This window comes from Paenibacillus sp. 3LSP (assembly GCF_032465655.1).
Taxonomy (GTDB): domain Bacteria; phylum Bacillota; class Bacilli; order Paenibacillales; family Paenibacillaceae; genus Fontibacillus; species Fontibacillus barengoltzii.
In genome coordinates this window covers 1-52125 of sequence record NZ_JAWDJI010000169.1, presented here as the reverse complement: position 1 = coordinate 52125, position 52125 = coordinate 1, and the positions used below count along the sequence as shown (strand labels likewise).

Here is a 52125-nt window from a genome sequence, read left to right as displayed (position 1 = left end):
CTTTAAAATATAATTTCAAACGAATGAAATGAATTTCCAAAAAAATTCACATGGTTTGCTTGTTTTTTGTCAGCTTTGCGCTTAAGATATGATTGCAAGTCTAGTAAATATATCCAAATAGTGAAGTAGGTAATGAAGATGGCTATTCATGATAATATCCTGATCAAGATTCGCGATATGAAGGAAAATCTGACGCCGGTCGAGCGCATGGTCGCGGAATATATTCTCGCCAATACAGAAGACATTCCCCATCTTTCGATCAAAAGCTTGGCCAAGCTGAGCAAAACAAGCGATGCTTCGGTGCTTCGGTTCTGCAAAACGATGGGATACAGCGGTTACCGCAGCTTTATCGTCAGTATTTCCGCAGCGCTTGGCTCGATGGACGACGAGCGGAAGGACCAGTACACCGATATCCAACCGGGCGATGACCTGGATACGATTATCGCCAACATTTCGCGCAACAATATGAAGTCGATTGAGGATACGTTAAGTGTGCTGGATCGCGGCGAGGTTGCTCGTGCCGTTAAAGCGCTTCGAGCCTCTAACCGCATCGTGTTCTTTGGGATCGGCGCCTCCGGATTGGTGTGCCAGGACGGGGAACAGAAATTTTCACGAATTAATAAAATGTGCCATGCGTACACCGATGGTCATAGTCAGTTGACTGCGGCGACATTGCTTGGCAAAGGTGACGTTGCTATCTTCGTCTCAAACTCCGGTAGTACCCTGGAAATTATAGAGACACTGGAGATTGCCAAGAAGAACAACGCGACAACGGTCGCCATTACCAAATACAACAAAAGCGAGCTTGCCGATAAGGCGGATATCCTGCTCGGCATCTCCACACCGGAGATCACCATGCGCAGCGGGGCGATGGGCTCTCGGATTGCGATGCTGACGATCATAGACATGCTGTTTGCCGGAGTGGCCAGTGCAGAATATCAACATGTGAAGAAGTATTTGACCAAGACGCATAGTATCTTAGCCGCGAAGCACAAAAGATAAAGGAAACAAGCTGACATTAGACATGGGATCTTGACGATCCGATGTCTTTTTTTGTTGAAAAAAGGAGTAAAAAATCAAAAATATATTACATAGTAAAATTTTATTTCAAAATCTATTGACGTGGTAAAGTTTACCACCGTAAACTAAGACTCAAGTAAAGGGTGGATCAAACCAGATCATCAGTGAGGAGAATGAAGACGCCATGGAAGAATACTATGCTGGGCTGACGACGGAGGCTATCAACCAAAATACGTTAAGGATTGATGAATGCTCGACCGAAGAAATGCTGCGTCTGCTGAATCGGGAGGATGCCACGGTACCCGCCTCTGTGGCTGCGGAAATTCCGCAGATCTCCAAGGCGGTGGATCTTCTACACCAACTGCTGAAGCAGGGGGGGAGAATGTTTTATATCGGGGCAGGGACCTCGGGCAGATTGGGGGTGCTGGATGCTTCAGAATGTCCACCAACCTTCGGCGTTGATCCTGAGCTGGTGCAAGGGCATATCGCCGGTGGAGACATCGCTTTAAGAGCAGCGGTCGAAGGTTATGAGGATAACGAGGAGGAGGGGATGGCATTAATCGAACGGCTTGGGGTGACGAACAAGGATGCAGTGATCGGTATTTCGGCCAGCGGCAGCGCCGGCTTCGTCATTGCGAGCTTGAAGAAAGCTGCTGAGCTGGGGGCAGCGACCATTGGCATCGTCAACAACAAGGCATCCAAGCTGGAGGCAGTCTGCGATATTTGTATCTCACCTGTGGTAGGACCGGAAGCAATTATGGGCTCTACCCGTCTGAAGGCAGGAACGGCACAGAAGCTGGTGCTTAACATGCTCACGACCTGCACGATGGTGAAGCTGGGGAAGACGTACAATAACCTGATGGTGGACTTGAAGGCGAGCAACAAGAAGCTGTATGACCGTTCTATCCGCATCCTCAAAATCGCCACCGGTGTCGACAGTGCCACCGCAGCGAAAGTGCTGGAGGAGGCATCACTGAACTGCAAGCTTGCGATCCTGATGATCAAGACGGGGATGGAGGCCAAGGAGGCTGAGCGTCGATTAACCGAGTGTGACGGTAATCTCAAGCTGGCGATTCGCACACAAAACAAAGTGGTTTAACACGATTATCCAGGGGGAGGATTTTTGGCGATGAGAAAAATGCATGTATGGGCATCTGTATTGGCATTAACCATGTCGATCAGCTTATTGACGGCATGCGGGTCGGGGAACAAAGCCGCAAACGGCGGCGATTCCGCGACTCCCAACAACACCAATAGCTCCGCTGAAGCGCCTGCCGAGGCCAAAGACACGATCACCGCGTTACTTCCGCCGGTTTCAGGCAACTTCCAAAGTCGATTTGAGGAAATTGAGAAAGATTTTAACGCCCTGTATCCCAATTTAACTTTAAAAATTGAACCGGCCAGCTGGGAGGACATGACACAAAAGCTGGATACGCAGGTGAATGCCGGCAGTCCCCCAGACATTGCCTTTATCGGCTCGGATGGGATCTCCAAATACGTGCAGCAAGGGATGTTGATGGACATCACCGATACCGTAACGCCGGAAATGGTCGCGGACTTTGATCCAACGCCGCTCGAGTATATGAAGAAAGCAGATGGACTGTACGGGTTCCCGGCCTATATGGAGGTTCACGCCCTTGGCGGTAACAAACAGTTCCTTGAAGAAGCAGGGATTGATTGGAAAAGCGTACAGCAAAACGGTTGGACATACGAAGAGTTCCGTGAAGCGATCAAAAAAGGCGTTGTGAAGGAAGGCGATACGATCAAACGGTATGGCTTCGTGTTCGCAACCGCCGGGGTGACGGCTAAGGATTATCTGAACATCCTCATTAAAAATGCCGGGATGCCTGCCGCGTTCACCAAAGACTTGAAATTTGCTTACACCAGCAAAAATTACTTGGAAGTGCTGAAGGCGGTACGGCAAATGATCGATGACGGCTCGATGCCGAAGGAGCTGAGTTCCGTCGATGCCGGCAAACGCTGGAACATGTTCCTGACCGGTCAAACGATGATTACCGGGAAAGGGCTGGCCACCTTCGAGAACTCGGCAAATCAAAACAATGAGAAGCTGAAGGCCAATGACGGCAGTGCGGTCGCTGGCAGCATTCCGGTTGAGTACATTGTCCTTCCTGTCCCCACGTTCCTGGGCCAAGAGCCGGTCTCCAGCACAGTCGTGGACGGTTATGTCACCTTCCGCGGCAAGAAGGAACCCAGCGCCGAGCATAAAGCTAACGTCGTGAAGGCGGCCTACTATCTGGCCAGCGGCAAAGTAGCGGCATTGACGAACAATGACCTGTTTGCGGCGCACATTACCAAGAGCGGCAGAGAAGCGGCGAAGGACCTGACGGTGAACCGGAATCCGGATAACGTTGCCGCAGTCGAAACTTTGTTATCCCACGCCAATCCGGCACGTCCGGATATCCCGGTGGAGCTTGGCGCCCAGGCGATCAAGCTGGAGGATGAAGTGATCATTCCGAAGCTGCAAGCCTTGTTGGCTGATGAGATTACGCCGGAGGAAATGTACGAAGCCGTCAAAAAAGAAGCGATCAAGATGTTTGGGGAAGACGGCGTAGTGATCGACTAACCAATGGAGGATCGGATAGCCGTGGGGAAGGTCTGCGGCTATCCGAACCGTTTTTTTACACTAGCGAAAAGGAGTTTGGACACGATGGCCCAGTTGGCAAAAATGCGGACGACAGGCCCAACCAAGAAGAAAATGCTGCGGATCAAAGGTGACACGAGCTGGGCATACGCTTTTATCGCCGTGGCGCTGGTCGTCTACGCCGTATTTACCGCCTATCCTGTTGTCAGCGCTTTGATTATCAGTTTTCAGGAATACAAACCGCTGGGTTCCCAGTTTGTCGGATGGGAGAATTATGCAAATACCTTCACTGACAGCTTATTTTGGAAATCGATCAAGAACACGATTGTTTATACTGTTTTAACTGTTCCGGTCTCTTTGTTCCTGTCTTTTGTGATCGCCATCATGATCCATCCGCTGCGTAAAGGAATGCAAACGACCTTTAAAGCGATCTATTATTTGCCGGCGGTGGCATCCGGTGTAGCCCTGTCGGTTGTCTGGCTCTGGATCTTTGATCCAATGACGAGCGGGATCTTAAACCAGCTGCTGGGCTTGTTTGGCATCACGAACCAGAACTGGCTGGGCTCCAGCTCAACGGCGATGTTCTCGCTGGTGTTGATGGCCTGGCTGTCCAGTCACGGCACGAGCATTATCATCTATTTGGCGGCGCTGCTTGGCATTGATCATAGTTACTATGAAGCGGCGGAGCTGGATGGGGCATCGTTCCTCCAGAAGATCTGGTACATTGTAATTCCCTGCCTTAAGCCAACAACGTTGTTCCTGCTGGTGACCGGCGTAATCGGTTCTTTCCAGGTGTTCCAGAACGCTTATCTGATGACTGGAGGCGGTCCGGATAACGCGACCACGATGGTGGGGTTGCTGATTTTTAACAATGCCTTCAAGTATTTTGAATTCGGAGAGGCGGCGGCACAATCCTTGATTCTAACGGTGATTATTGCAAGCATTTCCCTGCTCCAGTTCAAATTTATGGGCAACGACATCGAATATTAGCGTGGGAGGGAGGATGAACCCATGGCACTATACAGTAATCATACCGGCCATCCATACGTGAGGCGAATCCGCAACGCAGGGCTCATGATCGTTCTTCTGCTTTTTGCGCTGGCGACGCTGTTTCCGATCTACTTCATGATCATTTCCTCCTTCGGTGATCCTGTGGAAGCGGGGGCCTTAAGCTATTCGTTGTGGCCGGGCAAAATATCGCTGGATTCCTACAAGTTTTTCTTCGACTATAGCGAGTATTCCTATCGCTGGTTGTTGAATTCGCTAATTGTGGCGACCAGCGTGATGGTGTCGAATGTCCTCTTTGCGACCTTGGCGGGTTACGCCTTCTCCAAAATCCGTTTTCGCGGCAGATCGCTGTTGTTTTCGATCATGCTCTGTGCGATGATGATTCCGTATCAAGTGACTCAGGTGCCGCTTTACATTTTGATCGTGAACGTATTTCAGATTGAAAATACGTACGGTGCGTTGATTATGCCTGGTCTTGTCACCGTATTTAACATCTTTCTTGCCAAGCAGTTCATGACTTCCATTCCGTCCGAAATTTTAGAATGCGCGAAGGTGGAAGGCTGCAACCAGCTTCAGATGTTCACGAAGATCGTTCTCCCTCTCTCCAAAACCGTGATGGCGGTCATGGCCATTCTCACCTTTATGGATAGCTGGAACACGTTCTTCTGGCCGTTTCTGGTTACGAACACGATGGACATGCAAACGATTCAGGTAGGGCTCAAAAACTTCCGTTTCGCGAACACCACGTATTTCGCTCCGATGATGGCGGGGGCGACGATCTCGGCCTTGCCGATGTTCATCTTGTTCTTCAGCTTGCAAAAATATTTCCTGGAAGGCGTCACGGTTGGCGCGGTGAAGGGATGAACCTGGAGGTGAGGGGATGGGACGTCCTCGCGGAACTTCTGCGGCTTACCGCTATGCGGTAGGTTTGATGTCAGGAACCTCGGTCGATGGCATCGATGCTGCTGTGATCGCCATTCGCGGTGACCTAGATGGAAGTGAAAAACCGGAAGTCCGATTGGTAGCGTACGAAAACACGCCATATTCAGATCAGGTTCGGGCAGAGATCTTTGCCATGTTTGATCCCCGGCAAGCGACGATCGACCGGGTAGGTCGTCTGAACGTGTGGCTGGGTGAGTTGTTCGCCCAAGCGGCGCTGGCGGTGATTCGGAAAGCCGGGTTAACTCCCGGTGAAATCGCCTGGATTGGCTCCCATGGCCAAACCATTTATCATGCGCCGAACGCGAGCCTCGTGGAGGGCCTCGATTTACGGTATACCGTTCAAATCGGGGAAGGGGCGGTGATTGCAGCCTGGACAGGAATCCCTTGCGTCTCTGATTTTCGCGTCGCAGATATGGCCGTGGGAGGCCAAGGAGCTCCGCTGGTACCATATACGGAATATTTGCTGTATCGTGAGGAGAAGCGGACGCTGCTGTTGCAAAATATCGGAGGGATCGGAAATATGACCGTTCTTCCCCAGAACTGTCGATCAGATGAGGTGTATGCATTTGATACGGGGCCCGGGAACGTATTGATCGATGGTGTGGTGACGCGTCTGACTCGAGGCGCAGCCACGATGGATGTTGGCGGAAGTCTGGCCCGGCGCGGCCAAGTGCATGCCAGGCTGCTTGAAGAATTAATGCAGGAGCCTTACTACGAGCAGCCGATTCCGAAGTCAACCGGACGAGAGCTGTTTAATGCGGCCTACATTGACCGTCTGTTAGAGTACCAGGCACGGTATGGTCATTCAGCAGAGGATCTGGTGGCTACGGTCACCCGGCTTACGGCCTGGACGATTGGTGAAGGATATCGCCGGTTTGTTCGGGCCCAGCATGCAGCCGATGTGTTGATTGTTGGGGGAGGCGGGAGCTATAACCCAGTGCTGATGAGCATGCTGGCGGACGAGATGAACGCGATGGGGGTTGCTGTGATGACGCAGGAAGAGCTGGGCTTTCACAGCGACGCCAAAGAGGCGGTAGCGTTTGCGTTATTAGCGGGCTGCACGCTGGATGGGGTGCCGAACAATCTCCCGCGGGTCACCGGCGCCGCTCATCCCGTGGTGATGGGGAAGATCAGCTATTCAGTTCCCAAGCGGTAATTCGACGGTCGGTCAACGTGCAATTGTAGAGAGGGGATGTTAATAGGATGGTGGAAAACGGGATTGATCGGCTTTCGGAATATGCCAATCTGCTGCAAGGCCATCGGCTGGGGTTAATTACAGCGCCGACCGGCCTTACCTCGGATTTTAGGTCTACAATTCAGGTGCTGCATGACCAGTTTCATCTGACGGCCTTATTCTCGCCCGAGCACGGGGTTCGCGGAGATCAGGCCGCTGGTGCGCTGGTCGACAGCTACATCGATCCGATCACGGGGGTGCCGGTACATAGCCTTTACCGACAAGATTCCAAGCGGCTGACACCGGAGATGCTCGATGAGGTTGATGCCGTCGTCTATGATATTCAGGATGTAGGTATTCGATACTATACTTACATCTATACCATGCTTTACGCGCTGGAGGATTGTGCGGCAGCGGGCAAGCCTTTTGTCGTGCTGGATCGAGTGAATCCGCTGGATGGTGTTACGGTGGAAGGCAATGTGCTTAAGCCGGGGTTTGAGTCGTTTGTCGGCAACTATCCACTTTGTGTACGGTACGGTTTAACTGCCGGGGAAGTGGCCCGCATGGTCAACGAGCAAATGGGCTGGAATGCCGAATTGCATGTGATCCCGTGCCGAGGCTGGGACCGGAGCATGCTCTATCCGGAAACCGGGCGGATCTGGGTACATCCGTCGCTCAATATGCCTAGGTTTGAGACCGCCTTGCTGTATGGGGGCACCTGCTTGTTTGAAGGGACAAATCTATCCGAGGGGCGCGGCACGACGTTCCCGTTTGAAATGATCGGTGCGCCTTATATTCAGCCGGAGCAGCTGGCCGCGGAAATGAATGCGAAGCGATTGCCGGGCGTGCTGTTCCGGCCGGTGTATTTTAAGCCGACGACCTCCAAACACGAGAGGGAGCTCTGCGGCGGCGTCCAGTTGTATGTGACCGATCCTCGGGCGCTGCATGCGGTGGAGACCGGATATATCCTGCTGGATACCATTCGTCGAAACTACGAGGAATTTGCTTTCCTGCCGCCGATGCAGGAGAACCGCTTGTCCTTCATCGATATGCTGAGCGGCTACAAGCTGCTTCGCGAAGGGACTTTGCCGCTTCCGGAGCTATTGGAACAGTTCCGGGAAGAGAGCCGGGCGTTCGCTGCGATGAAGCAGCAATATCACCTCTATGCCTGAGGGGAGGCTGGATTCAAATGAGATATGTCGTTGGCATCGACGGCGGCGGTACGAAAACGAAAGCAACGGTTGCCGATGAGACAGGGAACATCGTTCGCTCCTTCGCCGTCGGTCCGCTGAATCTCAACGGTCAGGATGCCGGACCAGTGGAACAAACGCTAGGTCATCTGCTGCAGATTACAACCGAGGTGTGCGGCGGGCTTGATCATTGTGTGCAGATGTGTCTCGGCGCAGCGGGGATTAGCAACCCGGCTGTTGCGGAGCGGCTGACAACGCTGATCCGCTCCGGCGGTTACCGCGGCGGGCTCGACTTGGTAGGCGATCACGAAACCGCGTTGTGCGGGGCGTTAGATCGCTCGATCGGCATGATCCTGATCGCCGGCACCGGGTCCATCTGCTTCGGGCGGAACGCGCGCGGGGAAACCCATCGAACAGGGGGCTTCGGTCACCTGATCGATGATGAAGGCAGCGGCTATTTCATTGGCCGCGAGCTGCTGAGCGCGGTCGTCCGGGCGGCGGACGGACGGAGCGGTCCCACTGCGATCACGGAGCTGGTCTATGCGCAGCTGGAGATCGATTCGGTGCGGCAGCTGATCGGGTTCGTGTACAGCAAGGACACGAACAAGAAGGACATTGCCGCACTGGCCCCGCTGCTGTCGCAAGCCTGCGAGCTTGGCGACAGCACGGCGCTGGCGATCGCGCGGCGCAGCGCGATCGCTCTGGCGGAGCTGGCCGCTCCCGTGGCCAGCCGGCTCGCCCTGGAGGAGGGCGAGCTGGCGCTGGCCGGGAGCGTGCTGCTCCGCAGCGCGCACGTGCAGGCGGGCGTCAGGGAAGCGCTCAGCGAGCGCTTCCCGAGGCTCACCTGCACGCTGCCCAAGCATGACGCGGCCTATGGCGCGGTCATGCTGGCGCTGCGCGCGCTGACGCCCGGGCGGGGCTAAGCCGCCCGGTGCACAAAAGGCGTTTCCCTTCAGGTTGCATCCATGAAGGGAAACGCCTTTTCTTGTGCTCTGATCAGCCAAGCAGAGCTTACAGAGCCCGGTCTAACAGATCCATAATATGCACGGCTTCCATTTGCTTATCCAAGCCAGCTCGCAAGATGCCTTGTTTCATCTGCAGCAGACAGCCCGGGTTCGAGGTGACGATGAGGTGAGCTTTCGTCTCCCGGACCTCTTCCATTTTGTCGTCCAAAATTTGCATCGACATCTCAAATTGGGTCAGGTTGTACGTCCCGGCTGAGCCGCAGCAGCTGTCGGGATGACGCATTTCCACAAGCTCCAATCCCGGGATGCGGCGCAGCAGCTCACGGGGTTGGTTACGCACACCTTGACCGTGGGCCAGATGGCAGGAATCTTGATACGTGACTTTGTAATTCAGCGGCTTGCTGAATTGGAGAGGGGGGAGCTCGGCCAGCAGCTCATTCGCGTCGCGGTTGCGGGCAGCAAACCGCTTGGCCCGTTCCTCCCACACCGGATCGCCTTTGAACCAGTGCCCGTATTCCTTTAACGCCGCCCCGCAGCCTCCGGCATTGTTCACGATGAAGTCAACGCCGGCTTGTTCAAACGCTTCGATATTCCGCTTGGCTAGCTCTTTGGCGCCAGCCATCTCGCCGGAATGGGCGTGCATCGCTCCGCAGCAGTTCTGTGCTTCGACAAACACGACGTCGCAGCCGGCTTTGGTTAACAGCCGCGCCGTCGCTTGATTCGTCTCGAAGAACATCACATCCATGACGCATCCGGTGAACAAGCCGACCGTGAGTTTGGTTTCGCCTTCGGCTTTCATGTGTTGCTCCCGCTTGCGGCGTTCGCGCGGGGAAGCAACTGTTTCGACCGCCTTCTGCATTTCGCGCATTGACTTCGGCAACACCCGGATCAGACCGGTTCGATTGGCGAAGGATTGCAGACCCAGCGCTTGAGCTCCCCATAGGACATGGCCCAGACGACGAACACGTTTCGGATACGGGAAAACCCGTTCGAAAATCAAGTTGCGCAGTACCGAGGGCTTCGCCGTCTCTTGTTTCGTTTCCTGCACAACATGACGTGCGGTTTCCAGCAAGCTCCCGTAAGGCACACCCGCAGGACAAGCCGTTTCACAAGCCCGACAACCCAGGCAAGCGTTCATATGCTGCTCGAATTCCTCATTTACCGGGAGCTGCCCGGTGGCCACGCCCTTCATTAAAGCAATCCGTCCGCGGGGACTGTACGTTTCCAGCCCGGTTTGCTGATAAGTTGGGCAGGTAGGCAGACAAAACCCGCAGTGCATACAGTTCATGATTTCATCCAGATCAAAGGGTTGCAGGCGGTTGCTGTCTGTATGGGTCATCGGGAGGACCGTTGTTCCGCCGCAAGCAGGGGAGGAGAAATTCTTAGATAATGAATGTTTTTCTCCGCTCATCGTTGCACCACCAATCTCCGCCGATTTGTAAAGTTAACGATTTTGCCGGGATTGAGAATACCGTTTGGATCAAAAGCAGCTTTGAGGCGCTGCATCAGTTCCAGGCCGGCTTCACCCGTTTTCAGGTGCAGGAAGTCCTTCTTGGCCAAGCCAACCCCGTGTTCCCCGGTAATCGTGCCTCCTAATCGAATCGCCGCGTGAAAAATCTCCTCAAACGCTTTTTCCACGCGTTCGATTTCCTCCCGGTTCCGCTCATCAGTCATACAGGTCGGATGAAGGTTGCCGTCACCGGCATGACCAAACGTACAGATCTGTACCCCATATTTCTCGGCAACCCGTTCCACTTCTTCGACCATTTCCGCCAGACGGGACCGTGGTACGGTAGCGTCCTCCAAAATCGTGGTCGGCTTCAGTCGGGAGAGGGCCGATAACGCCGCACGCCGCGCCGCCAGCAGCTTCGCGCCTTCCTCGGGTGTGCTGGCCACCTCAACTCCGGCAGCGCCGTGTTCTTGGGCGATGGTCGCGATCTGCTCGATATCGCGGTTAACGACTTCGGCCGGCCCGTCTTGTTCAATCAGGAGCATCGACTTCATTTCCAAAGGGAGACCGAGCTTCGCGAAGTCGTCCACGACCTTCATCGTTCCTTGATCCATGAACTCTACGGTGGCCGGGATGATTTTCGAGGCGATGATGGCTTCGACCGTTTTAGCGGCATCCACCAAATTCCGGTAATAAGCGACCAGGGTTCGCTTCGTTTCCGGCAATGGGAGCAGCTTGAGCGTAACTTCCGTGATGACGGCAAGCGTTCCTTCGGAACCAACGAGCAGCCGCGTCATATCATATCCGGCGACGTCCTTGACGTTCTTCCCGCCGCAGCGCAGAATCTCGCCCGACGGCAGCACGTATTCTAGGCCCATCACGTAATCCTTCGTTACGCCGTACTTGAGTCCGCGCATCCCGCCGGCCCCTTGGGCGATATTTCCGCCAATCGTGGAAATCCGCATACTCCCTGGGTCTGGCGGATAGAACAGGCCTAACGCTTCGACGGCATGATGCAAGTTGGCGGTGACAACTCCAGGACCAACGGTCGCTGTCAGATTTGCCGTATCGATTTCGTGGATTTGATTCATTCGGTTCATGTTAAGGACGATCCCGCTCTGAATCGGAATGGTGCTGCCAGCGAGGTTGGTACCGGACCCCCGAGTGATAATCGGAATCTGGTGGGTATTCGCTAGCTGCAAAATGCCGGAAACCTCTTGAGCCGAGGCAGGGAATACGACCGCGTCAGGCATAGCTTGGTACATCGGCGTAGCGTCATAGGAATAGGCGTATAGATCGGCCGGGCGGTCCAACACCCATTTGTCCCCGACGAGGGCTTGAAGCTGCGCTTTCAATTCGGGACTGATCAATTCACATTCCTCCCGTTTTCTGGTATAAACGAATTATTAGATTAATCAGGTCATCAGATGAATTTTAAATTTGAAATAAATCTACCATATCGCTGGTAAATTGTATAGACTGTAATTTAAGAATGATGATTGTTTTTAGGAAGGCCGCGGCCGGAAGAGGGAGAAGTCATGGATTTAGGCAAAAAAAATTACGAAATCATCACCGAGGAACTGGAGCGGATCATTGCAACCGGGAAGGTGAAGCCAGGAGAGAAGCTGGAGACAATCGAAAATATGGCCAAACGCTATCGCGTTGGCCGTTCCACCGTCCGCGAAGCGATCAGCCATTTGAAAGCCCGGGGCCTGCTGGAGACGCGGCAGGGAGGCGGAACCTACGTCCGGGCGCAGGCACTAGAATCAATGGCAGCCCAGCAAATCAAGAACCGCGAGGACCTGCAGCAACTGCTGGAGGTGCGCAGCATTTTGGAAGTTGGAAGCATTGAGCTGGCAGCCCTCCACCGGAGTGAAGCCGATGTGGCTGAACTTTCGGAGATCGTTGCTCTAATGGAGGAAGCGATCGGGAACGAGGAAATCAGCCAGGTGCATGACGTCAATTTTCACTTGGCCATCGCCAAGGCAACGCAAAATCCGTTGCTCCGTCAAATGATGGAAAGCATCTCCACCATGATGATGCGAACGATTCGCGACAGCCGGAGTCTGTGGCTGTTCAGCGAGCAGGAATCAGCCCACCGTCTGTTCCAGGAGCACCGCCAAATGCTGGAGGCGATCCGCAAGCAGAACCCGCAGGCAGCGGCAGACCTGATGCGGAACCATCTAACCAAAGTTGGACAAGCGCTGATGGGAGCTTCGGATCAACCGAGTCCTTCGGAAATCAACTGAATGGATACGAACATCGAAAAGACCTGACTCCTTACGATCAGGTCTTTCTTTAGCATTCAAGACGTATAAGTATTACATGCTGCCCCGGTTGTCTGCTAGCTTCTTATGCTTCGCCCGCTTGCAGCGTGAGTTGGGTTGCCGCCGTTTCGACGCCGTTGACCAGCAGTACGATGCGGTGCTCACCAGGGTAATGACGGCGGGTGGACAAGTCAGCCCAGCTATGCCGCCGGGTGCCGCTGAGACGTGAACCGCCGGGTACCGTTTTGTCCGACAGCAAAAAGAGCTTCCGCGACGTGCGGCCTCCGGTTTTGACGAAATCGATGCCGTATTCAATGCGCACCTTGGCCGGGTCGCCTGAGCGGATGTTCAGCTCGTAACGGAGCTCGCTGGCCTCACCGATCCGCAGTACGTTTGGTTCAATTACGAGCGAGGCAGACGTTGTCAGAGGCTCACTGTCCTCGCCGGCGGCGTAGCCGAACAGCTCCAGTACCTCAGGGCCGCCGCGTCGGATCAGCGTCCGGCAGCCGTGACGAATGATCCAATCGGTATGCGGATGGGAGCCTTTCCAGCGCCGGGCGATCTCCAGCACTAGGTCTGGATGGTCCTTAGCGATGTCGTTCAGGTTGTTGGCCACACTTTTGCGAACATACAAGCTCGGATCAACCTTCAGTTGCTCCAGGATCGGCAAAATTGGCGCAGGGTCACGTTTGAACATCGGCAGGGCTTGTCCCCACGGCAGGCGCGGCCTGCAGCCTTCACTGGCCAAGCGGCGTACGTGTTCGTTGTCATGCTTCGCCCAGGCTAACATTTGCCGCATCATCCGCTCGGGGTCCCGTTCAATAAATGAACGGACGGCAAACTCCGCGGACGATTTAGACGTGAAGCGCTCCAGCGCTTGCATCGCCTGCTCCCAGTCCGCTTCGGCCTGACCAAACACTTCAACGAAATCGGGAAAGAACAGGTAGGGGAACCCCGTGCAGGTATCATCAATGGCATATAAGATGTCCAGCGCTTCTCCAAAGCTGGCAGGCAACAAAGCGCCCAGCTTTAACGAGATCTGCCGCATCCGCGCCTTGAGCTCCAACTTGTCCCAAGTTTCGTCCATCACGTCAGTCACGAATCGATCCGTATCGAAGGGGGCATAAGCTTCCTTCACTTTGCTGCCGAAATCCCGCAGAAATTCCTCACTATAAATCGATTTTAGTGTATCCGCCATGTCCATTCTCCGTTCTATCTAAACTGAGGTTGAAAGTTTCAGGGGTCTATTTTACGATAACGATTTAATTGAGCGCTAACCATTACGATACACGCTGTTAACGTTATTTGATTATAATCTAACCATTTGTTCGTGAAAGGGGAAGCCCCAAATGAAAAAATCGGCAATCCGTGCTTGGATCCTGTATGATTGGGCCAATTCCGCGTATTCGACAACGGTGTTGGCTGCCGTGCTGCCCATCTTTTATGCCGGGGTGGCTGCGCAAGGGTTAAGTGAAACGACTGCGGCTTCCTATTTGGCCTATACGCATTCCATCGGCATGGCGATGGTGGCGGTGATCTCTCCATTGCTGGGATCTATTGCGGATTTATCCGGCCGCAAAACAACGTTTCTGACCTGGTTTGCGCTGCTTGGTATCGTAGGTACGTTGGGGTTCGCGCTCGTTGGCCCAGGGGACTGGCTGCTCGCTTCGGCTTTGCTTGTCGTGACGACCGTTGGCTTCTCGGGGAGCCTCACCTTTTATGATGCGTTACTGCCGGACTTGGTACCTTCGCCAAAACGCGATGATGTCTCAGCCAAAGGGTATGCAGCCGGGTACATCGGCGGCGGGATCCTCCTGGCGGTCAACCTGCTGATGATCCAACAGTCGCACTGGTTTGGGATGAGGGATGAGCTTGCGGGCACCCAGCTTTCTTTCTTGACCGTGGGGCTTTGGTGGCTCGTCTTCTCACTGCCGTTAATGCGGAATGTCCCTAACCTTCCAAAGCAAGCAACCGGTCTTACGGCTGGAGGATACGTACGTGCTGCTTCCAAGCGGCTTCGCGGTACATTCAAGGATATTCGCCGTTATCCGCAGCTGTTTCGGATGATCGCGGCCTTCTGGTTTTACAATGATGGGATTAATACAATCATCCTGATGGCCACGATCTACGGCACGACCTTGGGGATCGGTACCAGCGATTTGATTTTGGCTCTATTAATTACGCAGTTCGTTGGATTCCCTAGTACGATCCTGCTCGGCAAAGCGGCAACACGTCTCGGCTCCAAACGTGTGTTGATCGGCACGCTGTGGACCTATGTGGTGATTGTTCTCTTGGGCTTTGGCATGAGCAGCGCGCTGCATTTTTACATACTCGCTGTTATGGTGGGGCTTGTGCAAGGGGGAAGCCAATCGATTTCCCGCACGATTCTCAGCGAGCTGATGCCGCCGAAACGGACAGGCGAATTTTTTGGCTTCGTTAACATTACGAGCAAGTTTTCCTCGATCTTTGGGCCGTTTGCTTTTGGGCTCATTGGACAAATCACTGGCAATTCGCGCATGGGGATCTTGTCGTTGCTGCTGTTTTTTGGCTTAGGGATCGCTGTCGTGATGACATTGAACCTAAACCGAGGAAAGGCGGATGCCTTGCGGGATGTAAACGATCCATTTTCTTCCGAACCGAAGCCGCCCGTAACGGCATAGGAAAAAACAACTTCATCCGTTCCCGGCCTGTACTGCTTCCTGCAAAAATGCTACGATATTGAATACAGAACTCAGGAAGTATAGAGGAGTGGAACCCATGGCCGAAGTCAAAACCAATGCCATGCGAATGCTGGACAAATCGAAAACACCTTATCACATCTTTGCATACGATGCCGAGGACGGACAAATTCATGGAACCGCGGTGGCGGAGAAGATCGGCAAGCCCGTCGAACAAGTTTACAAAACATTGGTGGCTCATCAAGGCGCATCGTTATTTGTGTTTATTATTCCGGTTGCGGAGGAGCTGGACCTGAAGAAGGCGGCTAAGGCTGCGGGGGTCAAAAAGATCGAGATGCTGCCGCTTAAGGATTTGCAGCAATACACGGGCTATGTCCGCGGCGGCTGCTCTCCGATTGGTATGAAGAAGCTGTTCCCGACCTATATCGATCGTACGGCCGAACAACTGGAAACCTTCCTTGTCTCCGCAGGACGAGTCGGCCTGCAAATGGAGCTGTCGCCTCACCTGTTGGCGGAACAGGTGAAGGGGAAGTTCGCGACACTGATTCGTAAGGAAGAGAATTAGCTCGTTTGCTCCTTTTTCCCATTCGTACGATATTCGATTGGAGATATCCCTAATCGCTTCTTAAACGCTTTTGAGAAGGAAGAAATGTCTTGGTAACCTACAGCTCTAGCGATTTCGGCAATAGTGTAATTGGTATGAAGCAAGAGCAGCTGAGCCTCCTGCATTCTGAGTTGGAGCAGGTAATTAACGGGAGAAGTGCCATAGGTTTTGCGAAACATTTTGGAAAAATGCGTTCGCTCGATGCCAACCGAAGTGGCGATCTCCTCAATGGTAATTAGTTCCGAAAAATGGTGCTCGATGAGCTGCTTGCCTTTATCAAGCCAATCCAGAGTTAGATCTTGCTGCAGAACCAGCGGGGTTGGTAGTTCCAACGATTGAAAGATGGCATACATCCCGTGCAGGCGCGCGAGCGCCTGCTGGTGTTGATGAATTAAGTTGAGAAAAGCCGAAATGGTTCGATCCACCACGCGATTGGGCATATGCGGATGCTCCGGTGTCAGCCCTAGCCGCGCCAATGTCGCCAGCGCTTGTTTACCGTCAAAGGCCAAGATCAGCTTCTTGATGGGTTGCTGAGGATCGCAATAATATTCATGTATCACTTGAGGAAACAGGCAGAAGATATCATTAGGCTGAAGGTGATACTGCTTCTTCTGTTGGATAAAAGTGCCCGTTCCTTCCAATACGCACAACAAATAATAATTATGGGTAACACGTGGTCCGATGTGATAGTGAGGCTTGGCAATGTTCGCCCCGATGCGAAGCGGCCAAATTCCATGCTGTTTCTCGAAATCGGTCGGCTGAAGCGGATAAATCGCCAGCCACTCATGCTCATGTTCGTTCCAATGTTCAAGTTGAATCCCCTTTACCAATTCCACTGCACTCACTCCCCTTAAGCCTGGTACTCCCCCACAAAGAGACAAATCAATCTGCAACAAAAGGACATAGACACTTGTGACAACTTTGTGTACTCTAACTTATATCATATTAAACCTAGTAAAAACATAGGAAAATAATTATTTATTTTTCACATGGAGGCGAAGTCATGTCAGAACAGCAGCATGTGGAATTCGGATGGTTCCTGCCTACCACCGGAGATGGCGAATATGTAGGGATTCCTCCGCAACGGCCGGCTTCTCCGGAGTATCTGACAGAGATTGCCAAGGCAGCGGAACATGCGGGCTATGAGTTTGTCCTGATCCCAACCGGGGGCGATTGCTGGGATGGTTTTGTCGTTGGGAGCTGGATCGCTGCTCATACTTCGAAGCTTAAGAGTTTAGTTGCCTTGCGTCCAGGCCTAATCACACCCGTTCTTGCAGCCCGCAATGCAGCCACATTGGACCAAATGACCGGCGGTAGAACGATGTTCAACGTTGTGACCGGTCATTATCCACAGGACTTGAAGGCTTGCGGCGATCCGTTGTATGACCAGCATGATGCACGGTACGAACGGACACTGGAATTTGTGAAGGTAGTCAAGGGGGTATGGGAAGCAGGGGATGCGAAGGATGGAGGGTTTAACTTTGAGGGCAAGCATTATCTTATTGAAGGCGGCTCCTGTCAGCCCCTTGTCTTGCAGCAGCCTCATCCTCCCATCTATTTTGGAGGAAGCTCGGTTGCCGGCAAGAAGACGGCAGCTTTGACCGCGGATGTCTATTTAATGTGGGCTGAGCCCCTTCAATGGATTCGATCGCAAATCGAAGAAATGAAAGACTATCTGCAAGAACTTGAGAGAGAGCAGGGGATCAAACGCACATTAAGGTATGGCATGCGTGCTCAAATAGTTGTCCGAGAAACAGAGGAAGAAGCCTGGGCTGCGGCCTGGAAGCTATTAAGCAAAGCCGATCCAGAGCTCATTCAGTCCAGAGAAAAGCTGCATGCGAAAACCGATGCCGTAGGTCAAAACCGGCAAATGGATCTGTATCATCAATCGATTCAGGACGATTATGTGATTGCGCCAAATATGTGGGCGGGATTGTCAGCGATCCGCGGAGGCGGTGCCGTCGCTTTTGTTGGTACAGCGGAGCAGATTGCAGACCGAATATTTGAGTTCGTGGATCTTGGTGTGACTTCGTTTATTTTGTCCGGTTATCCTCATTTGGAGGAAGCGGAGATTTCAGGGCGCTTACTGATGCCGGTATTAAAGCAAAAAATGGCTGAGCGCGGCTTGGTTAAGCAGGATTAGGAGGATCGGATATGAGAAAATGGAGCGGATACATCATCATTCTTACGCTGGTGCTGCTCGTATCGGCATGCGGCAGCGACAGTAGCCAGAGCAGTCAAAACACGACTCAGTCAAGTCATGCCAACAGCGGCGGAGATCAACAAGAGAAGGTGAAACTGAGCTTTATTCATTGGCGCGGCGAAGATGTGGAAGTGCTGGACCGCATCATAGACAAGTTTGAACAAGAAAATCCGAACATCCAGGTTGAGACTCAGGTGTTCCCGTCGGATCAATATCAATCGACCGCTCAAGCTAAAATCGCCGACGGCTCCGTCGGGGATGTATTCACCGTATTTCCAGGAGCGCAGTTTCAAGCGATCGCCAAGGCAGGGCTCTTTACGGATCTGTCTACTGAAAGCTGGCTGGACCATTTCGAGCCGAACTTAATCGCTGCTGGACAATTGGATGGGAAACAATATGCGTTACCGTATCAGTTGGTCTATAATATTCCGGTTTACAATATTTCGCTGTTTGAGAAGTATCACGTGGATATTCCCCGGGATTGGAACAGCTTCTTGGAAGCTATGGAGGTGTTTAAGCAGGCTGGCCTAACGCCGATTGCTTTTCCAGGAGCGGACATTGGGCCTGGGCAACTCATGAACTCCATGGTGATGAATAATGCGCCGGATGAGGAGATTTTTGTGAAGTTGGAGGCCGGGGAAGCGAAGCTCACTGATGGATGGTGGGTGACCACTTTGTCGCAATTTAAGGAGCTGAATGATCGAGGGTATTTTCAGAAGGACGCCGTCGGCGCGAAACAGGATTCTTCCATCGCTTTGTTCGTGCAGGAGCAGGCCGCGATTCTGGCAACCGGCTCTTACCATCTTGCCTCGAATAAAGCGAGCAACCCTAATCTAAAGCAAGGTCTGTTAGCCCCGATTACCGTATCTGCGGATCAGGCGGTTTATGAAGGGATTCATACCACCACATTTATGCTGGCGGTCAATAGTAAATCGAAGCACCCTGAAGAAGCGAAGCTGTTTATTGAATTTTTGAGTCGTCCAGATATCGCCGGGGAATATGCGAATGGTACAGGTCAGAACGTCACCGTCAAAGATGTGGAATACACTTCGGAAGAACTCCAAATCGTGAGCGAATGGACGAAGAAGCGGACCCGCTTCCAGCCGCGGTTTACGATCTCCAACGCCGAAGTTCAAAAGGCAGTTACCAATTCCATCCAGGCGGTACTAAGCGGGGAATCAGCGGAAAAAGCCGCGGCGGATGCGCAAGCGATCGTGGAACAGCAGATCGGGGAGTAGCATGAGAAAACATCTGCGATTGCTTCCGTTTGTTTTACCTGGGTTGTCTTTATATGCGGTGTTGTTTTTATACCCGACGATCTCCGCACTCTACTATTCTTTAACGAATTGGGACGGCTTATCACCGTCCTATCAGTTTGTCGGCTTGCAAAACTACCAGAAGGTCAGTGAAGATATCATCTTTCGCAAAGCTATGGGCAATAATGTGAAGTTTATGTTGACCGTGGTTCTTGTGCAAACCGTTGTCTCCTTGTTCTTAGCGTTGCAGATTTACAAAACAACTAAGTGGAATGTTTTCTTGCGCGCGTTATTTTTCTTGCCGACGATATTGTCATCGGTATCCGTAGGGTTTATTTGGACATTTATTTATGATTCCAATTTGGGTGCTGTCAATTTAATGTTACAAAATATCGGGTTAGGAGGCGTGGCTCAAAACTGGCTTGGCGATCCGAAGATCGCGATCTTTTCGATCGCTGCGGTGCAAGCGTGGGCTCATATTGGGCAGATGGCGGTATTATTTATCGCCGGGCTTTTATCGATCCCTAAGGAATTGAAGGAAGCTGCCATTTTGGATGGAGCGTCTCAGATTCGATTGTTTTTTCGCATCATTTGGCCGTTGCTTGCCCCGGCGGCAGCTTTGGTGGTGTCCTATACGACAATCCAATCCTTTAAGGCGTTTGATCTCGTGTTTACGATGACCGGTGGAGGGCCTAACTACTCCACGGAGATTTTATCTACGTATATTTATAGCTCTGCCTTTCTTAACTACACGTTTGGTAAAGCGGCTACGGCTTCGGTCTACTTTATGATCCTGATCGCAGTGATTACTTTTGTCCAATTTAAGCTGCTGCGCACAGATCGCGTTAGTTATTAAGGGGGGATAGAATGCTCCGTATCGTTGGAAAAGTGATGCTTGTTGGTTTTGCTGGAGTCATTCTGGCTCCTCTATTGATCGTGGTGATCACGACCTTAAAAACGAATCCCGAGTTTTATGCCAACCCGCTTTCGTGGCCGGACCAATTCTCCTTGGATAATGTGCGCAGCTTGTTTGCCAAGCAAATGATGTGGCGTTATTTTTGGAATAGCACGTTGATTACTTTCGTTACGGTAGCGGCAGAATTGCTGCTGGCAAGCAGTATGGCGTATGCGATCATGAGGTATGGAAAGAGCAAAGTCGGGAAGCTATTATTTGCGCTGTTCGCCATCGGTTTGATGATTCCGTCGCAGGTGAATATGATCCCGATCTATGCGTTGCTTCGGGAGTGGTCGCTGACGAATAGCCACTTCGGGCTGATTATGGTCAGCTTGACGATCTTGCTGCCGCTAAGCGTCTTTATCCTGTCGGGTTTTGTGAATACATTGCCCAAAGAATTAATGGAAGCGGGGGAGATTGACGGTGCAAGTGAACTCAGGCTGTTCACGCAAATCGTTGTGCCGTTATGTGCTCCTTACTTAGCAACCACTGCAGCCTTTTTATTTGTGATCGTTTGGAATGATCTGTTATTCCCGATGCTGCTGCTTGTAGAAAAAGATAAGCTGACCTTGCCGTTAGCTTTGCTTCAATTTAAAGGCGAGTATGTCACCCATTATCCGTTGTTAATGACTGGCGTTGTTGTTGCGGCGCTTCCGATGATCGTGATTTTTGTGTTCTTGCAGCGATACTTTATTGCTGGTGCATTGGCAGGATCGTTGAAAGGATAATAAGTTAGCGTGCAGATGGCATCTTGACCCGCGTCTAATCGAAAAACAAGCCCATTCCAATGGTGGAATGGGCTTGTTCATGTCACTAGTTTTGCTTCTCCTCGCTCAGACTTTTGACGTATTCGATAAACCGTCTAGCCGCCGGTGAGACGTAACGGTCTTTTCGCCATTTCAGGCCGAGCTCCCATTGCCAGCCTTCTTCTTGAATCGGAATCCATGCAAGCCCATCGAGTTCCAAGCCCATGGTCTTCGTGCAATACCGGTTCTTTTTTTACACTAAATAAGGTGCAATACATAAGCGGAACATTTCTGTTGGCGGCCGTTTCTGCTTCCGTTGATCTTGGGTCAGCACAACCACCGTCTCCAAGCTGGGAATGACATATATGAACTGCCCACCGTATCCACGAGCATAGAAAAAATCAAATTTCGGATGCCCGTCCTCTCCATAAACGTCCACCCACCAATGCCAAGCATAACAGCCGCGCCAAGGGGATTCGACATCGATCGCAGGCTTTACGGATTCCGCTACTCGTTCTGCCTGGATCACCTGCCGGCCTTCCCATCTGCCGCCCTGCAAGTAAAGTAAACCGAATTTCAACATGTCCGTCGGACGGAGCCACATCCCAAATCCACCGGTATGAATGCCCTGCGGGTCTTGCTGCCAACGATACGTCTCAATGCCCAGCGGGCCAAACAGATGCTCCTTGGCAAATTGCGCCACCGGGATGCCGGTGACTTGGACAAGGATCGCCGATAACAGCTGAGACGCTCCGGAGTTGTATTCCATCCGGTCCCCGGGGCGGTCCGCCATCGGCTGCTCCAGCGCAAACTGAACCCAATTGGGCGACCGGGTCATGCGTGGGAACGAGTTATGTCCGCCAAACTCCGTCCAATTCCACCCAGCCGTCATCGTGAGCAGATGACGCAATGTAATCTCACGTTTTCGCTCATCCGGATCTTCCTCCAACTGCGGAAAGAAGCGGAGAATCGGTGTGTCGGGAGATGGCAGGAGACCCTGATCCCAGGCAATGCAGAGCAGGGCGGAGAGAAAGCTTTTCGTGCAAGAATTAATTTTGGCGAGCTCGTCCGCAATTTGATCGTTGCGATAATATTCAAGCACCATCTGGCCTTGCGTGTGAATTAAGCAGCTTCTTAAATCAAGCGGCGCGATGGCTGCCGAAATGGAAGATACGTTCATAACGATGTCCTTTCTAATGTCGTGGTGCCCAGAGGATAATGGAGACGCCGATCAGGCAAACTGCAGCGCCAAGCCAATCGTAGAGGTCGGGGGTTTTCTTGTCCACCCACCAGCCCCATAACACTGCGAGCGCAATAAATACGCCGCCATAGGCTGCATACACACGGCCAAAGTTCGGAAATTTCTGCAGTGTCGGAATCAGGCCGTATACGATCAAAATTAGGCTGCCGACGATTCCGTACCCTAGCGGTTTGGATTCGCGCAACCACAGCCAAACTAAATAACCGCCGCCGATTTCAGCGAGTCCGGCGACAATGAACAAGAGGATGGCGAGGAGCATGATGCAGCTTAAGTCCTTTCGCGTTATTTTTACCAAAGATTGTACCATGAATCCGCGAAGATGAAACCTTGATGAAGATACTGGCTTCTTTATATGGATGCGCTATAATCAATGTAAACAAATCTTCAAAATTAAACTATCAAAACTACAATTAAAGGAGTGGATCCGGATGGAACGTGTCCAATCGGAATCGCAATTCGAGCAACTAATTCAAAGAGACCAATATACGGTGATCAAATTTGATACGACCTGGTGCCCGGATTGCAAGAACCTTGATCGGTTTATCGGGGATATCATTCAGGAGCATCCGGACAAAGAGTTCTACGCGATGGATGCCGAAGAATTCCAGCCGCTGGCTGAGGCTAACGAGGTGCGGGGGATTCCAAGCTTGCTCGTGTATAAAAATGGGGAGAAGATCGCCCATCTGCACAGCAAATTTGCCAAGACGCCGGGACAAGTCCGCGAATACCTGGAGAACTTGGCTTAATGCGGTAAGCGGCAGAAGCGATGTTCATCGCCCAACCGAAAAAAGGGGATGAGGGACATGAAATTTACGCACATGACGTTATGGTCTGGGCAGCTTCAGGAGACGGAAGTCTTCTATACCGAAACGCTGGGGTTCGCCTTGATTGAGCATGGTCTGGAGCATTTCACGATTCAGGCGGGCGCGACGCTGGTTACGTTCCGTTCCGCTGAGGTGAATGAATCTCCATATTATCATTTTGCACTGAATATACCGGAAAATAAGTTCGCGGAAGCGAAGCAGTGGTTGGCTGCGCGGGTCCCGCTGATCGAAGAACAGGGGAAGGACGAGGTGTTTTTCACTGCTTGGAATGCCCATGCGGTGTACTTTAAAGATCCGTCCGGCAATATCTTGGAATTAATTGCCCGGCACAATTTGCCCAGTGAGCTTAGCCATGACTTCTCGATTGAAGATATTATGGGCGTCAGTGAAATCGGCATCGTGACCTCCGAGGTCCTCCCGCTCGTTCATCGGCTGAATGCGGCGGGGCTTACGAACTTTCAGGAGGCCGATCCCGCGTTTACTCCGATTGGCGACGAACACGGGCTGATGATCGTGGTGAGGGAGCAGCGGGAGTGGTTTTTCTCCAATGGTATCCCAGCACGTTTCTACCCCGTTGAACTTACTGTGGCTGGCGTCGGACAATTAAGTTTCCAAACGCAGGATGAGTTCTCGTTAACCGCGCCCGGACGAATGGAAGCCGAGGTTTAACGTACGTGTTCATGGCTGATGCTCTGGAGTTTATGGTATATTGCTTATAGGATAAGCGGTTTAAACCATGAACTTCTCGCAGATATAGGAGACGTTAGACATGAACAGAAAAGAAAATAAAGCGGACGAGCGAACCTATACCAAAGGTCTTCCACACGGGGTAGCCTTAACATGGGGATTAATTCCGGAACCCAAACGCGGGCCGAAACGGGAGCTCAGCATTCCGGAGATTGTTAATACAGCGGTGGCGCTTGCGGATAAAGACGGACTCGCTGCTGTATCCATGAGTCGGGTTGCCGGGGCATTAGGATATACAGCCATGTCGTTGTATCGGTATATCCCAAGTAAAGACGATTTGCTGCTATTGATGCAGGAGGCGGTTTGTGACATTTCCCTTCCGGAGTCTCCGGATCCGAACGACTGGCGTGGGATGATGCGTACCTTCGTTTGGAGTACGGTACAGGTCTATAAGGACCATCCTTGGTTTGCCGACCTTCCGATTTACGGTGCTCCAATTACCCCTAACAGCTTGCGGATTGTGGATTGGGCTCTGCAAGGAATGCAGAAGTTTCCGATCAGCGGTTACGCGAAAATGTCGATCATCTTGCTGCTAAGCAGCTATGCGCGAGCATGCGGAATTCTGCAACGGGACATGGACCGTGCCTTAAGTTCGGGCACCAGTCTGGACGAGTTCAGCGGGTTCAGCTACAGTGCGGCATTGAAGGAACTCGTGACCCCGGAGCGTTTTCCATATCTGCATCCGCTTGTGATATCGGGGGAATACACCAGTGAAAATGAAGCCGAGAGCGACATCGGCAACGACATCGAATTTGGGCTGGAACGGATTCTAGATGGAGTGGAGCATTATTTGAACTTTGCTCCAAAGGGAAAGGTGTAACACGCAAAAACAGGGAAATCGAAGCGATTCGATTTCCCTGTTTTTTGATGAATTAGTTGTTAGCGTTGTCCTGATCGGCGATGAAACACGACTCGGCACCAGATGAAAGCACCAGCGATGAGGATCAGGCACCATGTAACTGCCCACAGCGCATGGTTTTCGATTGGCCCGCCGGTCAGCAATGCGCGGATCGTTTCGTTGGCCGGCGTGATGGGTTGATGGGCTGCGAAGCCTTGAAGCCACTTCGGCATGGATTGAGTTGGGACGAAGGCGCTGGACAAGTAAGGCAGGAACAGCAAAATGAATCCATACCCGCTGGCAGCAGAAGCGCTGCCGGCAACCAGCCCAATCGCAGCAAACAACCAGGTGATCGCCAGAATAAATAAAATAATCACGCCGGCCGCTCCGAGCCACGCCCCAAAGCTAGCAGATGGGCGGAAGCCGACCAGTAAAGCTACACCGATGACGATTGCCGTGGCGACGAGGTTCCGAATGAGGCTGGCGGCGACATGGCCGGTAATTACGCCCAGGCTTTGAATCGGCATCGTCCGGAAGCGTTCGATCACCCCGTTGGTAACGTCCTCTGCAACTTTCACTGCGGTCCCTGAGGCACCAAACCCGGCGCAAAGGAGGATAATTCCGGGGACCACATAATCGACATAATTGCCGGTAGGGTCCAGGGCCCCGCCAAAAACATAGGTGAACAGCAGCATCAGCATTACTGGCAGCAGGATCGCCATGACCATGGTGTCCACATCTCTTAGACTGTGGCGAATACCGCGGCCGACAAATACCGCATTGGTGGTCCATACCGAGGGCTGTCGTGCGGAAAGTTGGGCTTTGATCATGCCGATACCTCCTTCTCACCGGAAGTCAGGGCAATATACACATCATCCATCGTTGGGCGTTGAATCGTAACTCTCGCATTCGACGGCACCTGTGCGTGCAATGTGCTTAATATTCTAAGCAGATCCTCAACAGTCCCATCGGTCGGCACCCGGGAGACCAGTTGGTCTTCGGCATCTCTAATTTCAACCCGATCACTGTGAACTTGCCCCTTCAGCTCTTCCGCGGTGCCGGTCGCCACAATGTGTCCGTCCTTGAGAACGGCCACCGTATCAGCTAACTGATCGGCTTCTTCTAAATATTGCGTTGTCAAAAATATGGTATGGCCTTGCTGGGCCAATTCCGTGATACCATCCCATAACACGCGGCGGCTTTGCGTATCCAGTCCTGTCGTAGGTTCGTCGAGGAACAGGACCGGGCGGCTTACGATGAGGCTGATGGCCAGATCCAGGCGGCGACGCATACCGCCGGAGTAGGTTTTTACCCGTTTACGGGCCGCAGCCGTCAAGTCGAACTGTTCCAAGAGCTCCATCGCCCGCAAACGGGCTGCTCTCGCGGAAAGCCCGGAGAGACGGCCCATCATCACCAAATTTTCCTCTCCGTTCAGCACCTCATCGACGGCAGTGAATTGTCCGGTGAGACTGATCGAGCGCTTGACCTCGTTTTTCTCGGCGACCACATCGTATCCAGCGACCCGTACGGTTCCTGCATCCGGCGCAGTCAGTGTGGAGAGGATGCTAATGAGCGTTGTTTTACCTGCGCCATTGGGGCCAAGCAGCGCAAATACCGTGCCTGCAGGGACAACCAAATCTACGCCATTGAGTATCGTCTGATTGCCAAAGCTTTTGTACAAACGGTCCACTTCGATCGCATTCATCAAGTTGGCTCCTTTCCTATCTTAATTATTGTATATTATATAAACAGTATATGATGTATACAATAATTAAGTCAATCCAAATGTGAATAGGACAATTGTTATGTGATTCTGAGACTTACGGAATACGATCCCGATTTTATTTGGTACTATATTCCTGTTTTTTAGAATTCAGGATGTATGCTCTACAAATTGGTGAATCATCGGACGATAATCCAATGTGGAGTGGAACTTTTTTCCACGATAGGACCATTTCCGAGAACATTTTTGCAGAGTGAGGGGACGTGCCGATGGTGAGGTAGTAAACGTGAAGAAATGGGGTAGGAGTCGGTGGTAGAGCGCTTTATAGTTAATCAAAACAAAGGAGAGAAATCATGAAAAGAGCGTTCGTGATCAAGCGCCATGCCCGGACTGTCTGGGCGAATTTATTGACCGCGATCATTTTATTGATCAGCAGTGTGCAAGTCTTGCCGGCACCGGCAGCTCATGCCGCTGAGGGCGATTATTTATTATCACTATATAGACCGGTCTACAGTTCCTCTTCGCTGGGCGGTAACACGCCGGACATGGCGGTTGACGGGAATGAGAACACCCGGTGGGAAAGTGTGTGGAAGAAGGATCCGCAATGGATCTACGTCGATTTGGGCGCCAGTGCGACCATTTCGAAAATTTCCGTCAAATGGGAGAACGCTTATGCCAGCGCTTTTCAGTTTGAGGTATCTGATGATGAAGTTCATTGGGAGCCCGTGTATTCCACTACGGAAGGCAAAGGCGGATGGACCGAGGTGGACGTTGCTGCCCAAGGCCGCTATGTCCGCGTGTACAGCACCAAACGGGCTCAAGAAGCTTACGGGGTGTCCATCTATGAATTTAACGTTTATGGCACCGGCGGCGTAAGTCTTCCTCCGAAGCCAGCTGCCGTCAACCTGGCGCTGGGCAAGTCGGTAACGGCGTCTTCGCTGGAGATTAATGAGCCAAGCAAATCGGCTGAGGATAAAGCCAAAATGGAAGAGAAGAACTATTTGGCGAGCAACGTCACCGACGGCAGCAACGATACTCGCTGGTCTTCCATTTATCAGGATAACGAATGGATTTACGTAGACCTTGGTGAAGTCAGCGAAATCGGCAGCGTATCCTTCAATTGGGAAGCGGCTTACGGACGTGCCTACGATATCCAAGTGTCCGATGATGCGCAGAACTGGACCACCGTTTACCGTGAACTCAACGGATCGGGAGGACGGGAGAACATTCCGGTGTACGCGAAAGCACGTTACGTGAAAATGGCGGGTCTAGGCCGCGGCACAACGAACGGGTATTCGCTGTACGAGTTTGGCGTTTATGCCTACCGGGAAGGGAATCCGAAATCCACTTATGACATTCCGGAAGTACCAACCACTTCCGCCGTTCAGCTTGGTGCGGGCAGTTATGAAATCAACGATGTAACGATGCTGGAGCCTAAAAATCCGAAGTATCGCACATCCAATATTCAAAGCCCCATCCCGTCCAATGACTGGTGGCAAAACATCCTGATTTCCAATCTGGGCGACGGGAACAGCTTGATCACACTTCCCCTGAAAAATTGGTATACCAAGCAGGGGCTGAACATTTTGAATCCGGGAGCCGGTTATGTGTCGGGAGGCGGAGGTTCGATTGATGCCGACGGCGAATCGGATCTGATTCTGTCGACGAATACGATCAACCCTGCTAACGTTGTCACGAAGATTTCCGGTTATGGCGATTATTCAGCCACGGTTGTCATGAGCGACGATGATACAGCGAAAATGAGCACGACGTTCGTCAAAGGCTCGCCGTTCCTTTATCACACATTTGAAAACCCGGATGCGGCGATTCTCCAGTCACAGTTCATTACCCGGCTGTATGACGATAACAACCAGCCGATTCTGCTGAATGACGGCGACACGCTGACCACGGACCACATCGGCATCGAAGTGACGAATCAGGACAAAGCGCCGCAGCCGCAGACGTTCGTTCGCCATTATGGGGTGTTTGCTCCAGAAGGCACGGTATTTATGAAGCTCGGGAATACGATTAAGATCAAATTCGGCCAAGGCGGAAATTACTTGTCTGTGGCTACACTGCCGTCGGCAAGCGATCTTAGCAAATATTATCAGCACGCTTATGCCTTCGTCACGGATACGAGAGTGGACTACCGTTACGATCAAGCGACTTCGCTCGTGACAACGGATTTTGAATCGATCACAGAGCTGAAGCGGCCTGGCTTCTCTTCGGAGACGCTCATGGCATTGCTTCCGCATCAATGGAAGATTTCGAGCACACCATTAACGGATTTAAGCTACCCTTCGATCCGTGGTTTGTTGAAGATTCGGGAAGGGAACTCTTTTACGACACAAGACCGTTTCTATGGAATCATTCCTCAGTTCGTAGAACCTAACGATCCAACTTACTCCCGCGCACAGTTGATCGCATACTTGGATCAATTAGATGCGGATGTGTCGGGGGACATCATGAGCGATGACCCTTATTGGCAAGGCAAGAAGCTTCATCCTTTGGCGCTAGGTGTCTTGATTAGTGATCAAATTGGCGATACGGAACGGAGAGATTTCTATCTCTCGAAGCTGAAGGAAATTTTGACAGACTGGTATACCTATTCGCCGGAAGAACGATTGCACTCCTACTATTTCCATTACTCGGATGAGTGGGGCGCGATCTTCCCGTATGGCAGCGGCTTTGGCGTGAATACCGGCTTAACGGATCATCATTTCACGTACGGCTATTACATCTTTGCTTCCGCAGTTCTTGCGACGTATGACCAGCAGTTCCTTCAAGATTATCGCGATATGATCGAATTGCTGATTCGTGACTATGCGAACCCGTCAAGAACAGACAGCCAGTTCCCCTGGCTCCGCAACTTTGACCCGTACGAAGGCCATTCCTGGGCAGGCGGCTATGCGGACAACCGCAGCGGCAATAACCAGGAAGCGGCCGGCGAAGCTCTGTTCAGCTGGGTCGGCGAATATATGTGGGGGCTTGTGACGGGCAATGACGAATACCGGGATACCGGGATTTGGGGCTTCACCACTGAGGAAAAAGCTGCTGAACAATATTGGTTCAACTACGATCATGACAACTGGGTGGAAGGCTTCAATCATGCAGCCGTAGGCCAAGTTTACGGCAGCGCCTATTCGTTTGGTACGTATTTCTCCGGAGATCCGGAGCAGATTTACGGCATTCACTGGCTTCCACCGGCAGAATGGATGACTTACTATGGTCGGGACCCGCAAAAAACGAACGAGCTGTACGCCGGTTTGATTAAGGATCTCGGCGGTCAGCAAGAACGTTCCTGGCAGCACATTATTTGGCCGTTCCAATCGATCGGTGATCCGGAAGGGGCGCTGGCGAAATGGGATACCAGCCAAATGCAGCAAAACGAAGTGTTTAATGCCTACTGGTTTATTCATAGCATGGTATCGACAGGTACCCGAACTATGGATATTTGGGCAGATGATCCAGCTGTGACCGTCTATGAAAAAGATGGTGTCTACACGGCGCAAATCTGGAACCCGTCGGACAGCGCCAAAACGGTGCATTTCTATAATGCCAATGGGCCGCTTGGATCGGCAACGGTTTATGCTAAAGCCCAAGTGAAAGTGAATCCGCTTGTAGAGACGGTGCTGGACGGCCCGGATCCGTCGCAAGGCGTAAAATACGTCGATCGAAACGGATGGACGATCACGGCTTCTTCCAGCTCTGAGGATGTTGGGCGCCTTGTGGACGGCGATTTGTCTACCCGTTGGTCTTCGGGACAACTGCAAGCTCCTGGCGACTGGCTGCAAATCGACCTGGGCACGGAGCAAGCGTTTGATACGTTGTTTATGAACTCCGGCACCAACTGGGGCGACTATGCGCATGGTTATGAAGTTTACGTATCGGCGGATGGCGAGAACTGGAATGAACCGGTAGCAACAGGTACTGGGGTATCGCCAAGCTTGGTTGTATCCTTCGATAAGCAACTGGCTCGTTATATCAAGATTGTGCTGACAGAGCCTGCTGACAGTTGGTGGTCGATTACGGAGCTGAAGCTGGCTGAATTCAGCAATATGGAACCTGTAACGCCGCCAGTGACAGAACCGCAGCCAGATCCGGAACCACAACCGGAGCCCGAACCACAGCCAGAACCGCAACCGGATGAACCTGAACCGCAGCCAGATCCGGAGCCGCAGCATCCATTGCCATCGGACGGTTCTCTAGCAGACCATTCTGGATGGGTTGTGACTGCCTCCTCCTCGCAAGGCCGGGATGTACCGGCTAACATGCTGGATGGCAATCGCGACACACTTTGGACGAATGGACACGATCAGGCGAAGGGACAATGGGTGAAAGTGGATTTAGGCGCAGTGTATCAATTTGATTCTCTCGTGCTTGATCCTGGTCATGCCAGTGATGATTATCCGCGTTCCTATCTTCTCTATGTCTCCTACGACGGGGAGAACTGGGGCAAGCCGGTGATCGGCGGTCAAGGGCAATCGGGCCGCATGTCGATTACATTCCCGACACAAACGGCTCGTTATCTCAAGCTGGTTCAAACCGGCGAAGCGAACCGTTGGTGGTCGATTGCCGAGCTTAACGTCTATGATTACGGTATCGGCAAGCAACAGGAACTGATTCCTGACGGTTGGTCTGTTACAGCTTCTTCCGGTGAAGAAGCAGAAGCGATGCTGGACGGCAACGAAGCAACTCGCTGGACGAGCGGCCGTGAGCAAAGCGGCGGCGAATGGTTCGAACTGGATTTGGGTACGGCCCTGCCCGTGGACCAAATCGTCATGGACAGTGCGCATAGCCACGAGGATTATGCGCGCGGATATGAGGTATACGTCTCGCTGGACGGTCAATCCTGGGGCGAACCTGTCGCTACGGGGCAAGGAGATGGCCCCGTCGTAACGGCAGCCTTCCCGCTGCAGACGGCCCGTTACCTTAAAGTCGTACAAACGGGGACCGATTCGCACTGGTGGTCGATTCATGATGTGAAGGTATTTACCGCTGATTCGACGCCATGGATTGCAGAACCGTTAGCCGGAGAGGACGATTTCCTTAATGTGCTGGACCGTTCTGGGTGGACGGTTACCGCTTCTACCGCTGCGGATATCTTGGAGATGTTGGATGACAATTTGCGCAGCCGCTGGACGTCCGGTGAGGCGCAGACACCAGGCCAATGGATTCAGATTGATCTGGGCGGCCTGCGGACGATCAGCAAGCTGAGCATGGACTCGGGCGAGAGCGGCAACGACTATGCTCGCAGCTATCAAGTCCTTGCCTCGGAGAACGGGGTGGACTGGACGTTGGTTGCTGAGGATGTCGGAACGAGCAAACAGATCGTAACGACCTTCCCTCGGCAAACGGCGCGTTATGTGAAAATCATCCAAACCTCCACGACGCCATCGTGGTGGTGGTCGATCGCCGAGTTAAATCTCTATCGGTAAAAGTTGAATAGAAGTAAGTAAGAATGACGCAGCTCCCGGACGGATACTTCCGTTACCGGGAGCTGTTTTTTTGAGTTTATAATTCGAGAACGATAAATCTAAAATAATAATTTATCGAACGTTCTCATTATGATAAACTCAGGATGAAAGGTGGAAGCGTCCAATTGCAGCCTTTCGTCAATGAACATAGGCCGGGATCAGGAGAAATTGAATAAAGCTGTTGCAGCGTTGGGTAGTGCCAACACGATTGGCATAGTGTCAGACGCATCAGATCCAGAGGGTGCTGAGAAAGCCGTCGCGGCAGCGGTTGACGGCTTTGGCCGGTTAGACATCGTGTTCGCGAACGCCGGTATCAGCGGCAACACGCCGCTTGGCAGTGCAGATCCATCCTTGTTCAAGAAGATCCTTGATGTGAACATCGCCGGAGTGTTCTTTACAGTTCAAGTAGCTTCTGCATATTTGAAAGAAGGCGGATCGGTGATTTTAAACGGCTCCGTGTTGGCAAAGGCAGGCCATCCAGGATATGCAGCTTATGCAGCAAGTAAAGGAGCGGTTACCAGCATGGCACGGGTATTGGTGGCAGAGTTCGCGCCGCGGGGAATCCGCGTGAACACCGTTGTTCCTGGCGCAACGAAGACACCGATTTGGGGGGATACATCGGTTCCGGAATTTAGCCCGCTCGAAGAATATTTGAAGCAAAGCATCCCGCTCAACCGGATGGGGAAACCGGAAGAATTGGCGAATGCGGTGTTATTCCTAGCTTCGGATGATTCATCTTACGTCACTGGTGCAGAATTCAGCGTGGACGGGGGCGCAGGCTCTTCGCCAATGGGGACGCCAGCACATCAGCTCGACTGAACGAAGCATGAAAAACATCTCCCGTGAGGGAGTTCATATAGATACAAGCCGGCCAGGGAGTTGGTCGGCTTCCATTACGAAAATTTAGAGGAGGGAATGTCAAAGATGAACAAGCTGTGACTAGCAATGTGAAGTTTCGCACATATAAGTGAAAAAAATCACATTATCAAAAACCACTTTTTTTTATAATTCAAACTGAAGAGAAAAACAGGAGGGAAACAATATGAAAATGGTCAAAGGATTGGTTGTTGCCGGGCTTGCTGCGGCTCTGCTGGCAGGATGCGGTTCAAATGACGGGAACTCGGCGGCTAACGCCAATAAACCAGCGGATGCTACGACATCGGCTTCAATCGTCAATCAATCGGATGCATTCGTGAATGCAGTGAGTGAGAAAGGGACTTGGATCATCGCCATTCTCAACGACTTGACGGTGGATCAAGATGTTGTTGTTGCTGGCGAATTCCACGATAAAAACGATGCTTCGAAAGACATCTACCGGAAGATCGCATTGTATGCGCAAGATGAAGACCACAACGTGACCGCTTCTTACACCTTAACCGTTCCGAAATTGACGGTTCAAAGTGAAAACCTGAGAATTCAAGGCGGTACCGTAAAAGGTGATGTCTATGTTGAAGCGAACGGCTTCAACCTGTACGAAAACGCTACGATCGACGGTAACCTTTACTTCGCCAATGCCGACGTGCAAGCCAGCGCGAAAATCGACGGTAAAGTAACAGGGGCAACGGAAGTGAAATAACAGCAAACCCAAAGGCCAACCTCATGAGGTTGGCCTTATTTTTTTAGATGAAGAACGATTGGACGAACACATAGATCCCTATACCAATAATCGCGATACCGCTGATTTTGCACGAGAGATAATAGAAATCACTTGGCTCCGCCTCACGCACCCATAACCCCACATGATTTCCTCCCCTAATCAGATACTATTTCTACGTCTTCGTACGGGGGAGGTTGCGGTTTACCCATACGTATGGTCTAATCGCAGTAGCTGTTAACTGCATAGAAACTTCACAGGAAGTCTCATTGAGGAGGCGAGCGGTGATGAACCTGAACCATCTGCATTTTCATATCCATTATTGCAACAGTAAACAGCCGAATGACGGTAAACAGCTAAGAAGCAGCATCCGTAGAACACTTACGCATCACGAATTGTTGCTCGTCACCGGGGGGAAGGGCAGTATTACGTTGGACCGCAAAAAACTTCTCGTTCAAGAAGGCATGTTATTCTACATCCACGCGGGTCTCCCTCATCACATACAGATGGACGAAACCGATCCGATCTGTTTCTATTCCGTCCATTTTAGTTATGCGGGCATCCGCTTTGATGACGGGAACTGGTCCATTGGGCAGGAAACTGAGCGTTTACCGCTTCCGTCCATGCAGGTGCTGCAAAACGGTTATCTAGTCGAGGATGCCTTTCGCCGTTTGGCGGCTACTTGGTTCACTAAATTGCCAGGGTATGAGCTGCTGACGAGAGCGGGACTGGAGCAACTGCTGTATGAAATCTTGGTCCATGCACAAAGACAAAATCAGAACCACGCGGTTGCCCTCAAAGTGGAGAAAGTGATTCAGTACATGCGTGAGCATCTGGGCGAGCGGCTTACATTGGCAGAGCTGTCGGAACTGGTGCATTTGTCTACGTATTACCTGTCACGAGCCTTTAAACAGACGACCGGATTTACCGTCATTGAGTACTTTAATAAACTAAAAATTGATAAAGCCAAAGAGTTGATCCTTGAAAGTGATAAAAAAATTAAAGATATTGCGTTGGAGCTTGGTTTCGCCGATGAATTCTATTTCAGCCGCATCTTTAAACGGACCGAAGGGATGAGCCCATCGGAATTTTATAGCAAAATCGTCCATGGAGTTTAAGATAATGCATGGAGTATAGCTAGTCTTCGCGCTAATATTGTTCTGCAAGAATGTTCATCTTAACGTTCATCTGCACGCGCAGAGGACAGGGGGTTACAGAAAGAAGGCTTAAAGGGTATGCCGATTTGGAAAAGAAATTTGATCGTATGCTGGTTCGGCATGTTTGTGACCGGCATAGGCATGAGCCAGCTTGCACCGATCTTGCCGCTATACATCAAAGAGCTGGGGGTGGATCAGGCGGATGCGGTGTCCCGGTATTCCGGACTAGCCTTCGGCATCACGTTTATCGTCTCGGCGATTTTCTCGCCGATTTGGGGTCTTGCGGCGGATAAATTTGGCCGGAAACCGATGCTCTTACGGGCCAGCCTCGGGATGGCGATTGTCATTGGATGTATGGGGTTTGTCACCAATGTCCATATGCTGATCTTCCTTCGTTTCCTGCAGGGCATCATCACCGGCTACAGCACTGCTTGTACGACATTGATTGCTACTCAGACGGACAAGGCCCATGCCGGTTGGGCACTAGGACTCTTGTCTACGTCCAACATCGCCGGCTCGCTGCTAGGTCCAACGATCGGCGGCTTTATCGCTGAACATGCCGGGATTGAAGAGACCTTTTTCTTAACTGGCGGACTGATGTTAATCGCCTTCATAACGACGTTATTGTTCGTTAAAGAGACGTTTGTACGGTCGGAAGTGAAGGTGGCAGGCATGAAGGAAGTATGGAGTGCGTTGCCGGAAAAAGGCTTGACGGTGACGCTGTTTGCTACGTTTTTTATGCTGAGTGTTGCAATGTATTCGGTGGAGCCGGTCCTTACCGTTTATGTGAATGAAATCTCCCGTAACAGCAGCCATGTGGCGTTGCTGGCAGGTATCATCTTCTCGGCATCCGGGTTGGCCAATATCTTGGCAGCACCTAAGCTAGGCAAGCTGTCCGACCGGATTGGCGCCCATAAAGTGATGTTGGCGGCGCTATTGGTCTCGGGGATCTTGTTTATCCCGCAGGCGATCGCCCGCAATCCCTGGGAATTGATGGGGCTGCGGTTCCTGCTGGGGGCGGCATCAGGGGGACTTAATCCCTCCGTGAATACCTTGATTAAGAAAATCACCCCAGAGCATCTAACCGGCCGGGTATTCGGATTTAGTATGGCCGCTGGCTATTTGGGAGTATTTTCCGGTTCGGTGCTGGGCGGGCAAGTGGCGGCTTGGTTTGGCATCCCGTATGTTTTCCTGCTGACCAGCCTGCTGCTCCTGATTAACGCGGCTTGGGTATATGCAAAGGTATATAAAAAACTGCGGGAGCCCAGCCATTCGACCGTTCAGTAAAGTACACAAGAGAAGGGAAGTTAAGCAGATATGATGGAAATCATCCAACCTGAAGCGAGCACGATGATCATTGCGGAAAAAACCGCACTTGTGCTGATCGATTTACAGCAAGGGATTGCCCATCCCTCTCGGGAAAGCGCGCCGTACAGCAGTGCGGAAGTCGTGAGCAACGCCAGCCGGTTGGCTGAAGCGTTTGCCGCAGAGGGCGGATTTGTGGTGCTTGTCCGCGTATCTACGCTCGATGGCAAGGATATGCTCAAACCGGATACGGACGCTCATTTCAGTCCAGGCGCTTACCCCGACGGTTGGGATGAACTTGTCCCCGAACTAGCCAATATTCAAGGGGCCCATGTCGTGACGAAACGGCAATGGGGCGCTTTTCACGGGACAGATTTGGATCTGCAGTTGCGGCGGAGGGGCATCGATACGATCGTGCTCTGCGGCATCTCCACTTCGATCGGGGTGGACACCACCGCCCGTGAAGCGTTTCAGCACGGGTATCATCAAATCTTCGTCGAAGACGCGATGACGGCTTCAACAAAAGAGGAGCATGACTACGTCTGCCGCTATATTTTCCCTCGCATCGGCAAGATTCGGTCGACGGCAGAGGTATTGGAGGCACTGCGGTAAGCTTGCGGAATCATAAAGAAAGCCTTGAACCAAGGGGTTCAAGGCTTTTGTGCGTTGGTTGCGTGCTCAAACTGCAGCACAACCATTTGGTGGCAGGACCACGGCGGCAGGGTGTAATGGACGCGGCCATTTGCCTGACGGAAGGGGAGTTTCAGACCCTGCGGTGCGAGATACACTTCCCGAACTGGTGCGGGCACGGAGATCGTGGCCTCGATGTCGCTCAGAACCGGCAGGTCTTCGATGACCTCGACGTTGAGTCCTCGGCGCACTGGCGAGGCATAAAGCAGGTGGTGCACCCAGCGATTTTCGGACGGTTGAGCCTGCAATGTCGTCACGCCTTGTGCTGGAAGATTGGTCTGTACTGTTTTACGTTTCAGTAAGCGGTCAAGGGCATAATGCAGTATCTCTTTGACGGGTAAGCTGCCTTTCAGTGCGTAGTCCTCAAACAGGTTCCAAGCCGCATAGATGCCGGCGGGACCTTCAACCATACCAGGACCGGCGTCCTGGAGGTTAGACGGCGTATGCTGGTGCGAGCAGAAGGTGAACAGGTCACGGTTGAAATAGGAATTTTCCCGGCTGCCCAGCTTTGTTCCATGAGGTTCAAGTTCAATATCCTGACCGTCGGTATACATCACGAAGGAAGCATGACGTAATGAAGGCAGCTCGAAGTCCGGGCGAAAGTAGGACGGCTTAAACGCCGCATCCCCAAGAGGTTTGGCGCCGAAATCCAACTCGAAATGGGAACCGTCCGGCGAAAGACCGGAGCGTCCCGTTGCCAAAATTTTGCCGCCATTTACGATAAAAGCTGTAAGTTTCGTCTTCAACGCTTCGTCGACCGTGATCACGTCGGGCAGGATGACGACGGAGTAGGAGCTGAGATCATTTTCCGTATCCACGACATCAAACAGGTAATGACCCTCCAGCAAAATCCGGACAGCTCCTGCATCGGCGTGCTGTGCTGTGTTTCCGGGCTCCCCTGCGGCCTCGGCGGACAACAAAGCCACGTCAGCGACCGAGTTCACGTCCCGGCACCATTCCTCCTTAGCCTCCACTTCCCGATATGCTTCCCCAATTAACGCATACGTTGCCGGATCCATCCATCCGGTCGGATGCAGCTGATCGCCAATCGAGATGCGGGCCCCATTTGCCAAGCTAAGTGCTGTCTCGTATTTCAGCGCGTTCGGATGTTTATAGCCGCCAAATTCGCCCCATGAGGTGTGGAATTTTCCCGTCATCCCCAGGAACTCCATTCCCAAGCCTTGCGCATAGCGAGCTGAGAGCGGGAAATGGTCATAGCCCCAGCCGCCCGTCGGCAGCGATTCCAACTCCAGATGGGTGTTCAGCTTCGCAAAATCCCGCCGGCCACGCTTGACATGACCGCTGTTGTGAAACACTGGAAGTCCAGGCTTGATGCGATGTACTGCTTCGTCCATCGTTTGGGCGTACCGAAGAAACGTTTCTTCCCAAAGGAGTTTCATCGCATCCAGGTTACGGGGATCTTCGCCTCGTCTGCGGATTTCTGCGACGCAGGATTGGCAATAGCATTCGCGCACCCCAACGATATCAAGGAAGATTCCATCGACGTCATAATTGGAGACGACTTCACGAACTTGGTTAGCCAGTATGTCCAAGTAAGGGGTGTTCATGCAAAATTGATGGTATCCCGGCGTCATAAAATCGGGCGCCCAGTTCAGCTTCTCCTGCGGATCGCGAATCAGCCATTCTGGATGGCGGCGCGCCAGTTTCTCATCGAGTCCGGCGGAGAGATACACCGGTGTTTTGACGCTAATTTCGTGGGCGGCTTCGATTTGGGCGCCCAGTAAGTCGAAGGACAGATGCGGATGCATTTCGTTGGCTGTTGAAGGGTGATAGGCCCAACCGTGATGGCATTTGGCGAAGACGGTAATCGAATCCACATGGCCTAACTGGAGCATTTCTTGGAACTGCTGCTTGGAAAAGCGGCTGCCAATCCCTTCAATGGCTTCGGAGGTATGGAAATCAAGATGAACCTGACGGAATCTCATGGACGTTCCTCCCGATCTAGAAATGAGTATCGTACGTTACCTACCATTCTAGGCAGAATCACCGCTTGCTACAGCTGATAAATACGACGAAAAGTAGTACAATTTCTACATCGCATAGGGGGTGAGGATTTGCTTATGCTGGAGTTCACGGCACCGCCGTATCCGCTGATTGCCGCAGTGGGCTGTGCGGTATGGCGGCCGGGGGTGATCCATGCCGAACGGGTCTTTGAGGCGTATGACTTGATTGTTTGCGCACAAGGCGCTCTATATATGGAGGAGGAAGGGCGCTCCTACGAGATGGATGCCGGCAAAATGTTGGTGCTGGAAGCGGGGAAAAGACACCGCGGAACCCGTCCAACCGAGGAGGAAACCGAGGTCTATTGGATTCATTTTTGCCACTCGCCGCATCTTCCGCCGAAGCTGGTGGACAAGCAGAGCTGGCAGCAACCGCTCCTTGCCCGAACGGATCAGGACACTGAACCGCGTCCGGCGATCATTGACATTCCCAAGTTCGCTGACATTGATCTCCGAACGATTCGCCCGATGCTGGACGAAATGGTTGCACTGCATCGCACGCTAACGCCATATCGCTCCTTCGAGCTGCAGCTTCGCTTCGGACAATTGCTCCTCCAGTTACAACAGGGAATGCGGCAGGGCAGTCCGCAATCCCGATCTGCAAATCTCAGCGAGCAGGTGGCAGCTTACTTGGAAGAACGATTGCACCTCCCGTTTGACGCAGAGGAACTGGAGCGAGACCTGCATTATCATTTTGATTATTTAGCAAGATGTTTGAAGCAGCATACGGGAATGAGTCCGCTGCAATACCGTCATCATCAGCAGATTGAACGGGCTAAGCGGTTGCTTGCCCATACGGACGAGCCGCTCAAACGGATTGGCGAGCAATGCGGGATCTCGGACCCCAATTATTTCTCCCGATTGTTCAAACGAGAGACGTCCTTGACCCCGGGAGCCTACCGAAACCGATTCCGCGTCATTCAAATGGATGAAAAGGACAAGTAGGTAAAGCTGAAAATTTCTTGAAACCAGTTTACGTTCCGCCAGGAATCTGGTAATATTATCGCAACATGTAATGTAAATGCGATGACGAGAAGAGTAAGTAAAGCGAACCTTTCCAGAGAGCTCCGGTACGCTGAGAAGGAGCAAAGCGTGACTTTACTGAAGAAAGCCTCTGAGCAGCACATCGGAACGTGTAAATCGGCGGGATGGTGTGACAGGAGCTCCTGTTATAGAGCTAGAGTATACGCTTGGCAGCGTCAGGCTGTACTTGAAGAGGTTAATATGGCGACATATTAGCGAACCTGGGGTGGTACCGCGAGCATACCAATCTCGCCCCCAAGACGAAAGTCTCGTCTTGGAGGCGGGATTTTTTTATGACATAATTCCAATACTCACAAGGAAAGGACTGGATGTTAGAAATGGGTCAAAAGTTGAAAGTAGGCATCGTTGGTGGAACAGGAATGGTAGGGCAACGTTTCGTGCAGCTGCTGGATCAGCATCCTTGGTTTGAGGTGACTGCGATTGCAGCCAGCGCCAATTCTGCAGGTAAAACCTATGAAGAGTCCGTCCAAGGACGTTGGAAAATGGCGACGCCGATGCCTGAAGCCGTGAAATCCATTGTGGTACAGGATGCGTCTAAGGTTGAGGACGTGACGTCGGACGTGGACTTCGTCTTATGCGCCGTAGATATGAAGAAGGCAGAAATCCAAGCGTTGGAGGAAGCCTATGCGAAAACCGGCACTCCGGTGATTTCCAACAATTCAGCACACCGCTGGACGCCGGACGTACCGATGGTGATTCCAGAAGTAAACCCGCAACATATTGAAGTGATTGAAGCCCAACGTAAGCGCCTTGGTACGAGCACCGGGTTTATTGCCGTGAAACCAAACTGCTCGATTCAAAGCTACGTACCGGCGTTAAACGCTTTGCTTGATTTTGAACCAACGACGGTTGTGGCATCGACCTATCAGGCGATTTCCGGAGCAGGCAAGAACTTTACCGATTGGCCGGAAATGCTGGATAACGTCATTCCGTATATCGGCGGCGAAGAAGAGAAGAGCGAGCAGGAGCCGCTGCGTATTTGGGGGCATGTGGAAGGCGGACAGATCGTCAAAGCAAGTTCTCCAATTATTACCACCCAGTGCATTCGCGTTCCGGTGACGGACGGTCACTTGGCTACCGTATTCGTGTCATTTAAGAAGAAACCGTCCAAGGAAGAAATCCTGCAGCGCTGGGCTGAGTTCAAAGGCCGTCCGCAAGAGCTGGGATTGCCAAGCGCTCCGAAGCAATTTATCACGTATTTTGAAGAAGAAAATCGTCCGCAAACCAAGCTCGATCGCGATATTGAGCAAGGGATGGGCGTTTCCGTCGGCCGTCTGCGCGAAGATTCGTTGTACGATTATAAATTTGTTGGCCTGTCGCACAATACGCTGCGCGGAGCTGCAGGCGGTGCGGTATTGATTGCTGAGTTGCTGAAAGCAGAAGGATATATTCAAGCGAAATAATCTAGGTTTGTCCGGGGGAGGGGGAGCCTGTTGATCACCATCACAGTGGATGATTTAAGCGGACCTGAAATTAGAGCATTTATTGGCGAGCACTTGGCGAACATGGCGGAATCCTCTCCACCTGAAAGCATCCACGCGTTAAATGTAGACGGCTTGAAGCAGCCGGATGTCACGTTTTGGAGCGCCTGGATCGATGGCGAGCTCGCGGGATGCGGTGCGCTTAAGGAGCTGAATCGCGAACACGGTGAGGTTAAATCGATGCGAACTGCGATCCCGCACCGTGGGAAAGGCGTTGCCAAGCAAATGCTGGCGCATATCCTTGAAGAGGCTGTGCGACGCGGTTATCAGCTGATCAGCCTTGAGACGGGTTCGATGGAGGCTTTTGCTCCGGCCCGTAAATTGTACGAGAGCTTTGGGTTTACGTATTGTGATCCCTTTGCAGATTATGTCGAGGATCCGAACAGCGTATTTATGACAAAGTTATTATAACCAAGTAAAGATGAACGATTCTAATCAGGAACACACAAAAACCCGCAAATTTGCGGGTTTTTGATTTTTTTCCAGAGACTATACAACGACGGCGGTTCCGCTGACAGATACCATCAGCATGCCTTCTCGAATGACCTCGTAATCGATATCGACACCGATAATCGCATTTGCGCCAAGGCGCGATGCTTGGTCAGACATTTCGGCGAAGGCGGTGTCTCGGGCTTCCTGAAGCTTGTTCTCGTAAGCACCGGAACGGCCGCCGACGATATCGGTGATCGAAGCTAGAAAATCGCGGACCACGTTCGCGCCCATGATCACTTCTCCGGTCACGATCCCAAGATAACGTTTGACCGGAGATCCTTCAATGGTTGGGGTGGTAGTCATAATCATAGGGAGTCCTCCTTTTTTTAGAGCCATATTGGTTGTTACGAAGGTATGCCGTGATGGTTTCAATTTAAACTATAATGGAGGCAAGGGAGGCTTTTAACGTGAAAAAGATGATAGTTATCGGCTCCGGGATTCTCGGGGCTTCAACCGCATATCAGTTGGCTAAGCTGGGAGCCGAGGTTACGGTCGTCGACCGTGGGGGGCCTGGACAAGCCACTGACGCTGCCGCCGGGATAATATGCCCTTGGATCTCACAACGGCGTAATAAAGCTTGGTATAGCTTGGCCAAATCGGGCGCGCATTATTACAAGTCCTTCATCAATGAACTTGAGGCGGAAGGAGCGTACGATACAGGATATGCTCGTGTTGGGGCGCTGCGTCTTCATCGGGAACGCGAAAAGCTGGTCGCCTTGGAGAAGCTGGCCGTCGACCGTAGACAAGAAGCCCCGGAGATGGGAGAGATTCGATTGCTTGAACCGGACGAAGTAAAGCGGTTGTTTCCTCCGTTGGATGAGGGGTTCTACGCCCTGTATGTGAGCGGTGCCGCCCGCGTTGATGGGCGTGCGCTCCGCGAATCGCTTCTGAGGGCAGCGGTACGGCATGGGGCGACGATCGTCCGCGGCGAAGCTTCGCTTCTGCATGACGGCAACACCGTCAACGGGGTGCGCGTCGGCACGGAAGAGATCAACGCTGATGCGGTTGCCGTTTGCGCCGGGGCATGGGCGCGTCAACTGTTCACTCCGCTAGGTTTGGACTTCCAGGTCACTTACCAGAAAGCCCAAATTGTTCATTTGTCACTGCCGGACGTTGCAACCGAGCATTGGCCTGTCGTAATGCCGCCGGGAGATCAGTACATTCTGGCGTTCGATGACAGCCGGATTGTGATTGGCGCAACCCATGAAAACGATCCGCAGGGTTATGATACCCGTGTGACGGCGGGCGGTTTGCAAGAAGTGATCAACAAGGCGCTGTCGGTGGCACCGGGGTTGGCGGACGGCAGTTTTTTGGAAGCGAGAGTGGGGTTTCGTCCGTTCACACCAGGATTTCTTCCGGTCGTCGGGACGGTACCTGAATGGAAGGGGATCTATGCGGCCAACGGCCTAGGAGCTTCAGGATTAACGATGGGGCCGTATATTGGCGCACAGCTGGCCCAACTCATGCTAGGGCGGGAGACGGAGATCCAATTGGAGAATTATCGTCTTCATCTGGCTCTTTCGCCTGTATTTTCTGACAATCTGTGAAAAGTATTGCACAAATGTTTCCACTCGGAGGACAGATGTCCATAATACGTGGTATACTATCGCTATGCATTGATGCGACATCATAAACATACGGGGGAGAAACATGAAGGCAATCTTACAGAAATGGAATGAAATCAGTCTTGTGAAGCGAATTCTTGTTGGCTTGGTGGTGGGGATCCTCTTGGCGTTGATCGTGCCCCAAGCCAGCGGCATAGCGCTCCTAGGGACGCTGTTTGTGTCCGCTCTAAAGGCCGTAGCGCCGGTACTGGTGCTGCTATTGGTTATGGCTGCGATCGCGAACCATCAAAAAGGGCGGCAAACCAACATGAAGTCGATTCTCGTGTTGTACTTAGTCAGTACGTTTTTGGCTGGGGCTAGCGCTGTGGCTGCGAGTTTCCTGTTTCCGGTCAGCCTGTCCTTGGCAGGGGCTACGGAAGGCTTAACGCCGCCAGGAGGCATCGTCGAGGTTCTAAAAGGTCTGCTGCTAAATGTGGTGGATAATCCGGTCCATGCCTTGATGAATGCCAATTATATCGGTATTTTGGCTTGGGCGATCCTGCTTGGTCTAGCGCTGAAAGGCGCAGGCGATCAGACCAAAAGCTTGCTTACACACGCCTCCGACGCTGTTTCGCAAATCGTTAAGTGGGTTATTCAATTCGCACCGTTTGGAATTTTGGGACTTGTGTATGAATCCATTACGGTAAGTGGATTGGAATCGTTGCTGGATTACGGGAAGCTGTTGGTGGTTTTGGTGGGCTGCATGCTGTTCATCGCGTTGATCGTTAACCCGCTGATCGTTTACATTAACATACGTCGGAACCCGTATCCACTCGTATTCACCTGTTTGAAAGAGAGTGGGATCACGGCGTTCTTCACCCGCAGCTCTGCGGCGAATATTCCTGTGAATATGCGTCTCAGTGAAAAATTGGGACTGAATAAGGATACGTATTCGGTATCCATTCCATTGGGAGCGACGATCAATATGGCGGGCGCAGCGGTTACGATTTCGGTCTTGACGCTGGCAGCTGTCCATACGTTAGGCATTGAGGTGGACTTCGGTACTGCGGTAATTCTCAGCGTTCTGTCGGCAATCTCTGCTGCTGGAGCTTCCGGTGTGGCCGGCGGTTCGCTGTTGCTGATCCCTCTGGCTTGCAGCTTGTTTGGGATTTCGAACGACATCGCGATGCAGGTTGTAGGGGTAGGGTTTATTATCGGGGTCGTGCAGGATTCGTGCGAAACGGCGCTGAATTCCTCCTCTGACGTGCTGTTTACGGCTACGGCTGAATATGCCAAAAAACGCAAGGAAGCGGCGCTTCCGCTCGCAAATACGGCAAGCTTGGATTAAATAACAAAAGGCTGGCGATGACTCGTCAGCCTTTTTTCATGCGCAGTCTTTGGTTTGCTATCATAACTCGTTATAGGCAGCCTCTCGGATATTGGCATAGGTTTCAGCCAACATCATGGTATCCTCGGCTAAACGCTCAATCCGGAATTTAACATCATCGTTCACAATCTCTTTACGGTAGAAGTCTTGTTCCTCAATAAACACATAGTTCTGTACTAATTGTGCTTTCAAGTAAGTCAGGATCGGCTTCAATTGCTGTTCAGGTACGAGGAAGTGGCGGGATGAGCCTGCGGTAGCCACGATACTAACCACCTTGTCCTTAAGAGCATATTGTGGAAGCAGATCGAAAATATTCTTGAGCGTTCCCGGAATCGATGCCTGGAAGATTGGCGTGCCGATAATCAGAACGTCGGCGTCCATGATCGCTCGGGTGATCATCCCCGTATCGCCTTCATAATCCAAATAGTTACGACCGTCACTAAATTGAACTTGATATTCAGCCAGATCAATCAGCTTCGTTTCCGTGCCGGGGTACTTTTCCGCTATCGTTTTTAGAGTGTAATCCACGGCAGTTTTGGTTTTGGAACCTACGATGGTGCCGGACAATCCAACGACTTTCATCATTATTTACCTCCTTCAGATTTTTTCGTGTATTTCTTGATGGCTGGCAAGATTTCTGTGCCGATCAGTTCGATATTCCGTTTCACCTGATCAAACGGCATACCGCCAAGATCGATTTGGGCGATATATCGCTGATGACCAAACAATTCATGTTGATAGAGGATCTTCTCGATAATTTGTTGAGGGCTGCCGGCATTAATGATGTGATGCGGGTCGCTGCCTTGCATGAACAGTTGTCGATGGAAGCCTTGGCCATTCGATTTCATCATGCTTTCGTTGACGTAAGGATAGAACTCCTGCAGGGCCTGTTGTGACGTTTCGGCTGCGTAGAAGAAGCCTGCAGTGGCGACAGGCAGTTCGTCCGGGTTGTGGCCAGCCTTTCTGGCGGCTTCCCGATAGACGTCAACCGTCCGTTTGAAGACGGAAGCGGGACCGCCCAAATGTGCCATTACCATTGGAACGCCGGCGAAACCAGCTTTAACCGCACTGGCTGGACTTCCTCCAACCGCCCGCCAAATCGGCAAGGAGCCGTTAAGCGGACGTGGGATGACCTTGGCATTTCGCAACGGTGCCCGGAATTCTCCACTCCAGTTGACAACCTCTTGTTCATTAATCAACCGCAGAAGATCGAATTTCTCTTCGAATAATTCCTCGTAATCGTGAACATTGTAACCTAACAAGTCAAAAAGTCCAACTCTGGAGGCGCGCCCCGCCACGATCTCTGCCCGGCCGTTCGAGATGAGGTCAATTGTGGAGAAATCCTCATACACGCGAACAGGATCCGAAGTACTGATAATCGTCGCGGTACTGCCGATCTTGATTTTGCTTGTGGCTTGAGCTATAGCAGCAAGCACCACCGTGTGTGCTTGGGTCGCGAAATAATTTTGGTGGCTTTCTCCGACACTGAAGAAGTCCAAACCTGCTTGTTCAGCAAGCTTAGCGTACTCGATAATTTGTTGAATTCGTTCTTGTGGGGAAGTGCTTTTTCCCGTTTTGGGATCAGGCACATGATCGCCCAAAGTATATATGCCAAACTCCAGTCCTTTGCTGGGATCAATACGATATTGGTTCATGAGAAATTCACCCCTTGTTTATTTTTTGGTGATGTGATGTTGCTTATGCGCTTATTATAATCAGCTTACGAAAATATAGTAAGTACGCACTTTTTAGTGGTATAGTTACTTATAAGAAACTAATAAGAAACTAGGAGGTTGTGCTATGGAGAAGATACCTGAGCTTTGTCACGTCGGTGACGCATTGGAGATTATTGTAGGAAAGTGGAAACCGATGATTCTGTTGGTGTTGTTGCAAGAAGGCACAAAAAGATTCAGTGACCTTAAGCGCAAGCTGCCGGACATTTCCCAAAAAATGCTGACCCAGAACCTGCGTGAATTAGAGGAAGAGGGGATTATCGAACGGATCGTCTATCCCGAGGTTCCGCCTCGTGTAGAATATTCGATATCAGAGTATGGAAGAAGTTTGGAGCCGCTTCTGGACGCGATGCACAGTTGGGGGGTCAGTCATGTGCTGCGGAAGGAAGAGAAGTTACTGCATGTGAAATAAAAAATAAGACCCGTGCAATTGGCACGGGTGTTGGGCGCATTTACGTAAAGATAAGGAACGAGCAGCTACGGAATTGATCCATAGCTGCTCATTTGTTGTTAGATGAACTTGCTTATGGTTGCCAGTCAACCTCAACCGTGCCTACACCGTTGGTTGGCGTTGTAAAGCTGTGATTGGAGCCGCCTTCCCAGGTCACGGATGTCCCGTTCTTTTTGATAAACTTGAATTCCAGAGTTGTTCCCGCCGGCACGCTGACATCAAAGTACCAAGTTGGATAAGTTCGAATGATCTGGTTAAAGAACGGACCAATCGCTTTGTCCGGATCCCAGTTGCCAAGCTCGGCGATGTTGCCTGTCAGATAGACATTTTCACCTAACGTGGTGTTGGCATTGTTAATGACGAACCGAACCGAGACTTGATCTCCTGTAAGCAGGTTAAAGCTGCTATAGCTGTTGCTGTCCACGGAGGATGCGTTGCGGACTTTGATGTCATACTGACCCGGTGTGATTGCCGGTACTTTCACTTGGATTTGTGAATCCTCCCACTGCACGATCTGGTTACCGGTGACTGCCGTTGTACCGAAGAAGACCGTTCCTTTCGTATTCCCAAAGCCTCGGCCATCGATCGTCAGCGTTGTGCCTGCTTTACCCATGTCCGTTCCGATATTACCGATGATCGGTGCGGACTCACTGGCTGCAAATTGCCATACTGCAACAGCCCCTGCCGGCAGGTTAAAGGCGGGGACTGATCCCGTAGAACTTACCGTAATACTGCCGCCATCCAGCAGTCCGTTTAATTCGTCGGTATAAGTACCGGCTGGTAGTGAGGTCTGCAAGCCAGTGATCGAGGCGGCGGTGGTCGTATTGCGGTTAATGGCGACCAGCGCTACGCTATTGCCGAATTTTCGCTCATAGATAAATACATCATGATTGATCCAGCGTTCCTGCGTGCTTCCATAGGCGAGTGCCGGGTTCGATTTGCGAAGCGGCGCCAGCTTGCCGATGACTTGATATGCGGTGGTAGAAGTCGAGAATCCACTCATATAACCTCGGTTCGCCGGATCACCATTGCCCGTCATATATTGCTCTGTCCCGTAATAGATTGCCGGAACGCCGCGTGACGTTAATGTGAAGGCCAGCGCTTGCTCCAATCGCCGGTCGTTGTTGCCCAGCTTAAAACGATCCATGTCATGGTTATCAATAAACGTGACTTGGTCATGGATATGTTTGTAGTTGGCTGCTGTTGTAGTCAGCATGTTATTTAAGCCGTACATCGTATCTGTATTGTCGCGGAAGACCTGCCGGACTTTTTGACCAAATTGGAAGTCAAGCAGACTCATCCCGGATTCATTGGCGAAGCGGATATTGTTCGGATCATTTTCGCCAACGCCAAGGAACCATTCCCCGAAGGTAAACACCGGTTGATATCCTGCAATCGAAGCAACCCAGTTCTTCTGCCAGCCCTCCGGCATATGCTTCACCGCGTCCACCCGAATGCCATCGATCCCCATATCCAACCAGAGCTTGATTGCATCTTTGAAATACGTATCCGTTACGTTGTTGTGGTGATTAATGTCGGCCAGATCATACAGATTCCGATAGATGCCATCCTCCAGCGAGGAGAAATTCGTGCCTTGATTATGATGGAAAATTCCGTTGGTGTCCCCCGTGTAGCCGGCAATCAGGTTACCATTATCGTACAACCGACCGTTCTCGGCGAAGGAAGGTTGTGTCTCCGAAGCAGGGGAGGTGTGGTTCGGTGCGAAATCAATGATGATCTTGATGTTGTTGGCATGCGCTGTGTTAATGAGCTCCTGAAAATCGCTCATGCTGCCAAACGCCGGATTCGTTCGTTTAAAGTCGCGGGCCCAATACCCGTGATAGGACGTGCTATTGACACCGGAGTAGTCAATGACGCTGTAAATATTTTCGACCGGCTGTGATATCCATAAAGCGCTTACACCCATTCCGGCAAAGTACCCCTCGTTAATCTTGTTAATGATCCCCCGCCAGTCTCCTCCACAATAAAGCTTCAGATTTGTACAACCGGGTGAATAGGCCGCGCCCGATGGATTGTTGCTAGGATCCCCATCCGCGAAGCGGTCTGTCACAATTTGATAGATGACATCGGTAGAGAAGCTTTGCTTGTTAAGAACCGACGTATCGGGAGCGGCGCTCGCCGTCGGTACGGCGATGGAAGGGATGAGCCATGCTGTAAAGAGACAGGTGGAAGCAAGGAGTGTGATAATGGATTTTTTTAAAAACGGTTTCATAGATCAAACCACCTTTCCAGCTTTTTCTACTGTTCTGAACATAGACTTCATTTGAAATTTAAGCCAACCGCTGTAGGATCGTTCGGTTCCTCCTTTCCCGCCGCTACAAAACAAAAAACCCCGCAATCTTCAACGGAAGATTACGGGGTTGTTCCTGATAGGGAGGATCAGGAAAGCAGCGCCCTCAAATTGTGGGATCAACTTTCATCCTTAAGTCAGTAAGATATGGCAAATTAAGGATGTGACTTCATTTTATATCAGGGGTGCCAAGCTGTCAAATGCTAGATTATCTCTCTTGAATTTCTCGATTTCGCAGCAATCCTCAAAACTTCAAGTCTCTAATTTCTCATAATCTATAAAAATTATCTAAAATCTAGCAGGTAAAATGGATGAATATGTAAAATAAGATATCTATTGCAATCTCACACTTCATGGGACTTGAGAGATTGACGATTCAAGTGAAGGAGGAAAATTATGGTTCAGGTCAGTTTATTAAGGAGGACAAAGATTTGGTTGCTCGCCTTGATACTTGTGGTGCCGCTGTTTTCAACCTTAGCGTATGCTGCAGCCAAGCCAGTTGGAGCAACAGGAGAACGAATACTTGTTGGATATTGGCATAACTTCGATAACGGATCTGCGAATATCCGGCTGCGGGATGTTTCACCGGATTTTGATGTCATTCAGGTTGCGTTCGCAGAGCCCGTCGGGGGACCTGCTAGCGGGAATATGGCATTTACACCGTATAACGCTTCCATCAACGACTTCAAGGCGGATATCCGTGAGTTGCAAGGCAAAGGCAAGAAGGTTCTCATTTCCGTGGGCGGCGCTAATGGGACCGTGGATCTGTCCAGTGAGCAAGCCCGGCAGACTTTTGTTCAGACGATGAAGAGCATTATCGATACTTACGGTTTTGACGGGTTGGACATTGATCTCGAAGGCAGCTCTTTGTCCTTAAACGGGGGAGATACGGATTTTCGAAATCCGACGACTCCGAGAATCGTAAATTTGATTTCCGGCGTACGTGAAATTTTGAACAGCTACGGTTCGGACTTCATGTTGACGATGGCGCCGGAAACGGCTTACGTTCAAGGCGGTTATGTAGCCTACGGCGGGCCATGGGGTGCATATCTGCCGGTGATTTACGCTTTTCGGGATCAACTGGATTATCTCCACGTGCAGCATTATAACTCCGGTCCGATGACCGCGTTAGACGGCCGATCCTACGTTCAAGGTACCGCTGACTTCCAAGTGGCGATGGCTGAAATGCTATTGCAAGGGTTTAATGTCGGCGGTAATGCGAACTACAAGTTCCCAGCCCTACGTCCGGAGCAACTGCTCATCGGCCTTCCGGCGACGCAAGCGGCAGCGGGAGGAGGATACACGACACCAGCCAACGTACACAAAGCATTGGATTATCTGATTAAAGGTCAATCGTTTGGCGGAAGCTATACATTACGTCAACCGCAAGGTTATCCCAGCTTCAAAGGCCTGATGACCTGGTCCATCAACTGGGACAAGGCGGCGAATTTTGAATTTTCTCGGTCTCATCGTGCATATTTAGACAATTTAGGGACGAACCCAGGTCCTGGCCCAGATCCGAATCCAACTCCTGACACAACGCCGCCAACTGCCCCGAGTCAGCTTCGGGTAACTGCAGTTACGTCAAACAGTATCACGCTGGAATGGTCCGCTTCCACTGATAATGTGGGGGTTGTTGGTTATACCATCTCCTACGGCTCTGGAAGTGTAAATGCGACGAATACCACAGCAACCATTAGCGGTTTGTCACCGAACACGACGTATACATTTACCGTCACAGCCAAAGATGCTGCCGGCAATGTCTCCTCAGGAGCTACAGTTCAAGGGACAACGGCGTCGTCAGGTTCTCCAGGTGATGCCCAACCTTGGCAACCTTATGTATCCTTCAACATTAACGACGAGGTATCTTACAACAGAAACATCTATATTTGCCTACAAGCCCATACCTCTCTTCCGGGCTGGGAGCCTGAGAATGTACCTGCCTTGTGGAAGTTGAAATAAGGGAGCAAACGAAAACCCACGTCTTGGATTAAGGCGTGGGTTTCGTTTTTGGAGCAAGATCCAGTTTTATTGTCCAGGAGGTTCCGGAGATTCCGAAGTAGGTAAAACCTAATTTCTGATAGAGTTCCACGGCTGGAGTATTGGTGGGATCTACACTTAGGGACAGTGAATGGTATCCATCAAGCGCTGCTTGCTTGATGATTTCATTCATTAAAAGCCGCCCGATTCCCATTCCTCGAAAATCCGGATGTATAGCAATTCCCAGCTCCGGCGTTTCGTTATCGACGTAACCAAACCCTGGATTCGTTTCCTCGAACAGTCTATACCATACCGCCCCGGCATGTTGATCGTCCTTCACGGCGACAAAAGCCCGGTCTCCTGATCGTCCCCAACCTTCGTGATATTTCTTCAGATGCGGCGCATTTAATAGCTCATCCTTCGGCGGCTTCCCCTGAGGGATATGAATCGACTCGTAGTGCATATCCGTGAAGAAATCCAACTCATGGGGTTGCAGCAGTCTGATTGTAATCATGGGTTCACCTCGGGGTGTGGGTTTGGTAATACAGGCTCAAAAAATCTCTTGCGTAAGTGCAGCATCAGAGTATTAAAAGCGGTATTCACGAGTACATAGTTATTTTTCATTAGAACGCTTTGAGTTGTTTGTTTGACCCAGAATGTAATCAATACTAACGTTGTAGAAATTGGCTAACTTAATCAATACAGAGCTCGGAACATCCAAGTTCCCGTTTTCGTACCGCGAATAGGTTGCTTGTGAAATGTTTAAATGCTCAGCTAATTGCTGCTGTGTCAAATCTCTATCTACTCTTAAATCCCTTATCCTCTTATACATTCATATATCACCCATGCTAAGTTTACTCTATGCGAAAATTGCATATTGAGATTTATGCATTTTTCGCATAAAATCTATTCATATACCAAATATTTCAAAGGAGATTGATTATAGTAACTGTACCTCTGTCAATAGAGTAGACACAAAGAATCGAGAAAATTATGCGGCAGATC

General features: G+C 51.5%; 48 protein-coding genes and 1 other annotated feature. Of the genes, 31 read left to right on the top strand and 17 right to left on the bottom strand.

The genetic code is table 11. The features are described 5' to 3' along the window. Nucleotides 1-138: 138 nt before the first annotated feature. The 8 genes from RW092_RS14250 (at nt 139) to RW092_RS14215 (ending at nt 8859) form a co-directional block, all read left to right on the top strand. Nucleotides 139-1002 carry a MurR/RpiR family transcriptional regulator gene (locus tag RW092_RS14250; protein WP_016311934.1) on the top strand — a complete coding sequence of 288 codons (864 nt, stop codon included), beginning with the start codon at nt 139-141 and terminating at the stop codon, nt 1000-1002. 202 nt (nt 1003-1204) lie between these two features. Then, the gene (gene murQ / locus RW092_RS14245) at nt 1205-2119 is read left to right on the top strand and encodes an N-acetylmuramic acid 6-phosphate etherase (RefSeq protein ID WP_028537708.1); all 915 of its coding nucleotides are present in this window, start codon (nt 1205-1207) and stop codon (nt 2117-2119) included. Nucleotides 2120-2149: 30 nt separating this feature from the next. Further along, nucleotides 2150-3604, top strand: a complete 1455-nt coding sequence (locus tag RW092_RS14240; protein WP_028537709.1) for an ABC transporter substrate-binding protein — start codon at nt 2150-2152, stop codon at nt 3602-3604. 84 nt (nt 3605-3688) lie between these two features. Continuing rightward, nucleotides 3689-4612 carry a carbohydrate ABC transporter permease gene (locus tag RW092_RS14235; protein ID WP_016311937.1) on the top strand — a complete coding sequence of 308 codons (924 nt, stop codon included), beginning with the start codon at nt 3689-3691 and terminating at the stop codon, nt 4610-4612. Between the two features lie 21 nt (nt 4613-4633). Continuing rightward, nucleotides 4634-5494, top strand: coding sequence for a carbohydrate ABC transporter permease (locus RW092_RS14230; RefSeq protein ID WP_016311938.1), 861 nt, complete (start codon nt 4634-4636; stop codon nt 5492-5494). Between the two features lie 16 nt (nt 5495-5510). Further along, a complete protein-coding gene (locus RW092_RS14225; RefSeq protein ID WP_316010522.1) occupies nt 5511-6728 on the top strand; it encodes an anhydro-N-acetylmuramic acid kinase in 1218 nt (405 codons plus the stop codon). A 47-nt stretch (nt 6729-6775) separates the two neighbouring features. Beyond that, nucleotides 6776-7918: an exo-beta-N-acetylmuramidase NamZ family protein gene (locus RW092_RS14220; RefSeq protein WP_316010521.1), complete on the top strand. Its 1143-nt coding sequence runs from the start codon at nt 6776-6778 to the stop codon at nt 7916-7918. Between the two features lie 17 nt (nt 7919-7935). Continuing rightward, entirely contained in the window at nt 7936-8859 is a 924-nt protein-coding gene (locus tag RW092_RS14215; protein ID WP_316010520.1) for a BadF/BadG/BcrA/BcrD ATPase family protein, read from the top strand. Nucleotides 8860-8947: 88 nt separating this feature from the next. Here RW092_RS14215 and RW092_RS14210 read toward each other — a convergent pair whose 3' ends face one another. Next, a complete protein-coding gene (locus tag RW092_RS14210) occupies nt 8948-10312 on the bottom strand; it encodes a (Fe-S)-binding protein (protein ID WP_316010519.1) in 1365 nt (454 codons plus the stop codon). Beyond that, the gene (locus tag RW092_RS14205; protein WP_316010518.1) at nt 10309-11721 is read right to left on the bottom strand and encodes an FAD-binding oxidoreductase; all 1413 of its coding nucleotides are present in this window, start codon (nt 11719-11721) and stop codon (nt 10309-10311) included. Before RW092_RS14205 ends, RW092_RS14210 begins: the two co-directional genes overlap by 4 nt. 168 nt (nt 11722-11889) lie before the next feature. Between RW092_RS14205 and RW092_RS14200 the strand changes: the two genes are divergently transcribed. Next, a complete protein-coding gene (locus RW092_RS14200) occupies nt 11890-12600 on the top strand; it encodes a FadR/GntR family transcriptional regulator (RefSeq protein WP_316010517.1) in 711 nt (236 codons plus the stop codon). Nucleotides 12601-12703: 103 nt separating this feature from the next. On the opposite strand, the gene RW092_RS14195 is transcribed toward RW092_RS14200, so the two are convergent. Then, on the bottom strand, nt 12704-13816 hold the full coding sequence (locus tag RW092_RS14195; RefSeq protein ID WP_316010516.1) for a DNA alkylation repair protein: 1113 nt from the start codon (nt 13814-13816) through the stop codon (nt 12704-12706). Nucleotides 13817-13967: 151 nt separating this feature from the next. Between RW092_RS14195 and RW092_RS14190 the strand changes: the two genes are divergently transcribed. Together RW092_RS14190 and ybaK are read left to right on the top strand one after the other, a co-directional pair. Continuing rightward, nucleotides 13968-15278 (top strand): MFS transporter, encoded by a 1311-nt coding sequence (locus RW092_RS14190; RefSeq protein ID WP_316010515.1) that lies wholly within the window; start codon nt 13968-13970, stop codon nt 15276-15278. A gap of 97 nt (nt 15279-15375) precedes the next feature. Next, nucleotides 15376-15861 carry a Cys-tRNA(Pro) deacylase gene (ybaK, locus tag RW092_RS14185; RefSeq protein ID WP_028537718.1) on the top strand — a complete coding sequence of 162 codons (486 nt, stop codon included), beginning with the start codon at nt 15376-15378 and terminating at the stop codon, nt 15859-15861. On the opposite strand, the gene RW092_RS14180 is transcribed toward ybaK, so the two are convergent. Next, complete coding sequence (locus RW092_RS14180; protein ID WP_254899698.1) at nt 15858-16736, bottom strand: helix-turn-helix transcriptional regulator; 879 nt, start codon at nt 16734-16736, stop codon at nt 15858-15860. The two genes, ybaK and RW092_RS14180, sit on opposite strands and share 4 nt — an antisense overlap. Before the next feature lie 167 nt (nt 16737-16903). Between RW092_RS14180 and RW092_RS14175 the strand changes: the two genes are divergently transcribed. Genes RW092_RS14175 through RW092_RS14160 form a run of 4 tightly spaced genes read left to right on the top strand, consistent with a single transcriptional unit; the run spans nt 16904 to nt 21042 of the window. Continuing rightward, on the top strand, nt 16904-18043 hold the full coding sequence (locus RW092_RS14175; protein ID WP_316010514.1) for an LLM class flavin-dependent oxidoreductase: 1140 nt from the start codon (nt 16904-16906) through the stop codon (nt 18041-18043). Nucleotides 18044-18054: 11 nt separating this feature from the next. Beyond that, nucleotides 18055-19341, top strand: coding sequence for an ABC transporter substrate-binding protein (locus RW092_RS14170; protein WP_127575499.1), 1287 nt, complete (start codon nt 18055-18057; stop codon nt 19339-19341). A gap of 1 nt (nt 19342) precedes the next feature. Continuing rightward, nucleotides 19343-20215, top strand: a complete 873-nt coding sequence (locus RW092_RS14165; RefSeq protein WP_316010513.1) for a carbohydrate ABC transporter permease — start codon at nt 19343-19345, stop codon at nt 20213-20215. 11 nt (nt 20216-20226) lie between these two features. Beyond that, nucleotides 20227-21042, top strand: coding sequence for a carbohydrate ABC transporter permease (locus tag RW092_RS14160; protein ID WP_016311952.1), 816 nt, complete (start codon nt 20227-20229; stop codon nt 21040-21042). An 85-nt stretch (nt 21043-21127) separates the two neighbouring features. Here the strand turns inward: RW092_RS14160 and RW092_RS14155 are convergent, their stop codons facing one another. Genes RW092_RS14155 through RW092_RS14145 form a run of 3 tightly spaced genes read right to left on the bottom strand, consistent with a single transcriptional unit; the run spans nt 21128 to nt 22580 of the window. Beyond that, nucleotides 21128-21286 carry a LysR substrate-binding domain-containing protein gene (locus RW092_RS14155; RefSeq protein ID WP_127575501.1) on the bottom strand — a complete coding sequence of 53 codons (159 nt, stop codon included), beginning with the start codon at nt 21284-21286 and terminating at the stop codon, nt 21128-21130. A gap of 27 nt (nt 21287-21313) precedes the next feature. Next, nucleotides 21314-22240 (bottom strand): serine hydrolase domain-containing protein, encoded by a 927-nt coding sequence (locus RW092_RS14150; RefSeq protein WP_316010512.1) that lies wholly within the window; start codon nt 22238-22240, stop codon nt 21314-21316. Between the two features lie 13 nt (nt 22241-22253). After that, nucleotides 22254-22580 carry a YnfA family protein gene (locus RW092_RS14145; protein WP_085278250.1) on the bottom strand — a complete coding sequence of 109 codons (327 nt, stop codon included), beginning with the start codon at nt 22578-22580 and terminating at the stop codon, nt 22254-22256. 169 nt (nt 22581-22749) lie between these two features. Between RW092_RS14145 and RW092_RS14140 the strand changes: the two genes are divergently transcribed. The 3 genes from RW092_RS14140 (at nt 22750) to RW092_RS14130 (ending at nt 24712) form a co-directional block, all read left to right on the top strand. Continuing rightward, entirely contained in the window at nt 22750-23067 is a 318-nt protein-coding gene (locus tag RW092_RS14140; RefSeq protein ID WP_016311955.1) for a thioredoxin family protein, read from the top strand. A gap of 57 nt (nt 23068-23124) precedes the next feature. Next, complete coding sequence (locus RW092_RS14135; RefSeq protein ID WP_316010511.1) at nt 23125-23814, top strand: VOC family protein; 690 nt, start codon at nt 23125-23127, stop codon at nt 23812-23814. Nucleotides 23815-23914: 100 nt separating this feature from the next. Beyond that, complete coding sequence (locus RW092_RS14130) at nt 23915-24712, top strand: TetR/AcrR family transcriptional regulator (RefSeq protein WP_316010510.1); 798 nt, start codon at nt 23915-23917, stop codon at nt 24710-24712. 59 nt (nt 24713-24771) lie between these two features. Here the strand turns inward: RW092_RS14130 and RW092_RS14125 are convergent, their stop codons facing one another. After that, nucleotides 24772-25560 carry an ABC transporter permease gene (locus RW092_RS14125; protein ID WP_028537728.1) on the bottom strand — a complete coding sequence of 263 codons (789 nt, stop codon included), beginning with the start codon at nt 25558-25560 and terminating at the stop codon, nt 24772-24774. Further along, entirely contained in the window at nt 25557-26435 is an 879-nt protein-coding gene (locus RW092_RS14120; protein WP_316010509.1) for an ATP-binding cassette domain-containing protein, read from the bottom strand. Before RW092_RS14120 ends, RW092_RS14125 begins: the two co-directional genes overlap by 4 nt. A 371-nt stretch (nt 26436-26806) precedes the next feature. Between RW092_RS14120 and RW092_RS14115 the strand changes: the two genes are divergently transcribed. From RW092_RS14115 to RW092_RS14105, 3 genes are all read left to right on the top strand, one after another. After that, nucleotides 26807-31891 (top strand): discoidin domain-containing protein, encoded by a 5085-nt coding sequence (locus RW092_RS14115; RefSeq protein WP_316010508.1) that lies wholly within the window; start codon nt 26807-26809, stop codon nt 31889-31891. Between the two features lie 150 nt (nt 31892-32041). Beyond that, nucleotides 32042-32749 (top strand): SDR family NAD(P)-dependent oxidoreductase, encoded by a 708-nt coding sequence (locus tag RW092_RS14110; protein WP_316010507.1) that lies wholly within the window; start codon nt 32042-32044, stop codon nt 32747-32749. Nucleotides 32750-32972: 223 nt separating this feature from the next. Continuing rightward, nucleotides 32973-33506: a polymer-forming cytoskeletal protein gene (locus RW092_RS14105; RefSeq protein WP_016311962.1), complete on the top strand. Its 534-nt coding sequence runs from the start codon at nt 32973-32975 to the stop codon at nt 33504-33506. A gap of 43 nt (nt 33507-33549) precedes the next feature. Here RW092_RS14105 and RW092_RS23915 read toward each other — a convergent pair whose 3' ends face one another. Then, on the bottom strand, nt 33550-33669 hold the full coding sequence (locus tag RW092_RS23915) for a DUF6199 family natural product biosynthesis protein (protein WP_486187852.1): 120 nt from the start codon (nt 33667-33669) through the stop codon (nt 33550-33552). 142 nt (nt 33670-33811) lie between these two features. Between RW092_RS23915 and RW092_RS14100 the strand changes: the two genes are divergently transcribed. The 3 genes from RW092_RS14100 to RW092_RS14090 all read left to right on the top strand — a co-directional run bounded on the left by RW092_RS14100 (nt 33812) and on the right by RW092_RS14090 (nt 36598). Beyond that, entirely contained in the window at nt 33812-34642 is an 831-nt protein-coding gene (locus tag RW092_RS14100; protein ID WP_316010506.1) for an AraC family transcriptional regulator, read from the top strand. A gap of 117 nt (nt 34643-34759) precedes the next feature. Further along, on the top strand, nt 34760-35968 hold the full coding sequence (locus tag RW092_RS14095; protein WP_316010505.1) for a multidrug efflux MFS transporter: 1209 nt from the start codon (nt 34760-34762) through the stop codon (nt 35966-35968). 33 nt (nt 35969-36001) lie between these two features. Next, nucleotides 36002-36598: a hydrolase gene (locus RW092_RS14090; RefSeq protein ID WP_316010525.1), complete on the top strand. Its 597-nt coding sequence runs from the start codon at nt 36002-36004 to the stop codon at nt 36596-36598. Nucleotides 36599-36636: 38 nt separating this feature from the next. Here the strand turns inward: RW092_RS14090 and RW092_RS14085 are convergent, their stop codons facing one another. Beyond that, nucleotides 36637-38622: an alpha-amylase family protein gene (locus tag RW092_RS14085; protein ID WP_085278257.1), complete on the bottom strand. Its 1986-nt coding sequence runs from the start codon at nt 38620-38622 to the stop codon at nt 36637-36639. Nucleotides 38623-38757: 135 nt separating this feature from the next. Here RW092_RS14085 and RW092_RS14080 point away from each other — a divergent pair, with 135 nt between their 5' ends. From RW092_RS14080 to RW092_RS14070, 3 genes are all read left to right on the top strand, one after another. Further along, entirely contained in the window at nt 38758-39642 is an 885-nt protein-coding gene (locus RW092_RS14080; protein ID WP_316010524.1) for a helix-turn-helix domain-containing protein, read from the top strand. Nucleotides 39643-39714: 72 nt separating this feature from the next. Then, nucleotides 39715-39980, top strand: a binding site (T-box leader). A 78-nt stretch (nt 39981-40058) separates the two neighbouring features. After that, nucleotides 40059-41144: an aspartate-semialdehyde dehydrogenase gene (gene asd, locus RW092_RS14075; RefSeq protein ID WP_316010504.1), complete on the top strand. Its 1086-nt coding sequence runs from the start codon at nt 40059-40061 to the stop codon at nt 41142-41144. A 33-nt stretch (nt 41145-41177) separates the two neighbouring features. Continuing rightward, nucleotides 41178-41633 carry a GNAT family N-acetyltransferase gene (locus RW092_RS14070; protein ID WP_316010523.1) on the top strand — a complete coding sequence of 152 codons (456 nt, stop codon included), beginning with the start codon at nt 41178-41180 and terminating at the stop codon, nt 41631-41633. 78 nt (nt 41634-41711) lie between these two features. On the opposite strand, the gene RW092_RS14065 is transcribed toward RW092_RS14070, so the two are convergent. Further along, on the bottom strand, nt 41712-42023 hold the full coding sequence (locus RW092_RS14065) for a YbjQ family protein (RefSeq protein ID WP_016311971.1): 312 nt from the start codon (nt 42021-42023) through the stop codon (nt 41712-41714). Between the two features lie 98 nt (nt 42024-42121). Here RW092_RS14065 and RW092_RS14060 point away from each other — a divergent pair, with 98 nt between their 5' ends. Together RW092_RS14060 and sstT are read left to right on the top strand one after the other, a co-directional pair. Then, complete coding sequence (locus tag RW092_RS14060; protein ID WP_316010503.1) at nt 42122-43261, top strand: NAD(P)/FAD-dependent oxidoreductase; 1140 nt, start codon at nt 42122-42124, stop codon at nt 43259-43261. A 103-nt stretch (nt 43262-43364) separates the two neighbouring features. Next, the gene (sstT, locus tag RW092_RS14055) at nt 43365-44606 is read left to right on the top strand and encodes a serine/threonine transporter SstT (RefSeq protein ID WP_028537739.1); all 1242 of its coding nucleotides are present in this window, start codon (nt 43365-43367) and stop codon (nt 44604-44606) included. 60 nt (nt 44607-44666) lie between these two features. On the opposite strand, the gene RW092_RS14050 is transcribed toward sstT, so the two are convergent. Then, the gene (locus RW092_RS14050) at nt 44667-45227 is read right to left on the bottom strand and encodes an NADPH-dependent FMN reductase (RefSeq protein WP_028537740.1); all 561 of its coding nucleotides are present in this window, start codon (nt 45225-45227) and stop codon (nt 44667-44669) included. A gap of 2 nt (nt 45228-45229) precedes the next feature. Beyond that, on the bottom strand, nt 45230-46300 hold the full coding sequence (locus RW092_RS14045; protein ID WP_028537741.1) for an LLM class flavin-dependent oxidoreductase: 1071 nt from the start codon (nt 46298-46300) through the stop codon (nt 45230-45232). A 145-nt stretch (nt 46301-46445) separates the two neighbouring features. Here RW092_RS14045 and RW092_RS14040 point away from each other — a divergent pair, with 145 nt between their 5' ends. Next, the gene (locus RW092_RS14040; protein WP_016311976.1) at nt 46446-46790 is read left to right on the top strand and encodes a winged helix-turn-helix transcriptional regulator; all 345 of its coding nucleotides are present in this window, start codon (nt 46446-46448) and stop codon (nt 46788-46790) included. 112 nt (nt 46791-46902) lie between these two features. On the opposite strand, the gene RW092_RS14035 is transcribed toward RW092_RS14040, so the two are convergent. Beyond that, a complete protein-coding gene (locus RW092_RS14035; protein ID WP_127575511.1) occupies nt 46903-49062 on the bottom strand; it encodes an alpha-amylase family glycosyl hydrolase in 2160 nt (719 codons plus the stop codon). Between the two features lie 474 nt (nt 49063-49536). Here RW092_RS14035 and RW092_RS14030 point away from each other — a divergent pair, with 474 nt between their 5' ends. Next, nucleotides 49537-51102, top strand: a complete 1566-nt coding sequence (locus tag RW092_RS14030) for a glycosyl hydrolase family 18 protein (RefSeq protein ID WP_316010502.1) — start codon at nt 49537-49539, stop codon at nt 51100-51102. 28 nt (nt 51103-51130) lie between these two features. Here RW092_RS14030 and RW092_RS14025 read toward each other — a convergent pair whose 3' ends face one another. Continuing rightward, a complete protein-coding gene (locus RW092_RS14025; protein ID WP_316010501.1) occupies nt 51131-51634 on the bottom strand; it encodes a GNAT family N-acetyltransferase in 504 nt (167 codons plus the stop codon). A gap of 99 nt (nt 51635-51733) precedes the next feature. Continuing rightward, nucleotides 51734-51952, bottom strand: coding sequence for a helix-turn-helix domain-containing protein (locus RW092_RS14020; RefSeq protein ID WP_009226010.1), 219 nt, complete (start codon nt 51950-51952; stop codon nt 51734-51736). Nucleotides 51953-52125: the final 173 nt, after the last annotated feature.

What these genes read in the sequence shown, in the direction of transcription:
- RW092_RS14145 (WP_085278250.1), bottom strand. Translation starts at nt 22,580, where the DNA reads ATGCTCCTCGCCATCCTCTTGTTCATTGTCGCCGGACTCGCTGAAATC.
- RW092_RS14250 (WP_016311934.1), top strand. Translation starts at nt 139, where the DNA reads ATGGCTATTCATGATAATATCCTGATCAAGATTCGCGATATGAAGGAA.
- RW092_RS14220 (WP_316010521.1), top strand. Translation starts at nt 6,776, where the DNA reads ATGGTGGAAAACGGGATTGATCGGCTTTCGGAATATGCCAATCTGCTG.
- RW092_RS14030 (WP_316010502.1), top strand. Translation starts at nt 49,537, where the DNA reads ATGGTTCAGGTCAGTTTATTAAGGAGGACAAAGATTTGGTTGCTCGCC.
- asd (WP_316010504.1), top strand. Translation starts at nt 40,059, where the DNA reads ATGGGTCAAAAGTTGAAAGTAGGCATCGTTGGTGGAACAGGAATGGTA.
- RW092_RS14085 (WP_085278257.1), bottom strand. Translation starts at nt 38,622, where the DNA reads ATGAGATTCCGTCAGGTTCATCTTGATTTCCATACCTCCGAAGCCATT.
- sstT (WP_028537739.1), top strand. Translation starts at nt 43,365, where the DNA reads ATGAAGGCAATCTTACAGAAATGGAATGAAATCAGTCTTGTGAAGCGA.
- RW092_RS14160 (WP_016311952.1), top strand. Translation starts at nt 20,227, where the DNA reads ATGCTCCGTATCGTTGGAAAAGTGATGCTTGTTGGTTTTGCTGGAGTC.
- RW092_RS14225 (WP_316010522.1), top strand. Translation starts at nt 5,511, where the DNA reads ATGGGACGTCCTCGCGGAACTTCTGCGGCTTACCGCTATGCGGTAGGT.
- RW092_RS14140 (WP_016311955.1), top strand. Translation starts at nt 22,750, where the DNA reads ATGGAACGTGTCCAATCGGAATCGCAATTCGAGCAACTAATTCAAAGA.
- RW092_RS14235 (WP_016311937.1), top strand. Translation starts at nt 3,689, where the DNA reads ATGGCCCAGTTGGCAAAAATGCGGACGACAGGCCCAACCAAGAAGAAA.
- RW092_RS14230 (WP_016311938.1), top strand. Translation starts at nt 4,634, where the DNA reads ATGGCACTATACAGTAATCATACCGGCCATCCATACGTGAGGCGAATC.
- RW092_RS14025 (WP_316010501.1), bottom strand. Translation starts at nt 51,634, where the DNA reads ATGATTACAATCAGACTGCTGCAACCCCATGAGTTGGATTTCTTCACG.
- RW092_RS14125 (WP_028537728.1), bottom strand. Translation starts at nt 25,560, where the DNA reads ATGATCAAAGCCCAACTTTCCGCACGACAGCCCTCGGTATGGACCACC.
- RW092_RS14195 (WP_316010516.1), bottom strand. Translation starts at nt 13,816, where the DNA reads ATGGCGGATACACTAAAATCGATTTATAGTGAGGAATTTCTGCGGGAT.
- RW092_RS14040 (WP_016311976.1), top strand. Translation starts at nt 46,446, where the DNA reads ATGGAGAAGATACCTGAGCTTTGTCACGTCGGTGACGCATTGGAGATT.
- RW092_RS14080 (WP_316010524.1), top strand. Translation starts at nt 38,758, where the DNA reads ATGCTGGAGTTCACGGCACCGCCGTATCCGCTGATTGCCGCAGTGGGC.
- RW092_RS14090 (WP_316010525.1), top strand. Translation starts at nt 36,002, where the DNA reads ATGGAAATCATCCAACCTGAAGCGAGCACGATGATCATTGCGGAAAAA.
- RW092_RS14135 (WP_316010511.1), top strand. Translation starts at nt 23,125, where the DNA reads ATGAAATTTACGCACATGACGTTATGGTCTGGGCAGCTTCAGGAGACG.
- RW092_RS14095 (WP_316010505.1), top strand. Translation starts at nt 34,760, where the DNA reads ATGCCGATTTGGAAAAGAAATTTGATCGTATGCTGGTTCGGCATGTTT.
- RW092_RS14215 (WP_316010520.1), top strand. Translation starts at nt 7,936, where the DNA reads ATGAGATATGTCGTTGGCATCGACGGCGGCGGTACGAAAACGAAAGCA.
- RW092_RS14130 (WP_316010510.1), top strand. Translation starts at nt 23,915, where the DNA reads ATGAACAGAAAAGAAAATAAAGCGGACGAGCGAACCTATACCAAAGGT.
- RW092_RS14175 (WP_316010514.1), top strand. Translation starts at nt 16,904, where the DNA reads ATGTCAGAACAGCAGCATGTGGAATTCGGATGGTTCCTGCCTACCACC.
- RW092_RS14170 (WP_127575499.1), top strand. Translation starts at nt 18,055, where the DNA reads ATGAGAAAATGGAGCGGATACATCATCATTCTTACGCTGGTGCTGCTC.
- RW092_RS14165 (WP_316010513.1), top strand. Translation starts at nt 19,343, where the DNA reads ATGAGAAAACATCTGCGATTGCTTCCGTTTGTTTTACCTGGGTTGTCT.
- RW092_RS14210 (WP_316010519.1), bottom strand. Translation starts at nt 10,312, where the DNA reads ATGAGCGGAGAAAAACATTCATTATCTAAGAATTTCTCCTCCCCTGCT.
- RW092_RS14200 (WP_316010517.1), top strand. Translation starts at nt 11,890, where the DNA reads ATGGATTTAGGCAAAAAAAATTACGAAATCATCACCGAGGAACTGGAG.
- RW092_RS14150 (WP_316010512.1), bottom strand. Translation starts at nt 22,240, where the DNA reads ATGAACGTATCTTCCATTTCGGCAGCCATCGCGCCGCTTGATTTAAGA.
- RW092_RS14190 (WP_316010515.1), top strand. Translation starts at nt 13,968, where the DNA reads ATGAAAAAATCGGCAATCCGTGCTTGGATCCTGTATGATTGGGCCAAT.
- RW092_RS14065 (WP_016311971.1), bottom strand. Translation starts at nt 42,023, where the DNA reads ATGATTATGACTACCACCCCAACCATTGAAGGATCTCCGGTCAAACGT.
- RW092_RS14035 (WP_127575511.1), bottom strand. Translation starts at nt 49,062, where the DNA reads ATGAAACCGTTTTTAAAAAAATCCATTATCACACTCCTTGCTTCCACC.
- RW092_RS14240 (WP_028537709.1), top strand. Translation starts at nt 2,150, where the DNA reads ATGAGAAAAATGCATGTATGGGCATCTGTATTGGCATTAACCATGTCG.
- murQ (WP_028537708.1), top strand. Translation starts at nt 1,205, where the DNA reads ATGGAAGAATACTATGCTGGGCTGACGACGGAGGCTATCAACCAAAAT.
- RW092_RS14105 (WP_016311962.1), top strand. Translation starts at nt 32,973, where the DNA reads ATGAAAATGGTCAAAGGATTGGTTGTTGCCGGGCTTGCTGCGGCTCTG.
- RW092_RS14045 (WP_028537741.1), bottom strand. Translation starts at nt 46,300, where the DNA reads ATGAACCAATATCGTATTGATCCCAGCAAAGGACTGGAGTTTGGCATA.
- RW092_RS14100 (WP_316010506.1), top strand. Translation starts at nt 33,812, where the DNA reads ATGAACCTGAACCATCTGCATTTTCATATCCATTATTGCAACAGTAAA.
- RW092_RS14020 (WP_009226010.1), bottom strand. Translation starts at nt 51,952, where the DNA reads ATGTATAAGAGGATAAGGGATTTAAGAGTAGATAGAGATTTGACACAG.
- RW092_RS14155 (WP_127575501.1), bottom strand. Translation starts at nt 21,286, where the DNA reads ATGGGCTTGGAACTCGATGGGCTTGCATGGATTCCGATTCAAGAAGAA.
- RW092_RS14120 (WP_316010509.1), bottom strand. Translation starts at nt 26,435, where the DNA reads ATGAATGCGATCGAAGTGGACCGTTTGTACAAAAGCTTTGGCAATCAG.
- RW092_RS14115 (WP_316010508.1), top strand. Translation starts at nt 26,807, where the DNA reads ATGAAAAGAGCGTTCGTGATCAAGCGCCATGCCCGGACTGTCTGGGCG.
- ybaK (WP_028537718.1), top strand. Translation starts at nt 15,376, where the DNA reads ATGGCCGAAGTCAAAACCAATGCCATGCGAATGCTGGACAAATCGAAA.
- RW092_RS14050 (WP_028537740.1), bottom strand. Translation starts at nt 45,227, where the DNA reads ATGAAAGTCGTTGGATTGTCCGGCACCATCGTAGGTTCCAAAACCAAA.